This is a genomic window from Stenotrophomonas sp. MH181796, assembly GCF_009659995.1.
Lineage (GTDB): Bacteria > Pseudomonadota > Gammaproteobacteria > Xanthomonadales > Xanthomonadaceae > Stenotrophomonas > Stenotrophomonas riyadhensis.
Genome location: NZ_RAHU01000002.1, coordinates 390304 through 445585, shown reverse-complemented (window position 1 = coordinate 445585; position 55282 = coordinate 390304). Strand labels below are relative to the sequence as shown.

The 55282-nt window shown below is 66.5% G+C and carries 57 protein-coding genes (2 of these 57 running past the window's edge); 35 read left to right on the top strand and 22 right to left on the bottom strand.

Annotated elements, in window-relative coordinates; translation table 11 throughout:
• The 4 genes in view from edd to zwf are tightly spaced (at most 58 nt apart) and all read right to left on the bottom strand, a layout consistent with a single transcriptional unit that may run on beyond the window.
• Positions 1-1240: the 5' portion of a phosphogluconate dehydratase gene (gene edd, locus D5301_RS05975; RefSeq protein WP_014036797.1), read on the bottom strand. The gene continues 677 nt to the left of window position 1, outside the view; only the first 1240 of its 1917 coding nucleotides appear in the window; its start codon is at positions 1238-1240; its stop codon lies beyond the left edge, outside the window.
• Positions 1241-1298: 58 nt separating this feature from the next.
• Complete coding sequence (pgl, locus tag D5301_RS05970; protein ID WP_110711923.1) at positions 1299-2024, bottom strand: 6-phosphogluconolactonase; 726 nt, start codon at positions 2022-2024, stop codon at positions 1299-1301.
• Positions 2021-3028 (bottom strand): glucokinase, encoded by a 1008-nt coding sequence (gene glk / locus D5301_RS05965; RefSeq protein WP_110711924.1) that lies wholly within the window; start codon positions 3026-3028, stop codon positions 2021-2023. Before glk ends, pgl begins: the two co-directional genes overlap by 4 nt.
• Positions 3025-4461, bottom strand: coding sequence for a glucose-6-phosphate dehydrogenase (zwf, locus tag D5301_RS05960; protein WP_010484333.1), 1437 nt, complete (start codon positions 4459-4461; stop codon positions 3025-3027). Before zwf ends, glk begins: the two co-directional genes overlap by 4 nt.
• Before the next feature lie 352 nt (positions 4462-4813).
• Between zwf and ugpC the strand changes: the two genes are divergently transcribed.
• Positions 4814-5896, top strand: coding sequence for a sn-glycerol-3-phosphate ABC transporter ATP-binding protein UgpC (gene ugpC / locus D5301_RS05955; protein ID WP_153855131.1), 1083 nt, complete (start codon positions 4814-4816; stop codon positions 5894-5896).
• Between the two features lie 87 nt (positions 5897-5983).
• Here ugpC and D5301_RS05950 read toward each other — a convergent pair whose 3' ends face one another.
• Entirely contained in the window at positions 5984-6859 is an 876-nt protein-coding gene (locus D5301_RS05950; protein WP_324187275.1) for a folate-binding protein, read from the bottom strand.
• Between the two features lie 39 nt (positions 6860-6898).
• Here D5301_RS05950 and D5301_RS05945 point away from each other — a divergent pair, with 39 nt between their 5' ends.
• The 10 genes from D5301_RS05945 (at position 6899) to D5301_RS05900 (ending at position 13947) form a co-directional block, all read left to right on the top strand.
• Entirely contained in the window at positions 6899-7069 is a 171-nt protein-coding gene (locus tag D5301_RS05945) for a DUF1674 domain-containing protein (RefSeq protein ID WP_005409075.1), read from the top strand.
• A gap of 56 nt (positions 7070-7125) precedes the next feature.
• Complete coding sequence (gene sdhC / locus D5301_RS05940) at positions 7126-7518, top strand: succinate dehydrogenase, cytochrome b556 subunit (RefSeq protein ID WP_024958620.1); 393 nt, start codon at positions 7126-7128, stop codon at positions 7516-7518.
• Positions 7515-7901, top strand: a complete 387-nt coding sequence (sdhD, locus tag D5301_RS05935) for a succinate dehydrogenase, hydrophobic membrane anchor protein (RefSeq protein WP_024958619.1) — start codon at positions 7515-7517, stop codon at positions 7899-7901. The genes sdhC and sdhD overlap by 4 nt, the downstream gene beginning before the upstream one ends.
• 31 nt (positions 7902-7932) lie before the next feature.
• Positions 7933-9723, top strand: coding sequence for a succinate dehydrogenase flavoprotein subunit (gene sdhA, locus D5301_RS05930; protein ID WP_049445482.1), 1791 nt, complete (start codon positions 7933-7935; stop codon positions 9721-9723).
• 66 nt (positions 9724-9789) lie between these two features.
• Positions 9790-10575, top strand: coding sequence for a succinate dehydrogenase iron-sulfur subunit (locus D5301_RS05925; protein ID WP_005409079.1), 786 nt, complete (start codon positions 9790-9792; stop codon positions 10573-10575).
• Between the two features lie 98 nt (positions 10576-10673).
• Complete coding sequence (locus D5301_RS05920; RefSeq protein WP_005409080.1) at positions 10674-10922, top strand: succinate dehydrogenase assembly factor 2; 249 nt, start codon at positions 10674-10676, stop codon at positions 10920-10922.
• Positions 10873-11322: a hypothetical protein gene (locus D5301_RS05915; protein ID WP_153855129.1), complete on the top strand. Its 450-nt coding sequence runs from the start codon at positions 10873-10875 to the stop codon at positions 11320-11322. The genes D5301_RS05920 and D5301_RS05915 overlap by 50 nt, the downstream gene beginning before the upstream one ends.
• A gap of 23 nt (positions 11323-11345) precedes the next feature.
• Positions 11346-12587 (top strand): lipoprotein-releasing ABC transporter permease subunit, encoded by a 1242-nt coding sequence (locus D5301_RS05910; RefSeq protein ID WP_153855128.1) that lies wholly within the window; start codon positions 11346-11348, stop codon positions 12585-12587.
• Positions 12580-13293 carry a lipoprotein-releasing ABC transporter ATP-binding protein LolD gene (gene lolD, locus D5301_RS05905; protein ID WP_014036806.1) on the top strand — a complete coding sequence of 238 codons (714 nt, stop codon included), beginning with the start codon at positions 12580-12582 and terminating at the stop codon, positions 13291-13293. Before D5301_RS05910 ends, lolD begins: the two co-directional genes overlap by 8 nt.
• 204 nt (positions 13294-13497) lie before the next feature.
• The gene (locus tag D5301_RS05900) at positions 13498-13947 is read left to right on the top strand and encodes a DUF6491 family protein (protein ID WP_032128869.1); all 450 of its coding nucleotides are present in this window, start codon (positions 13498-13500) and stop codon (positions 13945-13947) included.
• 38 nt (positions 13948-13985) lie between these two features.
• Here the strand turns inward: D5301_RS05900 and D5301_RS05895 are convergent, their stop codons facing one another.
• The 3 genes from D5301_RS05895 to ftsY all read right to left on the bottom strand — a co-directional run bounded on the left by D5301_RS05895 (position 13986) and on the right by ftsY (position 16811).
• On the bottom strand, positions 13986-14255 hold the full coding sequence (locus tag D5301_RS05895) for an oxidative damage protection protein (RefSeq protein ID WP_004153160.1): 270 nt from the start codon (positions 14253-14255) through the stop codon (positions 13986-13988).
• A 5-nt stretch (positions 14256-14260) separates the two neighbouring features.
• Entirely contained in the window at positions 14261-15385 is a 1125-nt protein-coding gene (mutY, locus tag D5301_RS05890) for an A/G-specific adenine glycosylase (protein WP_153855127.1), read from the bottom strand.
• A gap of 82 nt (positions 15386-15467) precedes the next feature.
• On the bottom strand, positions 15468-16811 hold the full coding sequence (gene ftsY / locus D5301_RS05885) for a signal recognition particle-docking protein FtsY (RefSeq protein WP_153855126.1): 1344 nt from the start codon (positions 16809-16811) through the stop codon (positions 15468-15470).
• A 129-nt stretch (positions 16812-16940) separates the two neighbouring features.
• Here ftsY and D5301_RS05880 point away from each other — a divergent pair, with 129 nt between their 5' ends.
• Positions 16941-17240, top strand: a complete 300-nt coding sequence (locus D5301_RS05880; protein WP_153855125.1) for a hypothetical protein — start codon at positions 16941-16943, stop codon at positions 17238-17240.
• Positions 17241-17422: 182 nt separating this feature from the next.
• On the opposite strand, the gene htpG is transcribed toward D5301_RS05880, so the two are convergent.
• Entirely contained in the window at positions 17423-19312 is a 1890-nt protein-coding gene (gene htpG, locus D5301_RS05875) for a molecular chaperone HtpG (RefSeq protein ID WP_153855124.1), read from the bottom strand.
• Between the two features lie 654 nt (positions 19313-19966).
• Here htpG and rsmD point away from each other — a divergent pair.
• From rsmD to D5301_RS05845, 6 genes are all read left to right on the top strand, one after another.
• Complete coding sequence (gene rsmD, locus D5301_RS05870; protein WP_049423552.1) at positions 19967-20545, top strand: 16S rRNA (guanine(966)-N(2))-methyltransferase RsmD; 579 nt, start codon at positions 19967-19969, stop codon at positions 20543-20545.
• Positions 20546-20571: 26 nt separating this feature from the next.
• A complete protein-coding gene (gene coaD / locus D5301_RS05865; RefSeq protein ID WP_032130277.1) occupies positions 20572-21081 on the top strand; it encodes a pantetheine-phosphate adenylyltransferase in 510 nt (169 codons plus the stop codon).
• A gap of 60 nt (positions 21082-21141) precedes the next feature.
• Positions 21142-21633 carry a hypothetical protein gene (locus tag D5301_RS05860; RefSeq protein WP_004153167.1) on the top strand — a complete coding sequence of 164 codons (492 nt, stop codon included), beginning with the start codon at positions 21142-21144 and terminating at the stop codon, positions 21631-21633.
• A 132-nt stretch (positions 21634-21765) separates the two neighbouring features.
• A complete protein-coding gene (locus D5301_RS05855; protein ID WP_004153175.1) occupies positions 21766-22047 on the top strand; it encodes a YfhL family 4Fe-4S dicluster ferredoxin in 282 nt (93 codons plus the stop codon).
• Positions 22044-23774, top strand: coding sequence for a gamma-glutamyltransferase (gene ggt, locus D5301_RS05850; protein WP_153855123.1), 1731 nt, complete (start codon positions 22044-22046; stop codon positions 23772-23774). The genes D5301_RS05855 and ggt overlap by 4 nt, the downstream gene beginning before the upstream one ends.
• A gap of 120 nt (positions 23775-23894) precedes the next feature.
• The gene (locus tag D5301_RS05845; RefSeq protein ID WP_110711934.1) at positions 23895-24782 is read left to right on the top strand and encodes an MBL fold metallo-hydrolase; all 888 of its coding nucleotides are present in this window, start codon (positions 23895-23897) and stop codon (positions 24780-24782) included.
• A gap of 82 nt (positions 24783-24864) precedes the next feature.
• Here the strand turns inward: D5301_RS05845 and D5301_RS05840 are convergent, their stop codons facing one another.
• The gene (locus tag D5301_RS05840; RefSeq protein ID WP_110711935.1) at positions 24865-25158 is read right to left on the bottom strand and encodes a PsiF family protein; all 294 of its coding nucleotides are present in this window, start codon (positions 25156-25158) and stop codon (positions 24865-24867) included.
• Between the two features lie 125 nt (positions 25159-25283).
• On the opposite strand from D5301_RS05840, the gene D5301_RS05835 reads away from it, so the two are divergent.
• Positions 25284-25643 (top strand): metalloregulator ArsR/SmtB family transcription factor, encoded by a 360-nt coding sequence (locus D5301_RS05835; RefSeq protein WP_110711936.1) that lies wholly within the window; start codon positions 25284-25286, stop codon positions 25641-25643.
• Positions 25624-26103 carry an SRPBCC family protein gene (locus D5301_RS05830; RefSeq protein WP_110711937.1) on the top strand — a complete coding sequence of 160 codons (480 nt, stop codon included), beginning with the start codon at positions 25624-25626 and terminating at the stop codon, positions 26101-26103. Before D5301_RS05835 ends, D5301_RS05830 begins: the two co-directional genes overlap by 20 nt.
• Before the next feature lie 65 nt (positions 26104-26168).
• On the opposite strand, the gene upp is transcribed toward D5301_RS05830, so the two are convergent.
• Positions 26169-26801 carry a uracil phosphoribosyltransferase gene (gene upp, locus D5301_RS05825; protein ID WP_005409099.1) on the bottom strand — a complete coding sequence of 211 codons (633 nt, stop codon included), beginning with the start codon at positions 26799-26801 and terminating at the stop codon, positions 26169-26171.
• Between the two features lie 167 nt (positions 26802-26968).
• Between upp and D5301_RS05820 the strand changes: the two genes are divergently transcribed.
• The 6 genes from D5301_RS05820 to D5301_RS05795 all read left to right on the top strand — a co-directional run bounded on the left by D5301_RS05820 (position 26969) and on the right by D5301_RS05795 (position 34995).
• Positions 26969-29551 carry a TonB-dependent receptor gene (locus tag D5301_RS05820; RefSeq protein ID WP_110711938.1) on the top strand — a complete coding sequence of 861 codons (2583 nt, stop codon included), beginning with the start codon at positions 26969-26971 and terminating at the stop codon, positions 29549-29551.
• Positions 29551-30666 carry a phytase gene (locus D5301_RS05815; protein ID WP_153855122.1) on the top strand — a complete coding sequence of 372 codons (1116 nt, stop codon included), beginning with the start codon at positions 29551-29553 and terminating at the stop codon, positions 30664-30666. Before D5301_RS05820 ends, D5301_RS05815 begins: the two co-directional genes overlap by 1 nt.
• 14 nt (positions 30667-30680) lie before the next feature.
• Positions 30681-32030: a metallophosphoesterase family protein gene (locus tag D5301_RS05810; RefSeq protein ID WP_228756348.1), complete on the top strand. Its 1350-nt coding sequence runs from the start codon at positions 30681-30683 to the stop codon at positions 32028-32030.
• A 10-nt stretch (positions 32031-32040) separates the two neighbouring features.
• The gene (locus tag D5301_RS05805; protein ID WP_153855120.1) at positions 32041-32655 is read left to right on the top strand and encodes an inorganic diphosphatase; all 615 of its coding nucleotides are present in this window, start codon (positions 32041-32043) and stop codon (positions 32653-32655) included.
• 89 nt (positions 32656-32744) lie between these two features.
• Positions 32745-34160 (top strand): deoxyribodipyrimidine photo-lyase, encoded by a 1416-nt coding sequence (locus tag D5301_RS05800; protein ID WP_324187274.1) that lies wholly within the window; start codon positions 32745-32747, stop codon positions 34158-34160.
• A 139-nt stretch (positions 34161-34299) separates the two neighbouring features.
• On the top strand, positions 34300-34995 hold the full coding sequence (locus D5301_RS05795) for an OmpA family lipoprotein (RefSeq protein WP_010484399.1): 696 nt from the start codon (positions 34300-34302) through the stop codon (positions 34993-34995).
• A 570-nt stretch (positions 34996-35565) separates the two neighbouring features.
• On the opposite strand, the gene D5301_RS05790 is transcribed toward D5301_RS05795, so the two are convergent.
• The gene (locus D5301_RS05790; protein ID WP_005409107.1) at positions 35566-36597 is read right to left on the bottom strand and encodes a LysR family transcriptional regulator; all 1032 of its coding nucleotides are present in this window, start codon (positions 36595-36597) and stop codon (positions 35566-35568) included.
• A gap of 147 nt (positions 36598-36744) precedes the next feature.
• On the opposite strand from D5301_RS05790, the gene D5301_RS05785 reads away from it, so the two are divergent.
• The 6 genes from D5301_RS05785 to D5301_RS05760 all read left to right on the top strand — a co-directional run bounded on the left by D5301_RS05785 (position 36745) and on the right by D5301_RS05760 (position 44558).
• Positions 36745-36972, top strand: coding sequence for a hypothetical protein (locus tag D5301_RS05785; RefSeq protein ID WP_110714299.1), 228 nt, complete (start codon positions 36745-36747; stop codon positions 36970-36972).
• Positions 36969-37739: an SDR family NAD(P)-dependent oxidoreductase gene (locus D5301_RS05780; RefSeq protein WP_110711942.1), complete on the top strand. Its 771-nt coding sequence runs from the start codon at positions 36969-36971 to the stop codon at positions 37737-37739. The genes D5301_RS05785 and D5301_RS05780 overlap by 4 nt, the downstream gene beginning before the upstream one ends.
• 91 nt (positions 37740-37830) lie before the next feature.
• Positions 37831-39057, top strand: coding sequence for an efflux RND transporter periplasmic adaptor subunit (locus D5301_RS05775; RefSeq protein WP_110711943.1), 1227 nt, complete (start codon positions 37831-37833; stop codon positions 39055-39057).
• Positions 39058-39169: 112 nt separating this feature from the next.
• Positions 39170-42340 carry a multidrug efflux RND transporter permease subunit gene (locus tag D5301_RS05770; protein ID WP_153855119.1) on the top strand — a complete coding sequence of 1057 codons (3171 nt, stop codon included), beginning with the start codon at positions 39170-39172 and terminating at the stop codon, positions 42338-42340.
• 62 nt (positions 42341-42402) lie between these two features.
• Positions 42403-43140, top strand: a complete 738-nt coding sequence (locus D5301_RS05765; RefSeq protein ID WP_110711945.1) for an SDR family oxidoreductase — start codon at positions 42403-42405, stop codon at positions 43138-43140.
• On the top strand, positions 43134-44558 hold the full coding sequence (locus tag D5301_RS05760; RefSeq protein WP_110711946.1) for an efflux transporter outer membrane subunit: 1425 nt from the start codon (positions 43134-43136) through the stop codon (positions 44556-44558). Before D5301_RS05765 ends, D5301_RS05760 begins: the two co-directional genes overlap by 7 nt.
• A gap of 78 nt (positions 44559-44636) precedes the next feature.
• On the opposite strand, the gene D5301_RS05755 is transcribed toward D5301_RS05760, so the two are convergent.
• Positions 44637-45113, bottom strand: coding sequence for a hypothetical protein (locus tag D5301_RS05755; RefSeq protein WP_153855118.1), 477 nt, complete (start codon positions 45111-45113; stop codon positions 44637-44639).
• A 4-nt stretch (positions 45114-45117) separates the two neighbouring features.
• Positions 45118-46326 (bottom strand): PAAR domain-containing protein, encoded by a 1209-nt coding sequence (locus D5301_RS05750; RefSeq protein WP_153855117.1) that lies wholly within the window; start codon positions 46324-46326, stop codon positions 45118-45120.
• Positions 46327-46573: 247 nt separating this feature from the next.
• On the opposite strand from D5301_RS05750, the gene D5301_RS05745 reads away from it, so the two are divergent.
• Positions 46574-46837: a hypothetical protein gene (locus tag D5301_RS05745; RefSeq protein ID WP_110711949.1), complete on the top strand. Its 264-nt coding sequence runs from the start codon at positions 46574-46576 to the stop codon at positions 46835-46837.
• 19 nt (positions 46838-46856) lie between these two features.
• Here the strand turns inward: D5301_RS05745 and D5301_RS05740 are convergent, their stop codons facing one another.
• From D5301_RS05740 to D5301_RS05715, 6 genes are all read right to left on the bottom strand, one after another.
• Positions 46857-47711, bottom strand: coding sequence for an endonuclease/exonuclease/phosphatase family protein (locus D5301_RS05740; protein ID WP_153855116.1), 855 nt, complete (start codon positions 47709-47711; stop codon positions 46857-46859).
• Positions 47712-47850: 139 nt separating this feature from the next.
• Positions 47851-48063: a hypothetical protein gene (locus D5301_RS05735; protein ID WP_306308741.1), complete on the bottom strand. Its 213-nt coding sequence runs from the start codon at positions 48061-48063 to the stop codon at positions 47851-47853.
• 108 nt (positions 48064-48171) lie between these two features.
• Positions 48172-48876, bottom strand: coding sequence for a PA1136 family autoinducer-binding transcriptional regulator (locus tag D5301_RS05730; protein ID WP_153855115.1), 705 nt, complete (start codon positions 48874-48876; stop codon positions 48172-48174).
• A gap of 5 nt (positions 48877-48881) precedes the next feature.
• Entirely contained in the window at positions 48882-49754 is an 873-nt protein-coding gene (gene hchA, locus D5301_RS05725; RefSeq protein ID WP_153855114.1) for a glyoxalase III HchA, read from the bottom strand.
• A gap of 105 nt (positions 49755-49859) precedes the next feature.
• The gene (locus D5301_RS05720) at positions 49860-50843 is read right to left on the bottom strand and encodes a hypothetical protein (RefSeq protein ID WP_110711954.1); all 984 of its coding nucleotides are present in this window, start codon (positions 50841-50843) and stop codon (positions 49860-49862) included.
• A gap of 62 nt (positions 50844-50905) precedes the next feature.
• Positions 50906-52921 carry an alpha/beta fold hydrolase gene (locus D5301_RS05715; RefSeq protein ID WP_153855113.1) on the bottom strand — a complete coding sequence of 672 codons (2016 nt, stop codon included), beginning with the start codon at positions 52919-52921 and terminating at the stop codon, positions 50906-50908.
• 153 nt (positions 52922-53074) lie between these two features.
• Between D5301_RS05715 and D5301_RS05710 the strand changes: the two genes are divergently transcribed.
• Positions 53075-53536 carry an isoprenylcysteine carboxylmethyltransferase family protein gene (locus D5301_RS05710; RefSeq protein ID WP_153855112.1) on the top strand — a complete coding sequence of 154 codons (462 nt, stop codon included), beginning with the start codon at positions 53075-53077 and terminating at the stop codon, positions 53534-53536.
• Positions 53537-53550: 14 nt separating this feature from the next.
• Here the strand turns inward: D5301_RS05710 and D5301_RS05705 are convergent, their stop codons facing one another.
• On the bottom strand, positions 53551-54036 hold the full coding sequence (locus D5301_RS05705; protein ID WP_153855111.1) for a hypothetical protein: 486 nt from the start codon (positions 54034-54036) through the stop codon (positions 53551-53553).
• Between the two features lie 93 nt (positions 54037-54129).
• Positions 54130-54600, bottom strand: a complete 471-nt coding sequence (soxR, locus tag D5301_RS05700; RefSeq protein ID WP_032128280.1) for a redox-sensitive transcriptional activator SoxR — start codon at positions 54598-54600, stop codon at positions 54130-54132.
• Between the two features lie 108 nt (positions 54601-54708).
• On the opposite strand from soxR, the gene D5301_RS05695 reads away from it, so the two are divergent.
• Positions 54709-55282, top strand: partial view of an MFS transporter gene (locus D5301_RS05695; RefSeq protein ID WP_153855110.1) — the 5' end (the start) only. The gene runs 860 nt beyond the window's last position; only the first 574 of its 1434 coding nucleotides appear in the window; it begins with the start codon at positions 54709-54711; the stop codon falls past the right edge of the window.

The window sequence follows — 55282 nt, the reverse complement described above, 5'->3', positions numbered from 1 at the left end:
TGTCGACGCCACGCACCACTTCGTCATCGGCGCTGTGTTCCAGGCCCGGCAGGTAGACCAGCTGGCCGTCGCGCAGCTGCGGCTCGCGCGCATAGTCGGCCATGCCGCCACGTGCCACGCTGACCAGGTCGCCATGCATCAGGCCCGCCTTGATCAGTTCGCCGAACACGAACGCCGGGCCACCGGCAGCGGCAAAGCGGTTCACGTCGGCATCGCCGTTCGGATAGACGCGCGCCAGCAGCGGAATCAGCTGCGACAGTTCGTCGAAGTCGTCCCAGGTCAGCACGATGCCGGCCGCACGCGCCACCGCGATCCAGTGGATGGTGTGATTGGTCGAACCGCCGGTAGCCATCAGCGCGATGACCGCGTTGATGATCGCGCGCTCGTCGATGATCCGGCCCAACGGGCGGAAGTCGTCGCCGAGTGCCGTGATGTCCAGCGCGCGCTCGGTCGCTTCGCGGGTCAGGGCGTCGCGCAACGGCGTGCCCGGATTGACGAACGATGCGCCCGGCAACTGCACGCCCATTGCTTCCAGCAGTACCTGGTTGGAATTGGCGGTGCCGTAGAAGGTGCAGGTGCCGGCGCCGTGGTACGAGGCGGACTCCGCTTCCAGCAGTTCTTCGCGGGTCGCTTCGCCGGCAGCGTAGCGCTCGCGCACTTCGGCCTTCTGCTTGTTCGGGATGCCCGGGGTCATCGGGCCGGCCGGCACGAACACCGCCGGCAGATGGCCGAAGGCCAGCGCACCGATCAGCAGGCCCGGCACGATCTTGTCGCACACACCGAGGTAGACGGTGGTGTCGAACATGTCATGGCTGAGCCCGATCGCGGTGGCCTGCGCGATCACATCGCGCGAGAACAGCGACAGTTCCATGCCGCCGCGGCCCTGGGTGACACCGTCGCACATCGCCGGCACGCCGCCTGCCACCTGTGCGGTGGCACCCAGCTCACGGGCGATCTCGCGGATCTGCTCGGGATAGGTCTCGAACGGCTGGTGCGCCGACAGCATGTCGTTGTAGGCGGTGATGATGCCGAGGTTCGGCGTCACGCCACCGCGCAGGCGGCTCTTGTCGGTGCCGCCGCAGGCGGCGAACCCGTGGGCGAGGTTGCCGCAGCTCAGGCGGCTGCGGAACGGGCCCTCACGCAGGGAGGCGTCGATCGCGGCCAGGTAGGCGGCACGCGAGGCGGCGCTGCGGCGGATGACACGCTCAGTGATGGCTTGCAGTTGCGGATGAAGGCTCATTGGCTACCGGCGTTCGTGGTGGCGAGAGGCAAGCGGCGGCACGGCGCCGCCGCCAACATCAATCAGCCCAGTGGACGCGCAGGCGCGCGCCTTCCAGGTTGATCGCATTGAGGATGGGGTACTGCTGGACGTCATTGCTGTCCAGCGCCTGGCGCAGTACCTGCAGCTTCTGCTTGCCGCGCAGCAGCAGCAGACGCTGGCGGCACTGGCGCAGGCCATGCGGGGTCAGGGTGATGCGCAGCGGCCACTGGTTCGCGCCCGGGCAGCCGGTGGCATCCAGCGCCGCGTAGGGCAGGGTGCTTTCCAGTGCGCGGGCCAGGTCCTTCGAGCCCGGGAACAGCGAGGCGGTGTGGCCGTCGTTGCCCATGCCCAGTGCCACCAGGCTCGGCGGCTGGCTGTGCTGGGCCTGCAGGTTGGCGGTGTACACGCATTCCGGCAGGGGCTTGCCGATGCGCACCAGCGGATCGAAATGCGCACCTTCGGCGCGCTTCAGCAGGTGTTCGCGCACCAGCCAGGCATTGCTGTCGCGATCCTGCGGCGACAGCCAGCGCTCGTCGGCCAGGCTCACTTCCACGCGGTCCCAGTGCACGTCCAGTTCGGCCAGCGCCTGGTAGACCGGTGCCGGCGTGGTGCCGCCAGACAACAGGATGCGGGCACGGCCCACTTCGTTGATGTCGTGGTTGAGGGTCTGCGCCATCTCGGCGGCCACCGCCTCGATCCAGCCATCGGCATCGCCGTGCTGGATGAACTCGATGCGGTCGTCGTGGAAGGTGGTGGGGCTCATGCGGCAACTCCAGGTGCGTCACGTTCGGCGTCGGCGGCGTAGGCGGCGGCGCCCAGTAGTCCGGCGTGGGGATGCATCACGGCCAACGAGGGCACCCGCGCCATGATCGAAGAGAAGCGGCCCTTGTGTTCGAAGCGCTGGCGGAAACCGGAGTGCTGCAGCGAATCGAGCATCTTCGGGGTCAGCCCGCCGGTCAGGAACACGCCGTCCCATGCACCCTGGGTCAGCACCAGGTCGCCTGCGATGGCGCCGAACACGGCACAGAACACATCCACGGTGCGCATCGCCTGCGGATCACCGTGCAGGGCACGCGCGGTCACGTCCACCGGCTGCAGTTGGCCCGGATCGATGCCGGCCATCTCGCACACGGCACGATGGATGTTGACCAGCCCGGGGCCACAGATCAGGCGTTCGTTGGAGACGCGGCCGAACTGCTCGGACAGGATCTCCAGGATGCGGATTTCCTCCGGCGTTCCCGGCGGGAAGCTGACATGGCCGCCTTCGGTTTCCAGCGGGTAGCAGCGGCCATGGCGCAGGATCAGGCCGCCGACACCCAGCCCGGTACCCGGCCCGATCACCGCGTAGTTGCGCGGCTGGCCCGGCTTGCCCGGGACCCAGGCGGCGCCGCCGACCTGGACCACGTCTTCGGGCTGCAGTAGTGAAATCGCCATCGCCTGTGCGGCGAAGTCGTTGATCAGGTGCAGTTCGTTGAAGCCGAGCATGGCTGCAGTGCGGCTGCGCGAGATCACCCACGGGTGGTTGGTGATGCGCGCTTCGTCACCGTCGACGCGACCGGCCACCGCGAACACGCCGCGGCTGGCCGTGGCGCCGATCTGTTCCAGGTGGTGGCGCGCGGCATCACCCAGCGACGGGAACTCCGCCACCGCGTATTCGCGGATGCTGTCCTTCTGCAGCGGTGCGTCCTGCGAGGTGTCGGCCAGGGCGAAGCGGGCGTTGGTACCGCCGATGTCGGCGACCAGCACCGGCTGCGAGCTGGCACTCATGCCGACGCTCCGCTGTCCGGCGCGTCCACGCCCTGCGGCAGGAACTCGCCCGCATTGCTCGGGCCCCATTGGCCGGCCGGGTAGGGCTCCAGCGGCAGCTTGGCGTCCTTCCAGGCGTCGGCGACGCTGTCGATCCACGCCCAGGCGGCGCGCACTTCGTCATCGCGCACGAACAGCGTGTGGTTGCCGTTGAAGGCATCCAGGAACAGGCGTTCGTAAGCGATGCGGCGGTGCAGGCCGGTCGGCACCGACAATTCCAGTTCCAGCGGATGCAGTTCCAGCGCGCCCCATTCCGGGCCGGCCAGGCTGCTCATCAGGCCCAGTTCGATGTTTTCCTGCGGTTGCAGCTGGAACACCAGGCGGTTCGGTGCGGCCTGCGCGCGCTGAGGGCGCTCGAACAGCCAGTGGGTGACCGGCTTCAGCGTGACCACCACGCGCGTGGTGCGCTCGGGCAGGCGCTTGCCGGTGACCAGATGGAACGGCACGCCGCTCCAGCGCCAGTTGTCGATGTGCGCGGTGACACCGGCGAAGGTTTCCACGTCGCTGCCTTCCGGCGGCTGGTAGGCCTGGGCCGGCTGGCCGTTGATGGTACCGGCGGTGTAGCGGCCACGGATGCTGTCACGCGCGGCGTGCTTGGCATCGAGCGGGCGCAGGGCGCGCAGTACCTTGACCTTCTCGTCGCGGATGCGGTCGGCTTCCAGCGAGGCCGGCGGCTCCATCGCCACCATGCACAGCAGCTGCAGGATGTGGCTCTGCACCATGTCGCGCAGGGCGCCGGACCGGGCGTAGTAGGCGTCGCGGCCATCCACGCCTTCGCTCTCGGCCACCAGGATGTGCACCGATTCGATGTAGTTGCGGTTCCACACTGCTTCCAGCAGCGTGTTGCCGAAGCGCAGCGCGATCAGGTTCTGCACCGCGGCCTTGCCCAGGTAGTGGTCGAGGCGGAACACGCGGTCCTCGTCGATCCACTGGCCGATCGTGCTGATGATTTCCTCGGCGCTCTCGCTGTCGCTGCCGATCGGCTTCTCCAGCATCAGGCGTGCGGGTGCGGCGAGGGCGCCGCCCTTGGCCAGGCCTTCGCAGGTGGAGATGTACAGGCCCGGTGGGATGGCGAGGTAGCTGACGCACTTGCGGTGCACCAGGTCGGAAACTGCGGCGGCAACCGAGTCGACGTCGCGCAGGTCCACCGAACGGTAGTCGATGCGGCGCAGCAGGGCGCTGATGTCGTCCTGCGTGGCCATCGGCATGGCCTGCTGCAGGCGCGGCCGCAGGATGTCATGGAAGGCTTCGGTGTCATGCCCGGACAGGGCCAGCGCACGGATGCGGAAGTCCTCCGGCAGCAGGCCGTCGCCAAGCAGGCGAAGCAGCGAAGGGAACAGGTAGCGCTGGGCCAGATCACCTGTGGCACCGAACAGGAAGAGGGTGTCGTGCATCGCTCGAGTTTCAGATCCGGGTGACATCGTTGTCAATCGCTTCATGGCTGGGTTCGGGGGACATCCGCGCAACTGCCTGTCCGAGGCTCGTCAGGGGCGTTCTCCGGGGTAGCGGAAGACCGTTCCATTCGAAACCACTGCCTCGGCGGAACCTTCGTTCAACCGCCGACGCAGATCGGTGCGCACCGATCATCGGATAGTGCCACGTGAAAACGTTTACATGGCAGAATGGGCAACTGTATTCGATTGCAGTGCTCGCCGTCATGCGGCAGGCGCGCAATCATCACTGCCATCGGGAGGGCCGAGGCAGTCCCAAAAGACAGCCCGGCTTCGGGCGGACCGGATAGGTGATATGGCAAAAGTGCAGTTGCAGGGTGTGCGCAAGGTCTATGACAACGGCCAGGTCGCGGTGAAGGACGCCAGCTTCGAGGTCGCCGATGGCGAGCTGATGGTACTGGTCGGACCGTCCGGCTGTGGCAAGTCGACCCTGCTGCGGATGGTGGCCGGCCTGGAGGAGATCAGCGGCGGCACGCTGACCATCGGTGATCGCGTGGTCAACGACGTGGCGCCGAAGGATCGCGACATCGCCATGGTGTTCCAGAGCTACGCGCTGTACCCGCACATGACCGTGGCCGAGAACCTGGCCTTCGGCCTGAAGCTGCGCGGGCATGACAAGGCGACCATCGACAAGCGCATCGCCGAAGCAGCGCAGACCCTGGGCCTGACCGAGATGATGGACAAGCTGCCCAAGGCGATGTCCGGTGGCCAGCGCCAGCGTGTTGCGCTGGGCCGTGCACTGGTGCGCGAGCCGGCGGTGTTCCTGCTGGACGAGCCGCTGTCCAACCTCGACGCCAAGCTGCGCCACAGCGTGCGCACCGAAATCGCGCAGCTGCACCGCAAGCTGGGCACCACCATGATCTACGTGACGCACGACCAGGTCGAAGCGATGACCCTGGGCCAGCGCATCGTGGTGCTGAAGGACGGCATCATCCAGCAGATCGATACGCCGATGGCGCTGTATGACCGCCCGGCCAATCTGTTCGTGGCCGGTTTCCTCGGCAGCCCGGCGATGAACGTGCTGCGTGGCACGCTGCAGGGCGATGCCGGTGGTGTGACCGTGGTCGACGGCGAATGGCGTGCACCGCTGGGCCAGGCCACGATCGATCCGGCGTGGCTGCAGAAGCCGATCGCGGTGGGCGTGCGCCCGGAGCACCTGCAACCGGCGGCCGCCGATGATGCGCATGCGTTCATCGCGCGCATCGAAGGCATCGAGCCGGTCGGCAACGAGATCTTCGTGAACCTGAGCAGTGGCCAGCACGCGCTGACCATGCGCGTGGCGCCGCAGTCGCTGCCGGCGGTAGGCGAGCAGATCCGCGTGGCGATCCACCCGCAGGGCCTGCATTTCTTCAACCCGGAAACCGGCGAGCGCCTGTAAGCGGTAGTGCCGGCCGCTGGCCGGCAACCTCAACCAGGCATGGTTGCCGGCCAGCGGCCGGCACTACCATTCCTTCATCCACCGGATTCAGCGCGCCAATCCATCCAGCAGCGGCATGCGCTGCGCGATGGCATCACCGACCTGCAGATCAGCGTCGCTGGCTTCCAGCGGCAGCACCGCCAGTGCCAGGTCGCCGGCCACGCAGGCAATCGTGCCCAGCGCTGCGCCATCCTGCTGCACGCCATCGCCGGCCTGCGCCGGTGCCGCGGTATGCAGCAACTGCACCGCGCGCTTGGCTTTGCCGAGGAAGTGGGTACGGGCGACGATTTCCTGGCCGGGATAGCAGCCCTTCTTCACGCTGTAACCGTTCAGGCGGTCCAACCCCAGCTGCTGCGGGGTCCACACTTCGCGCTGGCTTTCTTGCAGCCGGGGCAGGCCGTAGCGCAGGTCGGCCTGGCGCCAGGCCAGTGCGAAAGAGGCCTCATCGGCTTCACTGCCGGCGGCGAAGGCATCGGCGCTGCCAATGCGCAGGGTCCGCGGCAAGGCGTCGCTGCCCAGGTCCAGCTCCCAGCCGTCACCTGCGGTCTGCGCAATCGCGGCGCCACTGGCGGCCTCGGGTGCGGTGAACGCGCCGGCCACCGCCAGATCGCTGCGCACCTGCACCTTCACCTTTCGGCGGAACACGAAGCGCTGCAGTTGCGACGCAATCGCATCGGCATCGCCGTCGGCCAGCACCAGCATCACGTGGTCGTCCGCCAGTCGAAGCAGCTGGAACACCGCCAGGGTGCGGCCCTTGGCGCTCAGCCAGGCGCTCCACTGCCAGTGCTGCAGGGGCAGGGCGGTGACATCGCTGCTGAACTGGGCGTGGGCAAAGACAGCCGCATCCGGGCCTTGCAGGCTCAGCAGCTGGTGGCCGGGCAGGCGCGGATATCCGACGAAAGCAGGGGGCAGGTTGTCAGGCACGTGAACGAGGTCTAAAATTTGTGCGTTGCGAGACCGAACATGATAGGCCAAACAACCCCCACTCCCGACGACGAATCTGAAGCCCCGCTGGTCCCCGCGGCACCCGTGCCCGTGGAACAGGAAAAAGCAGAGGAATTCGGCGGCCGCGGCGGACTTGATCCGGTGCGGTACGGCGATTGGGAGAAAAACGGACGCTGCATCGATTTCTGATCAGCATTGAGCCAACGCGGCCGCGTGCCGCCCAGCCGAGACAACGAGCCCAGCGAATGGCGACCAGACAACGCCCACTTTCCCCGCACCTTCAGGTGTATCGCTGGCAGATTCAGATGGCCACCTCGATCCTGCATCGAGCCACTGGCGTCTTTCTGTCTGTTGGTGCCCTCATCATCGCCGCCGGCCTGCTGGCCCTGATGATGGGGCCCGAGTCCTGGAACTGCTTCACCGGCCACGCCGGGGCCTGGTATGGCCGCGTGTTCCTGTTCGCGTGGACATGGTCGTTCGCCTATCACCTGTGCAATGGCATCCGCCATGTGGTGCAGGACTTCGCCATCGGCTTCAGCATCCCCGCCTTCATCCGCAGCAGCTGGCTGTCGGTCATCGGCAGCCTGGTGATCACCCTGCTGGTGTGGGCCTATGTGATGTTCGGAGGTGCCGCGTGAGCAAGTTCCGTACCCCGTTGAAGAGCGTGCGTGGCCTTGGCTCGGCCAAGACCGGCACCGAGCACTTCGTGCACCAGCGCCTGACCGCCGCCGCCCTGGTGGCGCTGGGCATCTGGTTCCTGGTCTTCGTGCTGAGCCTGCTGGGCTCGGACTACGCGACCGCCGCCGCCGCCGTGGCCAAGCCTTGGAACGCGGTGCCGCTGATCGGCCTGCTGATCGCCATGTTCTGGCACGCGCAGCTCGGCATGCAGGTCGTGCTGGAAGACTACATCCACGAATCGCTGCTGGCCCTGGTGCTGCAGACCGCGGTGAAGTTCGTCGCCGTGCTCGGCATGATCGTCAGTGTGTTTGCGGTGGGCCGCATCGCCCTCGGCGTTGCCTGAGCCCAGGCACCAACACAGGAATCCAGATTAGATGTCCGCTTACAAGATCACCGAACACAAGTACGACATGGTCGTGGTCGGCGCCGGCGGCGCCGGCCTGCGCGCCACGTTCGGCCTGGCCGCCAAGGGCCTGCAGACCGTGTGCCTGACCAAGGTCTTCCCGACCCGTTCGCACACCGTTGCCGCCCAGGGCGGTATCTCGGCCGCACTCGCCAACATGGGCGAGGACGACTGGCGCTACCACTTCTTCGACACCATCAAGGGTTCGGACTGGCTGGGCGACCAGGACGCCATCGAATACATGTGCCGTGAGGCCATCCCGGCCATCATCGAGCTCGAACACTACGGCGTGCCGTTCTCGCGCACCGCCGAAGGCAAGATCTACCAGCGTCCGTTCGGTGGCATGACCACCAAGTACGGCGAAGGCCCGGCGGCGCAGCGTACCTGCGCGGCGGCCGACCGTACCGGCCACGCGATGCTGCACACCCTGTACCAGCAGTCGCTGAAGCACGATGCGCGCTTCATGATCGAGTACTTCGCGCTCGACCTGATCTTCGACGACGAAGGCGCCTGCCGCGGCGTGCTGGCCCTGGACATGTCCGACGGCACCCTGCACCTGTTCCGCGCCCAGGGCGTGGTGCTGGCCACCGGCGGTTACGGCCGTGCCTACTTCAGCGCCACCTCGGCGCACACCTGCACCGGTGACGGTGGCGGCCTGGCCATGCGTGCCGGCATCGCCATGCAGGACATGGAGTTCGTGCAGTTCCATCCGACCGGCATCTACGGTGCCGGCTGCCTGATCACCGAGGGTGTCCGCGGTGAAGGTGGCATCCTGCGCAACAGCAGCGGCGAGCGCTTCATGGAGCGCTACGCACCGCACTACAAGGACCTGGCCTCGCGCGACGTGGTCAGCCGTTCGATGACCATCGAGATCCGCGAAGGCCGCGGCGTCGGCGAGCACAAGGACCACATCCTGCTCGACCTGACCCACCTCGGCCCCGGCGTGATCGACGAGAAGCTGCCGGGCATCGCAGAAAGCGCCCGCATCTTCGCCGGCGTCGACGTGCACAAGCAGCCGATCCCGGTCATCCCGACCGTGCACTACAACATGGGTGGCATTCCGACCAACTATCACGGCGAAGTCGTGCGCAAGGTCGGCGACAACCCGGATGCCGTGGTGCCGGGCCTGTACGCCATCGGTGAAGCCGCCTGCGTGTCCGTGCACGGCGCCAACCGCCTGGGCTCGAACTCGCTGCTGGACCTGGTGGTGTTCGGTCGTGCGGTGGCCAACCGCTGCGCCGAGACCATCAAGCCGGGCGCTTCGCACAAGCCGCTGCCGGCCGATGCCTGCGACAAGGCGCTGGGCCTGCTGGACAAGCTGCGCCACGCCAACGGCGATACCCCGACCTCGGTCATCCGCGATCGCATGCAGCGCACCATGCAGGCCGACGCGGCGGTCTTCCGCACCAGCCAGACGCTGAAGGAAGGCTGCGAGAAGATGGACAAGATCTTCGACTCGTTCCAGGACGTGAAGGTCTCCGACCGTTCGCTGGTCTGGAACTCGGACCTGATCGAGACCTACGAGCTGAACAACCTGCTGCTCAACGCGGTGGCGACGATCAACTCGGCCGAACAGCGCAAGGAAAGCCGCGGCGCGCATGCGCACGAGGACTATCCGGACCGCGACGACGTCAACTGGCAGAAGCACACCCTGGTCAGCGTCGACGAGAAGGGCAAGTGCAGCTTCGACTACCGTCCGGTGCACATGTACACGTTGACCGACGACGTGTCCGTGGTGCCGCCGAAGCCGCGCGTGTACTGATCCGACCCCGCCTACCATGCAATCCGCGCCCACGGGCGCGGGCCGCCTGAGCCAACGAGAGCAGCCATGGCCGAGTTTTCACTCCCCAAGAATTCCAAGATCACGAAGGGCAAGCACTTCCCCGTCAAGAACGGCGGCAAGAACGTGCGCACCTTCAAGATCTACCGCTGGAGTCCGGACGACGACAGCAACCCGCGCACCGATACCTATGAAGTCGATCTGGACGCCTGTGGCCCGATGGTCCTGGACGCCCTGATCAAGATCAAGAACGAGATCGACCCGACCCTGACCTTCCGCCGCTCCTGCCGCGAAGGTATCTGCGGTTCGTGCGCGATGAACATCGACGGCACCAACACCCTGGCCTGCACCCGAGCCATCTCGGACTGCGGCAAGAAGGAAGTGCCGATCTACCCGCTGCCGCACATGAACGTGGTCAAGGATCTGGTTCCGGACCTGACCCACTTCTACGCGCAGTACGCGTCGATCAAGCCGTGGATCCGCACCCAGACCCCGGCACCGCCGGACCGTGAGCGCCTGCAGTCGCCGGAAGACCGCAAGAAGCTGGACGGCCTGTACGAGTGCATCCTGTGCGCCTGCTGCTCGACCAGCTGCCCGAGCTACTGGTGGAACGGCGAGCGCTACCTGGGCCCGGCGATCCTGCTGCAGGCCTACCGCTGGATCATCGACTCGCGCGATGAGGACACCGGTGCGCGCCTGGACGATCTGGAAGATCCGTTCAAGCTGTACCGCTGCCACACCATCATGAACTGCGCCCGGACCTGCCCGAAGGGCCTGAACCCGGCGCTGGCGATCGCCGAGATCAAGAAGCTGATGATGGAACGCCGCGCCTGATCAGGCCTGGCTGTACCCGGTAGAGCCACGCCACGCGTGGCTGTGCCACCCCAGTAGAGCCACGCCATGCGTGGCTTTGCTGTATCTGGAGAAACACGATGGAAGAAGACGTTCTGCTGAAGAAGCTGCGCTGGCGTTGCCGCCGCGGCATGCGTGAGCTGGACCAGCTGTTCGGCCGTTACCTGGACCACGAATGGAGCACTGCGCCGACCGAAGAGCGCGAGGTTTTCCTGTTCCTGCTCGACTGCGAGGACGATAAGTTGTGGCGCTGGTTCATGGGCTACGAGGCCTGCCCGCATGCGCACGCGATCCCCCTCATGCAGAAGATCCTCGCCCTCAAGCCTTGAGTGGCGCCCCTCGCGGCTGCAGGCTGCCGCCCAGTTGGCGGTGCTGCTGGCTGCGCCCTGGCTGCTGCGTGCATCGGATCTGCCTTCACGGCTGCTGATGCCCGCGGTGGTGCTGGCCTGGGTCATCGGGTTGGCCGAACTGGCCTGGCGCCAGCGCAGGCCACGCGTGCAGGTGCTTCTGCCGGCACCGCCCGAGCCGCTGCAGGTGGCTGGGCAGGACGCCGATGCACCCCAGCTGGTCGTGCGTGGCCCATGGCTGTTGTTGCTCTGGCGTGAGGATCGGCGCCGCCGGCGTCTGCTGTTCTGGCCGGATGTGCTCGATTCCGGGCAGCGACGTGAACTGCGACTGGCCGTGGCCGCACGCGGCGTTTCCCGTCGGCCCCGTACGATGGCACCATAAGCTGAATTGACCGGCGTGCCTGCATGTTCAAACCCATTCCCGTGGCCATTGGCCTGCGCTACCTGCGCGCCAAGCGCCGCAACGGCTTCATCTCCTTCATCTCGATGGCATCGATCCTGGGCATCGCGCTCGGCGTCACGGTGCTGATCACCACCCTGGCGGTGATGAGCGGTTTCCAGAAGGAAATCCGCAGCCGCCTGCTGCAGATGACCGCGCACACCACCATCAGCCGCGACGGCGAGCCGATGCCGGACTGGATGCGCGTGGTCGACATCGCCCGCAAGGACCCGCGTGTGGCGGGTGCCGCGCCGTACATCGAGATCCAGTCGATGATCAGCGGCCCGCGCGTGCAGGGTGCGATCATCCAGGGCATCAATCCGGCGCTGGAGCCGAAGGTGTCGGTGATCGACAAGAAGGTCACCAAGGGCAGCTATGACAGCCTCACGCCGGGCAGCTTCAACCTGCTGCTGGGCAAGGAGCTGGCGATCTGGCTGGGCGTCGATGTCGGTGACCAGGTGCTGGTGACCTTTGCCGAAGTGCAGGGCACGCCTGCCGGCGCCGTGCCGAGGATGAAACGCTTTACCGTCAGCGGCATCTTCGAGGCTGGCTACAACGAGGTCGACCGCGGCGTCGGCTTTGCCAACATGCAGGACCTGGAGCGCGTGCTGCGCAGCGACGGCGCCACCGGCGTGCGCCTGAAACTGCACGACATGGACCGCTCGCTGGAAGTGGGCGTGGACCTGGCGCAGAGCCTTGGTGGTGCGTACCGGGTGAGTGACTGGACCCAGCAGAACGCCAACCTCTACCACTCGCTGCGCATGGAGAAGGTGGTGATGGGCATCCTGCTGTCGCTGATCATCGCCATGGGCGCGTTCAACCTGGTGTCCTCGCAGGTGATGCTGGTCACCGACAAGCAGGCCGACATCGCCATCCTGCGCACGCTGGGCTTGACCCCGGGCGGGGTGATGCAGGTGTTCATGGTGCAGGGCTCGCTGATCGGCATCTTCGGCACGCTGGCCGGCCTGATCGGCGGCATCACCCTGACCCTCAACCTGGAACGCATCCTCGGCGCCATCGAAAGCGTGTTCAACGTCAAGCTGCTGCCGGAGGACGTCTACTACATCACCGGCCTGCCGACCGACATGCAGACCGGCGACGTGGTGGCGATCACCGTGGTCGCGCTGCTGATGAGCTTCCTGGCCACCCTGTATCCCGCCTGGCGGGCAGCACGCACCCAGCCGGCGGAGGCCCTGCGTTATGAATAAGGTCTTCAACCGCGGCGATGAAGTGATCCGCGCCGAAGCACTGGGCAAGACCTACGCCGAAGGGCGCATGCAGACCCCGGTGTTCGATGGCCTGGACCTGACCGTGACCGCCGGCGAAACGGTGGCGATCATCGGTGCTTCCGGTGCCGGCAAGAGCACGCTGCTGCACCTGCTGGGTGGCCTGGACATTCCGACCGCGGGTGAGGTTTACGTGACCGGCCAGCGCATGTCAGCGCTGTCGGACACCGCGCGTGGCCTGCTGCGCAACCAGGCGCTGGGCTTCGTCTACCAGTTCCACCACCTGCTGCCTGAGTTCACCGCGCTGGAAAACGTGATGATGCCGGTGCTGCTGGCCGGTACTGCAGTGGCCGAGGCGAGCAGCCGGGCCACCACGCTGCTGGAAGCGGTCGGCCTCGGTCATCGCCTGGACCACAAGCCGGGCGAGCTGTCCGGCGGCGAACGCCAGCGTGCCGCGGTGGCACGTGCGCTGGTCAATCATCCGGCCTGCGTGCTCGGCGACGAGCCGACCGGCAACCTGGATGACCGCACCGCGGGCACTGTGTTCGAGCTGATGCTGGAACTCAACCGTGCGCGTCATACCAGCCTGGTGCTGGTTACCCACGACCGCAGCCTGGCGCGGCGCCTGGACCGGGTGCTGGAGCTGCGCGAAGGGCGCCTGCACGCATTGGCCCACGCCGACGTCTGAGGCGCTGGGCCCGCTTTGGTAGAAGCCGACCTTGGTCGGCTGCTCTTGCAGGGCAAGCGCCAACCAAGGTTGGCGACTACCGGAATCCCGAGCCTTGGGCCTGCTTGGGGTGACCGCCGACCGGCTGCTGAATGGGGTACTGGCTTTCGCGCCGGCGTTGTCTGCGCAGGCGCATGATGGCGACAGTTCCCCGAGGAGATCGCCATGAAGACCCCGATCCTGATGGCCGGACTCTGCCTGGCGCTGGCCGCCTGCGCGACCACTGGCCGGCTCAGCTCTGCCGAGAAGCTTGACCTGTACCGCGCCCATGCCGGCGCGCCGCAGAACGACATGCAGTTCTTCGGCAGCCTCAATGGCTGGACCGAACTGGGTGACAGCGCACTGGCGGTGTGGACGCGTCCCAGCGAGGCCTATCTGCTGGAGCTGAGAGGCCCCTGCCAGGACCTGCCGTATGCCACCGCCATCGGCCTGACCAGCCAGATGAACCGTGTTTCGGCGCGTTTCGACAAGGTGCTGGTGCGCGACCCCACCGGCGGCCCGCGCATGCCGTGCTTCATCGACAGCATCCGCAAGCTGGACGTGAAGGCGCTACGCGCCTCCGAGCAGGAGCTGCGCCAGGCGCAGGTGCAGGAGCGCGAGGAAAGCACGAAGTAGCGTGGTAGTGCCGGCGGCTGGCCGGCATTACCTGTGTGTCAGGCTTCCGGGGTGAAGCCGGCTGGCTTTTCCGCGTCCTTCTCGAACAGGAACTTGACCAGTTCGCCTTCAAGGAACGCGCGATGCTCCGGCGTGCGCGGCGACAGGCGGTTCTCGTTGATCAGCATGGTCTGGTGCGCCAGCCACGCAGCCCAGGCCTGCTTGCCGATGTTGTTGAAGATGCGCTGGCCCAGTTCGCCGGGGTAGGGCACGAAGTCCAGGCCCTCGGCATCGCGTTGTTCGTACTGGCAGAAGACGGTTCGGGACATGGCACTCACTCGTGGTTGCGGGATTTCTTGGAGGTTCGTTTCGGCGCCTTGATGGTGGCGCCGTCGAGCAGCTTGCGGATCAGTGCCGGCAGGCCCAGCGTGGGCAGCTCGTCGGCGGCAACCCAGCGCAGCGTGGGTTCTTCCACGCGCAGGCCGTGCACCTGCCGCGACAGTACCTGCAGATGCAGCCTGTAGTGGCTGAAGGTGTGCTGCAGTATTGGCAGCTCTTCGGCCTCTTCCAGCGAGCCGTCGACGTGCACGTCGAACCAGTCCTGCAACACGCTGCCGGCATCGGCCTGCGGCAGCGTCCACAGCTGCGCCCAGATGCCGGTGTCCGGCCGCTTCTGCAGCAGCACGCGCTGCTGGGGGTCGCGCAGCAGCAGGGCCACCGCTTCCCGTTCGGGCAGGGTCTTGCTGGGTTTGGGTGTCGGCAGTTCGGTGGTGCGGCCTTCGCGGCGCGCCACGCAGTCGTCCTGCAGCGGGCAGATCACGCAGGCGGGTCTGGCACGGCTGCACACCGTCGCGCCCAGGTCCATCTGCGCCTGGGTGTAGTCAGCCATGCGCCCATTCGGCACCTGCGCCACGTGCGCCTCGGCGATCGCCCACAGCTGCTTCTCGATGGCCGGCAGCCCGGGGAAACCCTCGATGCCGTGGTAACGGCTGAGCACCCGCTTGACGTTGCCATCGAGGATCGCGAACGGGTCGTTCCAGGCCTGGCTGAGGATCGCACCGGCGGTGCTGCGGCCGATGCCGGGCAGCGCATGCAATGCATCGAAATCACGCGGCAGGTCGCCGTCGTGCAGTTCCACGCAGCGCTTCGCAGCGGCATGCAGGTTGCGTGCGCGGGCGTAGTAGCCGAGCCCGGCCCACTGCGCCATCACCGCGTCGTTGCTGGCGGCGGCGAGGTCGGGCAGGGTCGGGAAGTGCTGCAGGAACCGCTGGAAATACGGGATGACCGTACTCACCTGGGTCTGCTGCAGCATGATTTCCGACAGCCAGACCCGATAGGGGCTGCGCGGGTGCTGCCAGGGCAGGTCGTGGCGGCCGTGGTCGTCGAACCAGTGCAGCAGGCGGGCGACGAAACCGTCTTCCCGGGCAGTCTTGGCGCTGGCGTGCGGCTGGCGGGGCATCGGTGTTCCAGAGAGGCAGCCACCCGTGGGGTGACTCTACTGGATTGCAGTAGAGCCACGCCATGCGTGGCTGCACGGTGTATCAGGCGCCCAGCGCTTCGGGCAGCAGGGCGTCGACGAAAGCTTCCGGGTCGAACACGCGCAGGTCTTCCGGGCGCTCGCCGATGCCGGCGAAACGGATCGGAATGCCGAACTCGCGGGCCAGTGCGAACACCACGCCGCCCTTGGCGGTGCCGTCCAGCTTGGTCACTACCAGGCCGGTCACGTTCACTGCGGCATTGAACTGGCGCAGCTGCGACAGCGCGTTCTGGCCAGTGGTGCCGTCGATCACCATCAGCACTTCGTGCGGGGCGGTGGGGTCGATCTTGCCGAGCACGCGGCGGATCTTGCCCAGCTCGTTCATCAGGCCGGATTGGGTGTGCAGGCGGCCGGCGGTATCGGCGATCAGCACCGAGGTGCCACGGGCCTTGCCGGCCTGGAGCGCGTCGAATGCCACCGAAGCGGCATCGGCGTTCTGCCCCTGCGCGACCACGGCCACGCCGTTGCGCTCGCCCCAGGCCTGCAGCTGGGCCACGGCGGCGGCGCGGAAGGTGTCGCCGGCGGCCAGCATCAGGCTGTGGCCATCGTCCTTGAAGCGCTTGGCCAGCTTGCCGATGGTGGTGGTCTTGCCGACGCCGTTGACGCCGACGGTGAGCACCACGAAGGGCTTGGCGTTGCGGTCGATCACCAGCGGCTTGGCCACCGGCTGCAGGATTGCGATCAGCTCGGCGCGCAGCGCGGCCAGCAGCGCATTGGCGTCGGCGAACTCGCGCGATTTCATGCGCTTGCGCAGGCCCTCGACCAGGTCGGTGGTGGCACCCACGCCGACGTCGGCAGTGATCAGTGCGGTTTCCAGCTCGTCCAGCAGGTCGTCGTCAAGCTTGGGGTTGCGCGAGAACAGGCCACCGAAGCTGCGCGCGATGACGCTGTTGCGCAGGCGTTCGCGCCAGCCGGGCTTGCCGGCAGGCGCCGGAACGGCGTCGACCGAGGCGGCGGCAGGCAGGTCGTCGGAGACCGGTGCCGGGGGCGGTGCAGGAGCGGGTTCCGGCAGCGGCGCAGGCACCGGCTCGGTGGTTGGGGCAGCGACAGAGGCGACGTCGATCTGCGTGATCGGGGCCGGGGCCGGGGCAATGGGGGCCGGGACGGCCGGGACCACCGGAGCGGGAGCCACCGGGGTGGGTTCGACCATTACCGGGGCGACCGCTGCCGCGGGCGGCTCAGCGGGGGCAGGTGCGGCCGGCGCAGCTACCGGCGCGGGTTCCTTGTCCTCGACCGGCGCGGCCGACGGGAATGCCGCCGCCAGCTCTTCAGCCGAGTAGTGCTGGGTCTTGGGAGCCTCCGTTGCGGGGGCATCCTGGGGCTTCTTGCGGCGGAAAAAACTGAGCATTGGCAAAAGGCGCTGAAATCAGAGGGATATGCTACCACTCGGGCCTGTCGGGCCGATGTGGACTCAAGGTCGCGGTCCACCGGCCGTTAACTGGTCCGGAGGGCTGCGCAAGGCGGCCCGGAGACCGCCATGAACAACGTGATGGGAATCGCCCTCAGCGGGATGCGTGCGGCCCAGCAGGGCGTGCAGGTGGCCGCGCACAACGTGGCCAACCTGGCGACCCCGGATGCCCAGCACCTGCAGTTGCAGCGCAATACCACCGAGCAGGGTGGGGTGCAGGCTTCGGTGACGTCCACCGGCGCCGATGCCGGCGCGCCGCTGGGTGATCTGCTGGCCGCAAAAGCCGAGGTCGTGGCCTTCGCCGCCAATGCCGCGGTGATCCGCCGCCAGGACCAGATGTTGGGTTCGCTGCTGGATCGCGAGGTCTGAGCCGCCCGGCTTGGGTGGGTGTCAACCTTGGTTGACACGCTCGACGCCCTGGTAGGTGCCAACCTTGGTTGGCACGCTTTTGGGGCGCCAACCAAGGTTGGCCTCTGCCAGGGCAGCAGTGCCAACCAAGGTTGGCACCTACCAGAGCTTCGCCGGGCCATGCCCGGCGACCACCCTGTCGATCAGGCGGACAGCTCCAGCAGCAGCTTGTTCAGGCGCGCCACGTAGGCGCCCGGATCCTTCAGGCTGTCACCGGCGGCCAACGCAGCCTGGTCGAACAGCACCCGGCCGAGGTCGTCGAAACGCGCGCCATCGGCTTCGGCATCGAGCTTGGCGATCAGCGGGTGGCCCGGGTTGATCTCCAGCACCGGCTTGCTGTCCGGCACCTTCTGCCCGCTGGCTTCCAGGATCTGGCGCATCTGCAGGCCCAGGTCCTGTTCGCCGATGGCCAGCACCGCCGGCGAATCGGTCAGGCGGTGCGAGACGCGCACTTCGGCCACGTCATCGCCCAGCACCGTCTTCAGGCGCTCGACCAGGCCCTGCTTGTCCTTGGCCGCCGCTTCCTGCTCCTGCTTGTCGGCCTCGCTTTCCAGCGCGCCCAGGTCGAGGTCGCCACGGGCGATGTCGACGAAGCCCTTGCCATCGAAATCGGTCAGGTAGCCCATCAGCCACTCATCGATGCGGTCGGTCAGCAGCAGCACTTCCACGCCCTTCTTGCGGAACACTTCCAGGTGCGGGCTGTTGCGCACCTGGCTATAGCTCTCGCCGGTCAGGTAGTAGATCTTGTCCTGGCCTTCGGTCATGCGGCCGAGGTAGTCGGCCAGCGACACGGTCTGCGCATCGCCGTCGCCACGGGTGGAGGCGAAGCGCAGCAGGCCGGCCACCTTCTCGCGGTTGTTGTAGTCCTCGGCCGGGCCTTCCTTCAGTACCTGGCCGAATTCCTTCCAGAACGTGGCGTACTGCTCCGGCTTGTCGGTGGCCAGCTTCTCCAGCATGTCCAGCGAGCGCTTGGTCAGCGCCGCCTTCATCGAATCGATGACCGGACCGGACTGCAGGATCTCGCGCGAGACGTTCAGCGACAGGTCGTTGGAATCGACCACGCCCTTGATGAAGCGCAGGTACAGCGGCAGGAACTGCTCGGCCTGGTCCATCACGAACACGCGCTGCACGTACAGCTTCAGGCCCTTGGGCGCATCGCGGTGGTACAGGTCGAACGGTGCGCGGCCGGGCACGTACAGCAGCGAGGTGTACTCCAGCTTGCCCTCGACCTTGTTGTGGCTCCACGCCAGCGGGTCGCTGTGATCGTGCGCGACGTGCTTGTAGAACTCGGTGTACTCGGCGTCGCTGATCTCGGTGCGCGGGCGGGTCCACAGCGCGCTGGCGCGGTTGACGGTCTCCCACTCACCGGCGGCGCCTTCTTCGCCCTCCTTCGGCATCTGGATCGGCAGGCCGATGTGGTCCGAGTACTTCTTGAGGATGCTGCGCAGGCGCCAGCCATCGGCGAAGTCGTGCTCGCCGTCCTTCAGGTGCAGCACGATGCGGGTGCCGCGCTCGGCCTTGTCGACGGTGGCGACGTCGAAATCGCCTTCGCCGCGCGAGGTCCAGCGCACGCCTTCGCCTGCAGCCAGGCCGGCGCGGCGCGAGGTCACTTCCACTTCGTCGGCGACGATGAAGGCGCTGTAGAAGCCGACGCCGAACTGGCCGATCAGCTGCGAATCCTTCTTCTGGTCGCCGGACAGCTGGCGCAGGAAGTCGCCGGTGCCGGACTTTGCAATCGTGCCGAGGTGGGCGATGGCTTCGGCGCGGCTCATGCCGATGCCGTTGTCTTCGATGGTGATGGTGTGGGCGGTGGGGTCGAAGCTGATGCGCACGCGCAGCTCGCTGTCGCCTTCCAGCAGGGCCGGCTGGGTCAAGGCCTCGAAACGCAGCTTGTCGGCGGCATCGGCGGCGTTGGAGACCAGCTCGCGGAGGAAGATTTCCTTGTTGGAGTACAGCGAGTGGATCATCAGCTGCAGCAGCTGCTTGACTTCGGTCTGGAAGCCAAGGGTTTCGGTCTGGGTGGTCTCGGTCATCGATAAGGCTCCGTGTGCAATGCCGCGCCAGCGCGTGCGGCCTCGCCAAGGGGTATGGCTGATTGTCCCGAAATCAAGGGGTTGTTCTGGCAGGGCTGCGCCCTGCACCCGCCGAGGCCAGAGCAGCAGCAACAGCAACAGCAACAGCCGGCTCTTGGCTGTCTGTTGGTTAGGCGGGGCGGTGTGGGTTGGCAGGACACGCCGTAAACCCGTCCATGGGGGCTCGATGGCGCCATCCATGGCGCCAACGGTCCTGCCAACCCACACCGCCCCGCCTCTGACAGATTTCGCGCGGTTGTTGGTAGGCGTCGACCTTGGTCGACACCTCTGTCAGATATCGAAATAAAACTGGGGTCAGATCCGTTTTCCGCAGGAAAACGGATCTGACCCCAAGAGCCGTTCCGACAGATCGCAGAAAACTGTCGAAGGCGGGGTGGGTCCGGTTGAGGGGGCGTGAGCCGCATGGATGCGGCGACCGAGCTTACATGGACGTACTTGCAGCGTCCCCCTCGACCGGACCCACCCCGCCATCCCACAGGAAGCCAGCTTTTGACGTTGACGTTGCTGTGGCTTCTGCGGGTGCCGGGCGCCGCCCGGCCGAACTACAATCCCGCTCATGCTGAAATTCTCGAATACCTCCCGCCGGGGGCGCCGATGAGCGGCCGTGGGGGCAATGACGGCCAGGTCCGCATCATCGGCGGACGCTGGCGCAATACCCGCCTGCCGGTGCCGACCCTGCCGGGCCTGCGGCCCAGCAGCGACCGCGTACGCGAAACCCTGTTCAACTGGCTGATGCCCAGGCTCGGCGGGGCCCGGGTGCTGGATCTGTTCGCCGGCAGTGGCGCGCTGGGGCTGGAGGCGGTCTCGCGCGGTGCCGCCCACGCCACCCTGGTCGAGCGCGATGCGCAGCTGGGACGTAATCTGACCGCCGCAGTGACCAAGCTGCAGGCCAGCGACCAGATCAGCGTCGTGCAGGCCGATGCCCTGCGCTGGCTGCAGGGCGCGCCGGCGCAGCAGGCCGATCTGGTCTTCATCGACCCGCCGTTCGCCGACGGCCTGTGGCAGGACGTGCTGGCCCAGCTCCCGCGGCATCTGGCCGCCGATGCCTGGCTGTACCTGGAATCGCCGGCCGGCCACGTGCCGGTGCTGCCGCCGGACTGGCTGCTGCACCGCGAGGGCGGCACCCGCGAGGTGCGCTTTGCCCTGTACCGCCGCGCCACTGCTACACTTTGACCTCATCTGAACATCTGCATCCGCCCATGACCGTGGCCAACCGCCGCATTGCCGTCTACCCCGGCACGTTCGATCCGATCACCAACGGTCACATCGACCTGGTGAGCCGTGCCGCGCCGCTGTTCGAAAAGGTCGTGGTCGGCGTGGCGCAGAGCCCGTCCAAGGGCCCGGCGCTGCCGCTGGAGCAGCGCGTGCAGCTGGCGCGTGGCGCGCTGGCCCACCACAGCAACGTCGAGGTCATCGGCTTCGATACCCTGCTGGCGCATTTCGTACGTTCGGTCCAGGGCGGGGTGCTGCTGCGCGGCCTGCGCGCGGTGTCCGACTTCGAGTACGAGTTCCAGATGGCCAGCATGAACCGGCACCTGATCCCCGAGGTCGAGACCCTGTTCCTGACCCCGGCCGAGCAGCACAGCTTCATTTCGTCCTCGCTGGTCCGCGAGATCGCGCGCCTGGGTGGCGACGTGTCCGGCTTCGTGCCGGCCGCGGTGCTCGAAGCCCTGCGCAAGGTCCGCGAAGCGAAGTCGGCACAGTCGTAAGCCCCGCTGTACCCGCACCCCATTACGTACAACACCACGCACCATTCCGGGAGGAAACCCATGAACACCACCATGCGCGCGATGCTGATCGCTTCGTTGGCCCTGGCCTTCACCGCCTGCAAGAAGGAAGAGGCCGCTCCGGTCGACGAAGCCAAGCAGGCCCTGGTCGCTCCGTCCAAGGACGACGATGCAGGCTGGAAGAAGTACCTGCAGGAAGTGGCGATCCAGAACATGGGCAACATCACCAACAGCCCGTTCCTGTACTACCTCTCGCCGGAATCGGACCCGGACTTCCAGGCCAAGTACGAGCGCCAGACGGAGAGCGCGACCCAGGCCGTGGCCCGTGGCGTGCAGCCGGGCAACATGCTGGCCTTCGGTTCGTCGGCCTCGGGCAAGATGGCTGACATGATCCAGGCCGTGTTCAAGGACGTGTCGCCGGATTCGATGAAGGGCGTGCGCGTCGTCTTCATCGGCCAGTCGGCCGACAACGCCCGCGTACAGGCTGCGATCCAGCCGACCGGTGCCGAGTACATTTTCGTCGAAGCCAAGTAATACCGAGCCATGGCGGCCATGCTCCGGCATGGCCCGGGCGGCGTCCTGCAAGGGCGCCGCTGATGACCTGACCGGCCCGCGCGCCCGCGCTGGCCGGTCCTTTGTCCCAGGGCGCGGGCGAGGAGTATCGCCGTGTCGCTGAAAATCAACGAGCTCTGCGTCAACTGCGACGTATGCGAGCCGGCCTGCCCGAACCAGGCCATTGCGATGGGTGAAACCATCTACGTGATCGACCCTGCGCGCTGCACCGAATGCGTGGGTCATTTCGACGAGCCACAGTGCGTGGTCGTCTGCCCGGTCGAGTGCATCGACCCGGACCCGGAGATCGTGGAAACGGAAGACCAGCTGCTGGCCAAGCTGCGCCAGCTGCAGCACGATCACCCCGAACTCTACGCGGAGCCCCCATCCGAATGAAGACGCTGATCGTCCGCCCCCTGTTGCTGCTCGGCCTGCTGCTGAGCCCGATTGCCTGGGCCGACAGCCCGGCGCGTGCCGAGCGCCCCGATGGCGCGGCCATTGCCAGCGGCCATGCGCTGGCCACCCAGGCGGGCATCGACATCCTGGCGCAGGGCGGCAACGCCTTCGATGCCGCGGTGGCGGTATCGTCCACGCTGGCGGTGGTCGAGCCGATCAGTTCCGGCCTGGGCGGCGGTGGCTTCTTCCTGCTGCACGACGCGGCTACCGGCAAGGATGTGATGCTGGATGCGCGCGAGACCGCACCGGCCGCTGCGACCCCGCAGGCGTTCCTCGACAAGCAGGGCAACCTCGACCGTGACCGCTCGGTCAACGGTGCCTGGTCGGCCGGTATTCCTGGTCTGCCCGCAGCGCTGGTCGAGCTGTCGGCCAAGCACGGCAAGCTGCCATTGGCGACCTCGCTGCAGCCGGCGATCCGCATCGCGCGCGAAGGCTTCCCGGTGTACGAGCGCATGGCCAAGGGCTATGCCTCGCGCCGTGAAGTGATGGAGCGCTATCCCGGAACGCGCGAGGTCTACCTGCGCAACGGCAAGCCGATCGCCAGCGGTGACCTGTTCAAGCAGCCGGAGCTGGCACAGACGCTGGAGCGCCTGGCCGCAGGTGGTTTCGATGGCTTCTACAAGGGCCAGACCGGAACGCTGTTGCTGGCCGGCGTGAAGCAGGCCGGCGGCAAGTGGACCGCTGAAGAGCTGGCCGGTTACCGCGTGAAGCAGCGCGAGCCGATCGTGTTCAACTACAACGGCTGGAAGATCACCACCGCGCCGCCGCCGTCGTCCGGTGGCATCGCGCTGGCCAGCATGCTGCAGATCCTGGAGGGCTGGGATATCAAGAAGATGGACCCGGCGCACCGCACCCACCTGGTGGTGGAGTCGATGCGTCGCGCCTACCGCGACCGCACCTTCTTCCTCGGCGATCCGGACTTCGTGCAGATCCCGCAGAAGGTGCTGACCAGCAAGGACTATGCACAGGGCCTGCGGGCGACCATCCATCCGGAGAAGGCCACGCCCAGCGACCTGCTGTCGGGCAACCCGACGCCGCTGGAAGACGACGAGACCACGCACTTCTCGATCATCGACCGCGACGGCAACCGCGTCGGCGCCACCCAGACCGTCAACCTGCTGTACGGCTCGGGGCTGATTCCCAAGGGCACCGGCGTGCTGCTGAACAACGAGATGGACGACTTCGCGCTGAAGCCGGGCACGCCCAATGCGTTCGGCGTGATGGGCTATGAAGCCAATGCGCCGAAGCCAGGCAAGCGCATGCTCAGCTCGATGACGCCGACCTTCATGGAGAACGCCGACAAGGTGGTGGTGCTGGGCACCCCGGGTGGCAGCCGCATCATCACCATGGTGCTGCTGGGCATCCTCGGCTACGACGACGGCCTGGATGCGCAGCAGGTTGCCGCACTGCCGCGCTACCACCACCAGTGGCTGCCGGACCTGATCGAAGCCGAGGACGATGCGTTCGACGCGGCGACGGTGAAGCAGCTGCAGGCGATGGGCCACAAGATCGACCTGCCCGGCGATGTCGCCGCAGGCGGCCGTGGGTCCAGTCACGTGTGGGGCAACCTGCAGACCGTGGAATGGGACCGCAAGACGAACACGCTGTTCGGCGGCAGCGATCCCCGTAACCCGGTGGGCAGCGCCCAGGTCGTACCAGCACGCTGATACGGTAGCGCCGGCCGCTGGCCGGCAATCTGGCAGATCCTTGAAACCCCGCCTTTGCCGGCGGGGTTTTCAGTTTCCTTTCTAGCGATTATTTAACGAGCCGGCGCCGATAATCGACACATGAAACTCTGGTCTATTCGTGGAAACTCGCAGCGCCTTGATGGCGGCGCGATGTTCGGCAACGCGCCGCGTGCGTTGTGGGAAAAATGGGCGGCACCTGACGAGCTCAATCGCATCGAGCTGGCCTGCCGTGCGCTGCTTGCCAGCCCGCTGGAAGGCAAGACGGTGCTGTTTGAAACCGGCATCGGTGCATTCTTCGATCCGCGCATGCGTGAGCGCTATGGCGTGCAGGAAAGCCAGCACGTGCTGATCGATTCGTTGCGCGAAGCCGGCTTCGAGCATGAAGACATTGACGTGGTGGTACTCAGCCACCTGCACTTCGATCATGCCGGTGGACTGCTGGCGGCGTGGAGCGAAGGACGCGAGCCGGAACTGCTGTTCCCCAATGCGACCTATGTGGTTGGTGCACAGCACTGGCAGCGCGCCCTGCAGCCGCACCCGCGCGATCGGGCCAGCTTCATTCCGGAGCTGCCTGGGCTGCTACAGGCCAGTGGTCGCCTGGAAGTGGTGGACGGGGAGTACTCGAAGGCGCTCGGCCGCAGCGTGCGCTTCAGCTACAGCGACGGGCATACGCCAGGGTTGATGTTGGCCGAGATCGTCGGTCACGCGCATGCCGGCGAGGGGGCGCATGGTGGCGTGGTGTTCTGTGCCGATCTGATTCCCGGGCGTTCATGGGTGCACGTGCCGATCACCATGGGCTACGACCGCAACGCCGAGCTGCTGATCGACGAGAAGCGGCAGTTCCTTGAAGACAAGCTGGCGCGCAACGTGCGGTTGTTCTTCACCCACGATCCGCAGGTGGCGCTGGCGCAGCTGGGCCGTGACGACAAGGGGCGTTTCGTGACCCTGCACGAACAGGGCGAGCTGAAGGCGCGCGCCCTCGGTTGATGAAAAGGCCGGGCAATGCCCGGCCTTCGTGTGCGGGTAGATCCACGCCATGCGTGGATGGCGTTCTACCCGGACGTGATTGCTACGACGCCTTCAGGCAGCTGCTCATGAAGGTCTTGCGCGCATCACCGGCCAGCTTCTTGGCGCCGGCGTCGGCGTTGCACTTGCGCATGCGTTCCTGCTGTGCATTGACCGGCTTGGCGTCGGCGGCATGGCCACTGAGGCAGGAGCTCTGCGCGGTCTTGTAGGCATCGCCCTTCAATCCCTTGTTCTTGGCCGAGCATTCGGCCATGCGCTGCTGCTGCGGTGTGGTGGCGTTGGCCGCCAGGGGCAGGCTGACCAGCAGGACGGCGGCCAGCAGGAAAGAGGCTTTCATCGGTGTGCTCCAAGCGGTGGCGGGTGCGCGGAGCATTCGCTTCCACACGGCAAGGCCACGTGAAGAATCGCGGTTCGGCCATGACCGCTTGCATCGGCATTCAGATCGGCGTATTACTTAGCCATATGGGTAAGTATGATCCCGCCATCCAGGAAATCTTCCACGCGTTGGCCGACCCGACCCGTTGCGCGATCGTGGCCGCGCTGGGGCAGGGGCCGCGCACGGTGTCGATGCTGGCCGAGCCGTTCGAGATGGCCTTGCCCTCGCTGATGAAACATCTGGCTGTGCTGGAACGCAGCGGCGTGGTGCGCAGCCACAAGCAGGGGCGCATACGCACCTGCGAACTGGTGCCGGCGCGGCTGGGCCAGGCCGAGCAATGGCTGGCCGAACAGCGTGCCATGTGGGAGGCGCGCGCCGACCGCATGGTCGATTTCGTCGAATCCCTTCACCGACAGGAGCAGGCCCATGGCCGCAGACGCAGGTAACAACCCCGACACTGATCTGGTCATCAGCCGTGTGCTCAACGCACCGCGCGCCGCCTTGTGGCGTGCGTGGACCGACCCGGAACTGCTGCGCCAGTGGTGGTGCCCGAAGCCCTGGACCACCGAGGTGCGTGCATTCGACCTGCGCCCCGGCGGGGCCTTCCACACCTTCATGCAGGGCCCTGATGGCGGCAGCAGTGACAATCCGGGCAGCTTCCTGGAGATCGTGCCGCAGCAGCGCCTGGTGTTCACCTCGATGCTGGGGCCAGGCTGGCGACCGCAGTCACCGTGGCTGGGCTTCACCGCCGTCATCACCATGGAGGACGAGGGGCCGGGCTGCCGCTACACCGCGCGGGTGATGCATCCGGACAAGGCCCTGCGTGACCAGCATGAGCAGCTGGGCTTCTTCGACGGCTGGAACACCGTCATCGGCCAGCTGGAAGCCTTCGCAGCCGGCCTGTAGGCCGGCATCCGGGATGGGGTCAGAGCCCTTTCGGCACGAAAGGGCTCTGACCCCGGTTCGGCGGTTCAGCCGACGCGGGTACCGAAGATGCGGTCGCCGGCATCGCCCAGGCCCGGCAGGATGTAACCCTTGTCGTTGAGCTGGGCATCGATGGCCGCGGTGTAGATCTCCACGTCCGGGTGCACAGCCTTGACCGCTTCGATGCCTTCCGGCGCGGCCACCAGGAAGATGCCCTTGATGCGGCGGGCACCGGCCCGCTTGAGCATGTCGATGGTGGCGATCAGGGTGCCGCCGGTGGCCAGCATCGGGTCCAGGATCAGCGCGTCGCGCTCTTCCAGGCGGCCGGTCAGGCGCTCGAAGTAGGGCACTGGCTGCAGGGTTTCCTCATCACGCTGCAGGCCGACCACGCTGACGCGTGCTGCCGGGATCAGCGACAGCACGCCGCTGAGCATGCCCAGGCCGGCGCGCAGGATCGGCACCACGGTGATCTTGGCACCGGCGATGCGCTGCACGGTGACCGGGCCGGCCCAACCGGGCAGGGTGTGCGGCTCGGTGTCCAGGTCGGCAGTGGCCTCGTAGGCCAGCAGGGTGCCGAGCTCGTTGGCCAGTTCGCGGAAATCCTTGGTGCTGAGCGCGGCATTGCGCATCAGGCCGATCTTGTGCTGCACCAACGGGTGGCGCACTTCGACGATCTTCATGGTCGGGAAGGGGAAAAGGAGAGAGGGCGCCATTTTGCCGGATCGGCGGGCCGAACCCCAAACCGGGCCGTGGCCCTGGTACGCGAAATGTGCAGATGCATGTCATTGCCATGCAACCTTGCGGACATACCGTGCAGACCCATTCTTAACAGGAATGGGGATTCCCAGTGCATATCAAGACTCCGTTGGCCGTTGCCATCACCCTGACCCTGGCGATGGGGGCCGCAGCACCGCTGCAGGCCGCCGGGCAGCAGGCGATTGCCGCCACCGGCGCCGTGGCCGCCGATGCGGTCGATCTGGACCGCATCGAAGTGCGCGCCCAGCTCGAGGCGCAGATCCGTGCGGTCGACCTCAAGCGCAGCAGCAACGCGATCGAAGACGCGGTGTCGTCCGATGCCCTGGGCCAGTACCCGGACAAGAACGTGGCCGAGTCACTGCAGCGCCTGCCGGGCATCAGTGTGACCCGCGACCAGGGCGAAGGCCGCTACGTGGTCGTGCGCGGACTGGATGCCAACCTCAACAGCGTCAGCGTCGACGGCATCGCCATCGGCACCCCGGACAACTCCAGCCGCGCCGCACCGATGGACGTGATCCCGTCCGATTCGACCGAGCGCCTGCGCGTGGTCAAATCGCCGACCCCGGACATGCCGGGTGATGCCATCGGTGGCGCGATCCTGGTCGAGACCGCTTCGGCGTTCGATCGTGATGGCCGCAGCCTGCGCGCCAAGATCGAAGGCAGCCACCAGCAGCTTTCGGGCGAGACCAGCCCGAAGGCCGCCTTCAACTACAGCGAAGTGTTCAACAACACCTTCGGCATCGCCGCCGGCGTGAACTACCAGAAGCGGACGTTCGAATCGGACAACAGCGAAGTGGAATACGGTGATGTCAGCGGCAACAAGGATCTGACCACCACCCGTCCAGGCGAAATCACCGCGCTGAACCTGCAGAACCGCAAGTACGAGATCGAGCGCAAGCGCATCGGCGCCAACCTCAATCTCGACTGGCGCCCGAACGAGGACAGTCGCTACTACCTGCGCACGCTGTACAGCCAGTTCGACGATGCCGAAACCCGCCAGCGCGTGATCTTCAACTTCAACAACGCCGACATGATCGCCACCGGCACCGACCAGTATCGACTGGCCGGCATGCCGAAGGATTCGATCGACAAGCGCATGCGCTACCGCACCAAGGAAGAGAACACCTTTGCCGCCAGCCTCGGTGGCGAGAACACGCTGACCGACGCGGTGCTGGACTACAAGATCGGCTATACCCGCACCGAAGAACGCGTGGACGACGAGATCGAGTCGCGCTTCAAGCTCAACGGCAAAGCCTTCAATGGCACGTTGGACCAGCGCAGCCGCCTGCCCACCTACACCTTCGACAACGACCAGTGGCTGGACAACGCCAACTACAAGTTCGATCGTGTGGTGGCCAAGCCGAAGAAGGTGGACGACGAGGAGCGCAGCGCGCAGGTCAACATCCGCTTCGACGGCGACAACAGCAGCTACAAGTTCGGCCTGCTCGGCCGCTGGCGCGACCGTGACGTGAACGTCGATGAGGCGTCGCTGCGCGTGGGCCCGGCGATCAAGCTCAGCGACTGGACCACCGGTTCGCCGGAACACCGCCATGGCCTGATGGGGCAGGGCATGGACTCTTCGGCGATGCGCAGCTACTGGTCGCAGCACAGTGGCGAGTACAGCGCCCGTCCGCAGGACGTCGGTGGCAACGCCGCGACGTCTCTGGAAGGCGACTACACCGCGCGCGAAGACGTGTTCGCCAGCTATGCGATGGGCACCTGGGACATCGGTGCGCTGCGCGTGATCGGCGGCGTGCGTGTGGAGAACACCCGCTTCAGCGCCACCGGCAATCGCGTGGACGTGGCCAAGGACGGGCGCTCCTACACCGCGACCCGGGTCACCGCCAGCAAGAGCTACAACAACGTACTGCCGGGGCTGCACCTGCGTTACGACGCCAGCGACGACTGGGTGTTCCGCTTCGCCGCCAACAAGACGGTGGCCCGCCCGGGCTTCGGCGATGCCTCGCCGCGCATTGGCCTGGCCCGCAACGACAATGAAGTGCGCCTGGGCAACCCGGAGCTGGATCCGTACGAGTCGACCAATATCGACCTGTCGGTGGAGAAGTACATCGGCGACAGCGGCATCCTCTCGCTGGGCGTGTTCCACAAGTCGATCGACGGCTACATCGTGCAGGTCCGACAGGGCGGCACCGACGGCATCTACGACGGCCTGCCGGTGGTGACCTCGATCAATGGCGACAAGGCCAAGGTGCGCGGCGCCGAATTCAACTGGCAGCAGCAGCTGTCGTTCCTGCCGACCGGCTGGGATGGCCTGCTGGTGGGTGCCAGCGGCACCTGGCTGGACACTGATTTCGACCCGGGCCTGGCCAAGCGCGCCGGTGAGGACTTCACCCTGCCGCGTGCCTCGAAGAACGTGTACAGCGCGCACATCGGCTATGAGAAGTACGGACTGAGCACCCGTGTGGCGGCCGTGCACCGCAGTGAGTATCTGGATACCCTTGGTGCCGGCCGTGCCTTCGATATCTTCGTTGCGCCGAACACCCAGCTCGATTTCTCGCTGGACTACAAGTTCACCCCGCGGGTGAGCATGTATTTCGAAGCACAGAACCTGCTGGACAAGCCGCTTGAGCTGTACCAGGGCACGCGCTCGCGCACCCTGCAGATGGAAGAATACGGTCGTACCTACGCGCTCGGCCTGAAGGTGGCACTGTGATGGGGCGTGGCATCACCGTCCTGGCGGTCGCGCTCGCGGCGACCCTGGCCGCCGGCTGCACGCCGGCGACCAGCAACGATCCGGCCGCGGCCCCCACGGCAGCGAAAGCCGGGGGCGCGCGCACGGTGACCACCATCGCCGAAGCCTTCCTGTCACCGATGACCCCGGCCGACAACATCGACTCGCCGGCGGCCTGGCGCGCGCCGGACGGCGCGCTGTGGCTGATCGCCACCGCCAAGGCCACCGACAAGCTGGTGGTCTACGACGGCAGCACCGGCCAGCACCTGCGTGACGTCGGCAGCAGCGGCACCGCACCGGGGCAGTTCGACCGCCCAAACGGCATCGCGGTGATCGACGACCTGCTGTGGATCGTGGAGCGCGACAATCACCGCGTGCAGGTGCTGAGCCTGCCGGACTTCGCGCCGCTGGCGACGTTCGCTGCGGACGACCTGCGCAAGCCGTACGGGCTGTGGGTCGACCGCCGTGCCGATGGCTACAGCGTCTACGTCACCGATTCCTGGGACAACGGCGAGGATGCGCAGGGGCGTGACATCCTGCCGCCGCTGGCCGAGCTGGACAAGCGCGTACGCCAGTACCACGTGACCCGCGACGGCGCGAAGGTCGAGGCGAAGCTGGTGGCCAGCATCGGCGATACCACCGAAGCCGGTGCGCTGCGCGTGGTCGAGTCGATCTGGGGCGACCCCGAGAACGACCGACTGCTGATCGCCGAAGAGGACGAGAGCTACGCCAGCGAGTTCAAGGTCTACACCCTGGCCGGACGCTTCACCGGCACCACGTTCGGCCGCGACGTGTTCAAGGCGCAGGCCGAAGGCGTGACCCTGCGCACCTGCGGCAAGGACGGCTGGTGGATCACCACCGAGCAGGGCAAGCAACGCAGCGTGTTCCACCTGTTCGACCGGCATACGCTGAAGCCGGTCGGCGCGTTCCAGGGCAACACCGTGGCCAACACCGATGGCATCTGGATGATGCAGCAGCCCAGCACGCGTTTCCCGCACGGTGCGCTGTATGCGGTGCATGACGACCAGGGCGTGGTGGCCTTCGACTGGGAGAGCATCGCCAAGCAGCTCGCGCTGCCGCTGGAGTGTGGCGCATGAGCCGGCAGTGCGTGATGCGCGCGCTGGCGCTGGGCCTGCTGCTGGCGTTGCCGTCGCTGTCGTTCGCGGCGGCCGAGCCGAATACCCAAGTGCCGGCGGGCAGCCGCCACTACGCAGCGACGACGGTGCCGGACCGCATCGTCGCCTCGCCGGCGGTGGATCCCAGCCACGGTTTCGCCGTGGCCTGGCGTACCGATGGCAGCGTGCAGGCGCCGCTGCTGGAAATCGCCCTGGCCGGGGATTCGCCGGCCATCGAGGGCATCCGCCAGGTGCGCGCAACGACCCGCGCGCTGCAGACGGAGAACGGGTTGTCGCATCACCATCGTGCCGACATCAGCGGCCTGCAGCCGGACACCCAGTACGTCTACCGCGTGCAGGGCAATGGCAGTTGGAGTGCCTGGAACCAGCTGCGTACGCTGGCCGCGGCCAACCAGCCGCTGACCCTGCTGTACTTCGGTGATACCCAGAACAAGAACGTCAGCCATGTCAGCCGCGTGGTGCGTGCCGCGCAGAAGGCTGCACCGCAGGCGCGGGTGAGCCTGTTCGCCGGTGACCTGGTCAGCGGCGGCGACAACATGGATGACAGCGAGTGGGGCGAGTGGTTTGCCGCCTCCGGCTGGCTGGCGCAGGAAACGCTGGTGGCCCCGGCCATCGGCAACCACGAGTACTTCGAGGAATTCGAGGACACCCCGCAGGAGCGCCGCGCGCTGGGCCGACACTGGCCGGTGACCTTCGCGCTGCCGGGCAATGGCGCCGCCGCCGCGCAGCAGACCAGCTACTGGTTCGACGCGCAGGGCGTGCGCGTGGCGGTGGTCGATGGCACCTCGGCACTCGATCTCGGCACGGCCAAGGCGCAGGCACAGTGGCTGGACAAAGTTCTGACCGGCAACCCGCAGCCGTGGACCATCGTATTGCTGCACCAGCCGTTCTACTCGCCGCGCGAAGGGCGCGAGAACGCCGCGCTGCGTGACGTGCTGTTGCCGGTGGTACGCCGCCACAACGTCGATCTGGTGCTGCAGGGCCACGATCACACCTATGGCCGTCGTGGCGAGGGGCAGGCTGCGACGCCGCAGTACGTGGTGACCGTGGCCGGGCCGAAGCAGTACCGCCTTTCCGACGAAGCCCGCAGGACGATGGATCCGGTGGCCGAAGATACCCAGCTGTTCCAGGTGCTGAACATCGACCCGCAACACCTGCGCTATGAAGCACGTACCGTGACCGGCCGTCTTTACGATGCCTTCGAACTGCGCCGTGATGCCAAGGGTGGCAAGCAGCGCACGGAGCTGACCGAAGGCCGCATCACGCCACGCGACTGCCCGCGCGCGCAGACCGCCAAGGGTCGTGCCGACCGCTGCTGGGAGTGAGAAAACGCATATGACCACGCCCCGTCGCATCCTTCCGCTCGCTGCCATCGGTGCTGCCCTGCTGCTGCTGGCCAGTGCCGTGGCCGCAGCCGATGCCGTGCTGCATCCGTTCCTGGTCGCCCAGCCGAAGCAGGCCCCGCAGGAGGTGAATCTGGCGGTGGAGATTCCGGCCGGCAGCTTCACCAAGTACGAGATCAAGGAAGACGGTCTGGTGCACGTGGACCGCTTCCAGTCGATGCCGGTGGCCTATCCGGCCAACTACGGTTCGATGCCGCGCACCCTGGCCGGTGACAACGATCCGCTGGATGCGCTGGTGCTGACCCGTGAGCCCCTGCATCCGGGTGTGATCGTGCGCTTCCGGCCGATCGGTTACCTGAAGATGATCGATGGCGGCGAGCACGACGAGAAGATCATCGGCGTGCCGACCGACACGGTCGACCCGACCTACGCCAGCATCCGTGACCTGGCGGATCTGCCGGAGGTCGAGCGCCAGCGCATCGAAGCCTTCTTCCGGGTCTACAAGGACCTGCCGGCCGCTCGCAACCCGGTGCAGCTCAACGGCTGGGGCAATGCCGCCGAAGCCCGCGCGCTGATCAGTGAAGCGATGGAGCGGTTCAAACAGTAGATCCACGCCTTACGTGGATGGCCGCCTGCGCGCATCTCCTTCACCGCCGCTGGCTATCATGTCCGCCTTCCACAACGAAGGCGGTGCATGTGTCGGTAGCGTTGGTATGGTTCCGCCGTGATCTGCGGCTGCAGGACAATCCGGCCCTGCAGGCCGCGCTGGATGCGGGCCACGACGTGGTGCCGGTCTACATCCATGCGCCGCACGAGGAAGGCGAGTGGGTGCCTGGCGCGGCCTCCGATGCGTGGCGCCATCGTTCACTGGGCGCATTGGATGCCGACCTGCGCGTGCGCGGTTCGTCGCTGGTGCTGCGCAGTGGTGACAGTCTGCCGACCCTGCAGTTGCTGATCGAGCAGACCGGCGCCGAGGCGGTGTACTGGAACCGCAAGTACGAGCCGGCCACCCAGCCTCGCGACGCCACCATCAAGCGTACGCTGCGCGAGCAGGGCATCGACGCGCAGAGCTGCAATGGCAGCCTGCTGTTCGAGCCGTGGGACATCGCCACCCAGAAGGGCCAGCCGTACAAGGTGTTCACGCCGTACTGGCGCAACGTGCTCAGTCATTGGCGCCTGCCCGCGTTGCAGGCCGCGCCGAAGGCATTGGCGGCGCACACCGCCGACAGCCTCGCATTGGACGAGCTGCGGTTGGCGCCTACGCTGGACTGGGATACCGGCTTCTGGGAGCACTGGCAGCCGGGCGAGGCTGGTGCGCTGGAAGCACTTTCCGTGTTCGAGGACGGCGCGTTGCGCGGTTACCGCGAGCAGCGCGACCTGCCGGATCGGGTCGGTACCTCGCGGCTGTCGCCGCACCTGCATTTCGGCGAGATCGCGCCGTGGCGCATCGCCCACGCGCTGGAAGGACTGCGCAGTGCCGGCACCGACGCCGACATCGACGGCTATCTGCGCCAGCTCGGCTGGCGTGATTTCGCCTATCACCTGCTGCATCACTTCCCGAAGACGCCGACCGACAACCTCAACCCGCGCTTTGACCGTTTCCCATGGGCCACGCCGAGCGCCGTACAGCTGCACGACTGGCAGCGCGGCAACACCGGTGTGCCGATCGTCGATGCCGGCCTGCGTGAGCTGTGGCACACCGGCTACATGCACAACCGGGTGCGGATGATCGTGGCCAGCTACCTGTGCAAGCACCTGCGCGCGCACTGGCTGCATGGCGCGCGCTGGTTCTGGGACACGCTGGTCGATGCCGACCTGGCCAACAACACGATGGGCTGGCAATGGGTGGCTGGAACCGGTGCCGATGCCGCGCCGTATTTCCGCGTGTTCAATCCGGTCACCCAGGCCGAGAAGTTCGACCCCCAGGCCCGCTACATCAGCCGCTGGGTGCCGGAACTGGCGGCGCTGCCGGTGAAGGCACGCTTCGCACCCTGGCAGCATCCGCTGCTGCTGGCGGCGCATGCCCCGGGCTATCCGCGCACCCCGCTGGTGGATCTGGCCGCCGGCCGCGATGCCGCGCTGGCTGCCTACCGGCAGTCGGGAGCAGGGTAAAGTGCGGGCTGAGCGATCCGGTCAGTTAGCTGAACGCGGCCCTGTCGGCGTGCCGGATCATCATTCCGGCATCGCATCGGGCTGTTTATTCTCTTTGCGCCCGCAAGCCGCCGGCCGATCGGAAACCAAGGAGAACCCCATGATCCGCAACACCACCCGCAACGTCGCGCTGGCCCTGATGAGTGCGGCCGTCCTGTCGGCCTGCGCCACCGGCGGCTCCTATGTGCAGAGTGACCAGTATGGCAACCCGACCGAGCAGCAGAACCGCACCGGCCGCAATGCACTGATCGGTACCGCCATCGGTGTGGCCGCTGGCCTGCTGACGGGCGACAGCGCTACCGAACGCCGTCAGCACGCGCTGATCGGTGCCGGTATCGGCGCACTCAGCGGTGCCGCTGTCGGCCAGTACCAGGATCGCCAGGAACGCGCACTGCGCGAGCGCACCGCCAACACCGGCATCGATGTGCAGCGCCAGGGCGACAATATCATGCTGAACCTGCCGGATGGCATCACGTTCGACTTCGGCAAGTCGACCCTGAAGCCGCAGTTCTACGGCTCGCTCAATGGCGTCGCGGGTACCCTGCGTGACTACAACCAGACCATGATCGAAGTGGTTGGCCACACCGACAGCATCGGCAGCGACGCGGTCAACAACCGCCTGTCCAAGGAACGCGCCGACTCGGTCGCGCAGTACCTGATCGGCCAGGGCGTGCAGAGCGTGCGTATCGAAACGCTGGGCGCCGGCAAGTCGTACCCGATTGCCGACAACAGCACCGATGCCGGCCGCGCCAAGAACCGCCGCGTCGAGATCCGCGTGATTCCCCTGAAGCAGTAACGCGTAGCGTTACGGTTCCGGCGCAGCCGGAACGAAAATGCCGCCCTTGCAGGCGGCATTTTCTGTAGGTGCCGAGCTTGCTCGGCACGCCGATAGCGCTCCCGGTCGCGGCTTCTCCGAACGGCGCCGACCAAGGTCGGCATCTACCGAAAGCCAGGCAGCCGGAACGAAAATGCCGCCCTTGCAGGCGGCATTTTCTGTAGGTGCCGAGCTTGCTCGGCACGCCGATAGCGCTCCCGGTCGCGGCTTCTCCGAACGGCGCCGACCAAGGTCGGCATCTACCGAAAGCCAGGCAGCCGGAACGAAAATGCCGCCCTTGCAGGCGGCATTTTCTGTAGGTGCCGAGCTTGCTCGGCACGCCGATAGCGCTCCCGGTCGCGGCTTCTCCGAACGGCGCCGACCAAGGTCGGCATCTACCGGAAGCCACCCAACCGGAACGAAAATGCCGCCCTTGCAGGCGGCATTTTCTGTAGGTGCCGAGCTTGCTCGGCACGCCGACAGCCCATGTGGAAAGCCATGCCGACCAAGGTCGGCATCTACCTGGAAATTGGCGCACGGCATCGTTGTGGATTACGCCGCCGAAGCCGCGACCTTCTCCAGGATCCGCTTGCCACTGCTTTCCAGCGCGGCGTCTTCCTTTTCCTTCTGCTGCTGCGCCAGCTTCGCGCCTGGGCACTGCGCCAGCATGTAGTTGGCGTCGAAGTTGAGCTTCTCGACCAGGAAGTCGACGAATGCACGCACCTTCGGCGAGACCAGGCGGCCACCGGCGAACACGGCGTTGAAGTCCACTTCCGGCCCGGTCCAGCCAGCCAGCACGCGGCGCACCATGCCCGATTCGACGAACGGCTTGGCCATCACGTCGCCGGTCAGCAGCAGGCCTTCGCCACAGACCAATGCACCATTCAACGCAGACATGTCGTTGGCGGTCATCAGCGGGGTGACCGGGAAGTCACGCAGCTCGCCGCCGTTCTCGCCCAGCTGCCAGGTGAAGCGCGGCGAGTTGCCGGTGTGGTACGGCTTGCGCATCGCCAGGATGCGATGGAACTGCAGCTCTTCCGGGTGCAGCGGCTCACCATAGCGTTCGATGTAGGCCGGGCTGGCGAACACCTGCGTGCGCAGGCTGCCCAGCTTGCGTGCCACCAGGTTGGAATCGGGCAGGGCACCCACGCGCAGGGCCAGGTCCGCCTCACCTGCAATCAGGTCCAGCTTCTCGTTGCCCATGTGCATGTCCAAGCGGATCTCTGGATACTGCGCATGGAACTGGCCCAGCAGCGGCGCAATCCAGGTGATGCCGATCGAGTAAGGCACAGTGAAGCGCAGCCAGCCGCGCGGACCGGACTGCAGCTGGCTTACCGCGCTCTCGGCTTCTTCAAGCTCGCGTGCGATGCGCTGGCAGTGCTCGTGATAGATCGAGCCGGCCTCCGTCAGGCCAAGGCGGCGGGTGGTCCGGTGCAGCAGTCGCGCACCCAGGCGGGTTTCCAGCTCCTGCACTTTGCGGCTGACCGTGGTCTTGGGCAGGCCGAGCGATTTGGCAGCGGCAATGAAGCTGCCTTGCTCGACCACTTTGACGAAGATCAGCGTCTCGTTGAGATCGTGGGACATGGTCGGGGATCCTGGACGTCGGGGATGGGACAATCGTGACAGAACGATTGGACCGGGAGCGGGATGATTATTCCCCTTAATCAGGACTAATCAAGTAAAGGTTTGAGGTCTATCGTGGCGCCATTCGTTATTTGGAGCCCGTTCGCCATGAGCCTGCGCAACATTCTTGCCCGTCTCCGGAACGCCGGCCAGAGTACCCTGGACCTGGCGATGACCGTTGAAGCCCGTCCGAGTTCCTTGGTGCACAAGGATTTCCGGGAGTTTACCGCGCCCATGCGTCAACAGCGTGGCGGTGCCATCCGCCTGGTTCCGCACAAGGGTGACCGGCTGCGTCGAATTGGGACTATCCCGGATTTGGGAGGAAATGTCCCGTGAATGGGATACTGACGCCCGAAGTTCTGGTCCTCGGCGGCACCGGTGCCGTGGGCCAGGGCGTGGTCGGCGCCCTGCTGGAGGCCGGCAGCCCGGTGCTGGTGGTCGGGCGCGATCCGGGCCGGTTGGCGGCGCTGCATGAGCAGTTCGCCGATGAGCCGGGCCTGGAAACCGTGCTGGGTTCGCTCAGTGATGATGGCTCGGCGCGGGCACTGGCCGAACGCATCGCGCATCGCCCGCGTCCGCTGGCCGCGGTGATCGCCGCAATGGGCGGCCCTTACCGTCGCGGCCGGGTGACTGACCGCAACGGCGACGAGCTGCTCGGTGCGATGCAGGCCGACCTGATGCCGCACGTGCACGCAGTGCGTCATCTGCTGCCGCTGCTGCAGGACAACGTGCATGCGCGCCGCTACGTGATGATCGGCAGTCCGGCCAATGCCAAGCCATGGGCGGGCTACGGCGAAACCTCGATCACCACTGCCGCGCTGCGCATGTACGCGCAGGTGGTGCACCAGGAAGCCCAGGCACTGGGCGTGCGCGCGCAGATGCTGGAAGTCTGCAGCCCGGTGTGCACCCCAGCCAACGCGGCCAACGCCTGCATCGAGTGGCCCAGCTCGCTGCTGGTCGGTCGCCGCGTGGTCTCGCTGCTCGATGGGTGTCGCGACAACCGCGCCATCGTCCGCTGTGACAGCAGCGATGCCGAACTGCCGCGCGGTCTCCTGCACCTGGAAATTCCTCCGCTCTGGCGCGACACCGCAGGCGTTGCTTGACCTCGACCATGGTTGAGGTCGCAGTATGCGCCGCCGATTTTTGCAACACGTTCTCATATAGCTGTACCACCCCTCCGTACGGATGCATGCCATGACTTCCCCCAACACCACCCCACATCGTTTCGGCCATCGCATCGCGATGGTCGGCGTGTCGATCCTCGCCGCGGCCGTGCTTGCAGCCTGCAGCGGCGGCCATGCCGAAGAAGCCGGTGCACCGCCGCCGCCGCAGGTCAGTGCCGCGCCGGTACTGGTCAAGCAGGTCAGCCAATGGGACGAGTTCAGCGGCCGCGTCGAAGCGGTACAGAGCGTTGAACTGCGCCCGCGCGTGTCCGGCTACATCGACAAGGTCAACTATGTCGAAGGCCAGGAAGTGAAGAAGGGCGAAGTGCTCTTCACCATCGACGCGCGCAGCTACCAGGCCGAGTACGATCGCGCCGCCGCCGAACTCGCCCGCGCCCGCACCCAGGCGACGCTGGCCCGCAGCGAGTCCGAGCGTGCCAAGCGATTGTCCGAGCAGCAGGCGATCTCCACCGAGACCGCCGAGCAGCGTCGCGCTGCCGCCGACCAGTCCGGTGCCGCCGTGCAGGCGGCGCAGGCTGCGTTGGATGCGGCCCGCCTCAACCTGGAGTTCACCAAGGTGCGTGCACCGATCGACGGCCGCGCCGGCCGCGCGATGGTCACCGCCGGCAACCTGGTCACCGCCGGCGACAGCGCCAGCGTGCTGACCACGCTGGTCTCGCTGGATACCGTGTTCGTCTACTTCGATGCCGACGAAAGCACCTTCCTGCGCTACGCACAGATGGCGCGCAAGGGCGAGCGCCCGAGCGAGCGTGACAGCGACCTGCCGGTGAAGGTCGGCCTGTCCGGTGAAGAGGGCTACCCGCACTCCGGCAAGGTCGACTTCCTCGACAACCAGGTGGCGCGCAGCACCGGCACCATCCGTGTCCGCGCGCTGCTGGACAACGCCGACCGCCAGTTCACCCCGGGCCTGTTCGCCCGCGTGCAGCTGCTCGGCAGCGGCCAGTTCCAGGCCCTGCTGATCGACGACAAGGCCGTGCTGACCGACCAGGACCGCAAGTACGTGTACGTGGTCGACAAGGATGGCAAGGCCCAGCGCCGGGACATCCAGCTCGGCCGCACCGCCGACGGCCTGCGTATCGTCGAGCACGGCCTGGCCGCCGGCGACAAGGTGATCATCGATGGCGTGCAGAAGGTCTTCATGCCGGGCATGCCGGTGCAGGCCAAGGCCGTGGCGATGCAGCCACAGGCTGCGGCGCCGGCACCGGGCCGCGATGCCACCGCCGCGCTGAACCACTGATCCGCGTCCCCGCTTAGCTGCCGGCGCCAGCGGCAGCCTTCCCTGCCTTCGTCATCTCGGCGAGGGGCAGGGAGGCTGTTGCCCGCCGAATGCCTTTCCCAGGAATTCCTCCATGGACTTTTCCCGTTTCTTCATCGACAGGCCGATCTTCGCGGCGGTGCTGTCGATCGTGATCTTCGCCGCAGGCCTAATCACGATTCCGATCCTGCCGATCAGCGAGTACCCCGAAGTGGTGCCGCCGTCGGTGGTCGTGCGCACGGTGTATCCGGGCGCCAACCCCAAGGTCATCGCCGAGACCGTCGCCACGCCGCTTGAAGAGGCCATCAACGGCGTCGAAGGCATGATGTACCTGAAGTCGGTCGCCGGCTCGGACGGCGTGCTGCAGATGACCGTGACCTTCCGCCCGGGCACCGACCCGGACGCAGCGGCGGTGAAGGTGCAGAACCGCGTGGCGCAGGCGCAGGCGCGCCTGCCCGAGGACGTGCGCCGGCAGGGCGTGACCACGCAGAAGCAGTCACCGACCTTCCTGATGGTGGTGCACCTGACCTCGCCGCAAGGCAAGTACGACACCCTGTACCTGCGCAACTATGCCCGCCTGCACGTCAAGGATGCGCTGGCGCGCATTCCGGGCGTGGGTGACGCGCAGATCTTCGGTGGTGGCGACTACGCCATGCGCGCCTGGCTGGACCCGGACAAGGTGGCCTCGCGTGGCCTGACCGCCAGCGACGTGGTGCGTGCGATGCGCGAGCAGAACGTGCAGGTCTCGGCCGGCCAGCTCGGTGCCGAGCCACTGCCGAACAGCCAGTTCCTGACCCTGATCAACGCCCAGGGCCGCCTGAAGACCGAAAAGGAATTCGGCGACATCGTGCTCAAGAGCGGTGTGGACGGCGAGATCGTGCGCCTGTCCGACGTTGCCCGCCTGGAACTGGGCGCCGGCGACTACACCCTGCGCTCGCAGCTGGACGGCAAGAACGCGGTCGGTATCGGTATCTTCCAGTCGCCCGGTGCCAACGCGCTGGAGATCCGTGACCAGGTCATCTCGACGATGGACGAGATGCAGAAGACCATGCCGGCCGACGTGAAGTACGAAGCCGTGTATGACACCACCATCTTCGTGCGCGACTCGATCAAGGCCGTGGTCTCCACGCTGCTGGAAGCGATCGCCCTGGTGGTGCTGGTGGTGATCCTGTTCCTGCAGACCTGGCGTGCGTCGATCATTCCGCTGATCGCGGTGCCGGTGTCGGTGGTCGGTACCTTCGCCGCGCTGTACCTGCTGGGCTTCTCGATCAACACGCTGAGCCTGTTCGGCCTGGTGCTGGCGATCGGCATCGTGGTCGACGACGCGATCGTGGTGGTGGAGAACGTCGAGCGCAACATCGAGGAAGGCCTGTCGCCCACCGCGGCGGCCCACCAGGCCATGCGTGAGGTGTCCGGCCCGATCGTGGCGATCGCGCTGGTGCTGTGTGCCGTGTTCGTGCCGATGGCGTTCCTGTCGGGTGTCACTGGCCAGTTCTACAAGCAGTTCGCGGTCACCATCGCCATCTCCACGGTGATCTCGGCGATCAACTCGCTGACCCTGTCGCCGGCCCTGGCCGCGCGCCTGCTGAAGGCCCACGGTGCGCCGAAGGACGGCCCGAGCCGCCTGATCGACCGCCTGTTCGGCTGGGTGTTCCGTCCGTTCAACCGCTTCTTCAAGTCCAGCTCGGAGAAGTACGAGCGTGGCGTGGCCCGCATCCTCGGCCGTCGTGGCGCGGTGTTCGTGGTCTACGCGATCCTGCTGGTCGGTACCGGCGTGATCTTCAAGCTGGTGCCGCCGGGCTTCATCCCGACCCAGGACAAGCTGTACCTGATCGCCGGCGTGAAGCTGCCGGAAGGTTCGTCAATCGCGCGTACCGATGAAATGCTGCGCAAGGTTGCCAAGATCGCCCAGGAAACCGATGGCGTGGCCCACACCATCTCGTTCCCGGGTTTGAACGCGCTGCAGTTCACCAACACGCCGAACACCGGTGTGGCGTTCATTCCGCTCAAGCCGTTCGCCGAGCGCCATGGCCGCACCGCCGCGCAGATCAATGCCGAGATCAACCAGAAGATCGCCGGTCTGCAGGAGGGCTTCGCCTTCGCGATGATGCCGCCGCCGATCCTCGGCCTGGGCAACGGCAACGGCTACCAGATGTTCATCGAGGACCGTGGCAACCTGGGTTACGGCGCGCTGCAGAATGCCGTGCAGGCGATGCAGGGCACCGTTGCGCAGACCCCGGGCATGGCCTTCCCGATTTCCAGCTACCAGGCCAACGTGCCGCAGCTGGATGCCGAGGTGGACCGCGTCAAGGCCAAGGCCCAGGGCGTGCAGCTCACCGAGCTGTTCGACACGCTGCAGACCTACCTCGGTTCGGCCTACGTCAACGACTTCAACCAGTTCGGCCGTACCTGGCAGGTGATCGCCCAGGCAGATGGTCCGTTCCGCGAGACGGTCGAGGACATCGGCAAGCTGCGTACCCGCAATGACCGCGGCGAGATGGTGCCGATCGGTTCGATGGTCACCATCAAGCAGACCTTCGGCCCGGACCCGGTGCTGCGCTTCAATGGCTATCCGGCCGCGGACCTGGCCGGTGAAGCCGACCCGCGCCTGCTGTCCTCGGCCGAGGCGATGAACAAGCTGACCGAGATCGCCGGCAAGGTGCTGCCGGTGGGCATGACCACCGAATGGACCGACCTGAGCTACCAGCAGGCAACCCAGGGCAAGGCCGCCTTCATCGTGTTCCCGGTGGCGATCATGCTGGCCTTCCTGGTGCTGGCCGCGCTGTACGAGAGCTGGTCGCTGCCGCTGGCGGTGATCCTGATCGTGCCGATGACCCTGCTGTCCGCGTTGTTCGGCGTGTGGCTGACCGGAGGCGACAACAACGTGTTCGTGCAGGTCGGCCTGGTGGTGCTGATGGGCCTGGCGTGCAAGAACGCGATCCTGATCGTCGAATTCGCCAGAGAGCTGGAGATGGGCGGCAAGGGCATCGTTGAAGCTGCGCTGGAAGCCTGCCGCCTGCGTCTGCGCCCGATCGTGATGACCTCCATCGCGTTCATCGCCGGCACCGTACCGCTGGTGCTGTCGCACGGTGCGGGTGCCGAGGTGCGCTCGGTGACCGGTATCACCGTGTTCGCCGGCATGCTGGGCGTGACCCTGTTCGGCCTGTTCCTCACCCCGGTGTTCTACGTGGCCCTGCGCAAGTTCGTCACCCGCAACGGTGGTGGCCAGCTGGTGCAGCACGGCGAGCCGACCATCCACCACTGACATGGAACCCCGTCGCCGCCGGCCATTGCCGGCGGCGGCTTCCCCTCACGAGGCAAGAATCCATGAACACCCATCAGAACAAGATCGCGCTGGTCACCGGCGCCACCCGCGGCATCGGCGCCGAGACCGTGCGCCAGCTGGCCCAGGCCGGCGTGCATACGCTGCTGGCCGGCCGCAAGCGCGAAACCGCCGTGGAGCAGGCGCTGAAGCTTCAGGCCGAGGGCCTGCCAGTGGAAGCGCTGCAGCTGGACGTTACCGATGGCGCCAGCATCGCCGAGGCTGTGCAGCAGGTGCGCGAGCGCCATGGCCGTCTCGACATCCTGGTCAACAACGCCGGTGTGTTGCTGGAAAATCCGGCGCAGCGGCCGTCCGAGCAATCGCTGGACACCTGGCGCCGCACCTTCGACACCAACGTCTATGCGCTGGTAGCGGTGACCCAGGCCTTCCTGCCGTTGCTGCAGCAGGCCAAGGCCGGCCGCATCGTGAATGTCTCCAGCATCCTCGGTTCGCAGACCCTGCATGCCGACCCGGCATCAGGCATCTACGATTTCAAGATCCCGGCCTACAACGCTTCCAAGGCCGCGGTGAACAGCTGGACCCTGGCGCTGGCGCACGAACTGCGCAGCACGCAGATCAAGGTCAACACCGTGCATCCGGGCTACGTGAAAACCGACATGAACGGTGGCCACGGCGAGATCGAAATCGCAGAGGGCGCGCGCTCCAGCGTGCAGATGGCTCTGGTCGGCCACGAAGGCCCGAACGGCAGCTTCACCTACCTGGGCGAGGTGCTGCCATGGTGATCCGCACGTTGGCGATGGCCGTCTCCAGCCTGGTGCTGGCAGGTTGTGTCAGCGTCGGCCCGAACTACAAGGCACCGGTGCAGGAACCGGTAGTCCTGCAGGGCGCACAGCAGCCGGTGTTCAGCACCACCTCGCCGGTGGCCAGCTGGTGGGCGCAGTTCGATGATCCGGTGCTGGAAGAACTGGTGCACGGTGCACTGTCGGACAACCTGGACCTGCGCGTGGCCGTGGCCCGTGTCAGCCAGGCCCGCGCGGTGTTTGTCGAAAGCCGTTTCGACCAGGCCCCGCACATCACCGCCGGTGGCAGCTACGACCGCCGCAAGCAACCCGATCCGCAGCTGGGTGGGCAGCGGGTGTTCAGTGAAAGCTACCAGCTCGGTTTCGACGCGGGCTGGGAGCTGGATCTGTTCGGCCGCAAGCGCCGTGCTGCAGAAGCCGCGCGCGCCGACCTCGACGCCGAGCAGGCCAACCTGGCCGACGCACAGGTGCTGGTCGCCGCTGAGGTGGCGCGCAACTACTTCGAGCTGCGCGGCACGCAGAAGCGCATCGCCGTGGCCCAGCACACCCTGGTCAACCTGCGTGATACGCAGAAGCTGACCGAGGCACGCTGGGAACTGGGCGCCGGCAGCGAGCTGGACGTGCAGAGCAGCCGGGCTCGCCTGAAGGCGATCGAGGCCGACATTCCATTGCTGGAAGTCGCCGAGACGCAGTCGCGCAACCGACTGGCGGTGCTGCTCGGCCAGCGACCGGAAGTGCTGGCCGAGATGCTCGCGCCGCATGAGGTACCGGCGTTCGCCAAGGCATTGCCGCTGGGCGATACCCGCGAACTGCTGCGCCAGCGCGCCGACGTACGCGTGGCCGAACGTCGCCTGGCCGCTGCCACCGCACGCGTGGGCGTGGCTACCGCCGATCTGTTCCCGCGGTTGTCGCTGTCCGGCTTTGTCGGGTTCCTGGGCGGCGATGCCAGTGGCCTGGTCAATGGCAACAACAAGGCCTGGTCGCTGACGCCGTCGCTGAGCTGGGCGGCCTTTGATTTCGGCACCGTGCGCGCACGCTTGCGTGCCAGCAAGGCCGAGGCCGAGGGCGTGGCCGCACAGTACGAGCAGGCCGTGCTGCTGGCCCTGGAAGACACCGAGAACGCGCTGACCCGCTATTCCAAGCAGCAGGCGCGGCTGGCGATCGTGGTCGAGCAGGCGCAGGCGGCACGGCGTGCCGAATCGCTGGCGCAGATCCGCTATCGCGAGGGCTCGGAGGACTTCCTGACCCTGCTGGATGCTCAGCGTACGCAGTTGGCGGCGGATGATGCGTTGGCTGCGGCCGAATCCGAAGTCAACGTCAGCGTTGTCGGTGTGTACAAGGCGCTGGGTGGCTGGGGGCAGGCGCCGCAGGCGGCGCCGAGCGTCGCGGTCGCGCGCTGAGCGCAACGCTCCGCCAGTAGGCCCTGGGCCGGTACGGGCGAAATGCCGGTACCGGCCTTCCTGTTGCAGCGATGCGGGTCAGGGGGCCTGCCGCAGCTGGCAGGCGGCAAGGTCCTTCTGGCGCTCGCGTGGGGTATCCCGCAGGGGCAGCACGTGGCGCTGCGCGCCTTCACCCACAACGCAGAACAGGCCGCGGTACCAGCGCCGTGACGGACCCTCCGGGCCGGGTACGGACGATACCAGCACCACGCCATAGGCTTGGCCGGGCGACAGCGCGACGCCGCGCAGCGCAGGCTGCTCGTCCAGGCGCAGGCAGTGGCCCGGTGCCAGTGTCTGGCCGTCGCCGCCAAGCTCGGCGGTAGCCAACGGTCGTTCGCGACCAGCGCTGCGCTCGAACAGCTGCACGTGGTCCACGGTCACTGGCGCACGCTCATCGCCCACCGTCACGCAGGGCGTGCCTTGCTGATCCTTCACCTGTGCCGACGCATGACGCGAGGTCGCCGCGCCCGCAAGGGCTGGCATGCACAGCAGGGCAAGCAGGGGCAGGGTGCGCATCGGGTCATTCCTTGGTGTTGGGCAGGTTGGACGCTGCAGCCGGATCGGCCAGGAAATCGGACAGCATCGGGGCCAGTGTTGCGGCCACGTTGGAGGCTCCTACACGTGCGGCGATGGTGGCCTGGTACGCCTCGCTGGTGAATGCTGCCACGAAGTAGTCTGCAAGGATGTCGCCCTGCTGCTCCATGTTGAAGTCGCACAGGCGCTTGTCGTTCGATGGCGCGTAGTCATATTTCATGTTGGGACGGAACATGCGGACCCATTTGATGGAGTAGCCCAGCTGGTATTGCCACACATGCACCATCTCGTGGATGAACCAGTGCTGCTTGTCCACGCCCAATGCTGAATAGTCGTCCTCGTGAACGCCCTTCGGGAAGTACATCTCACCGTTGGGCGTGACCGCGGTGTTCTTATCCTGGAACCCGAAGAACAACCAGTACCCATGGTTATGTACCTTGACCCGGGCATAGTCGACACTGGTGCCGAACACCTTGCGCGCGATGTCGATTTCTCCGGCGGTCAGGCTGCGTTCGTGGCCCTTGGCCTCGACCTCCACCACGGACTGTCCATAGGCCTCTTCGGTCGTTGCGGCGCCGTCCACCGCAAAGCTGACCTTGTCTTCGGCGCCGGTGACGCTGCTGCAGCAGGTGGCCGAACCACTGGGCTCGCTCAACGTCGCGCGCACGATGCGCACCGCACTGTCAGTCTGCACGCGCGCGGTGGCACCGTTGCTGTCGGTGGTCCCGCTGACCTGCTCGCCGTTGTCCAGCTCCAGGGTATAGGGCACGTTTGAGAGGGGTTCCCTGGAGCGCGTCAGGAAGCGCAGTGCCTGGTCGAACAGGCCGCTTTCACGCTTGCCCATCAGGCGCGTGGCGATACCGGCCACGCTCGCGGCCTTGTCCAGTGTTGCCGCAGCCGAACCTCCCGCTGCCGCGCCACCGCCACCGCCCTGTTCGAGGAACACGTGGGTCTGTTGGCTGGACATCAGCGAGCATCCGCATGCGCAGAGATCGCCGTGACGTGCGACGGGCTGTCCATCAATGATCACCGTGCTGTCGCCGGAGGCGATGCGGGTGGGGCCATGACGCTTGCAGAGCGCTGGATCGCCGATGCGCGCGACCGGCTTGCCGTCGATATCCGTCATCGGGGATCCCTGCAGCACCTGGCCGCCGCTGCTCAGGGGATCACCCAGCACAATCCAGTTTCTTGCCATCGAGCACGCTCCCTGTGAATGAAGCCGCGAATCCTTGCCGGTGCCATGCTATCGCGCAAACCGCGAACTGACATTCATGAACAGGCTCCTGCCGTGAGGCCGGTCGGCTGGCCGACGCCCAATTGAGGGGGCAGAACGCTAGCGCGCCCATGAGATGTGGCAACCGTCACGGTTATGACGCATCTGACTCTGCCCTAACCTGGGCCTGCCCTGTAACTAATGGGGCAGGCCCTTGGGAGGACAAACGATGATTGATGGCAGAGGGGATACCCAACGCATGTTGTTCGGTGATCCGGGCCCGCCCGGAGCGGGGCTTTCGGTGGCCGTAGTGGTGCTGCTGGTGTTGGCGACGATGGCCGCGGCGATCGGCTTCGCGCGCCTGCCGGATCCACTGGTGGGGCTGGGGCTGATCGGCATCGCCGTGTTCCTCGCCATCGGCGCCCGCATCTGCCAGGCGCGCAACCAGCACCAGGCGCTGTACCGGTTGTTGTCGAAGCGGCCGCCGCCGTAGTGGCGGCGGCGACGCAGGTTCAGTGCGTTGGCCAGTCCAGCTCGACCACCAGCGGGAAGTGGTCCGACGGCAGCACGCCGTCGATGCGACGGTCATCGGTGAGGAAGCTGCGCGCGTGGAAGCCGCGCACCAGCACCCAGTCCAGCTGCGTGGTGGCATTGCCGGTGAAATCGTGGAAGGTCAGACGTGGCCCCTGTGGTGCCTTCACCTGGGTGCGGGTGTCCTGCAGCGCGCGGGTGAATGCCTTGTACGTATCGCCACCCGGCTCGCTGTTGAAGTCACCGGTCAACACCACCGGCAGATCGGCCGGCAGCGTCGCCAGGCGCGTGCCGATCAGTTCGGCCCCCTTCACCCGTCGCGGTTCGTCCTCGTCGCGGTAGGGCAGGTGGGTATCCATGAAATAGAAGCGACGGCCGTCATTGAGGCGCCGGAACAGGGCCCAGGTGACCATGCGCGGGTACAGGTTGCCCCAGGTGATGCTGCCGGGTACCTCCGGCGTGTCGGACAACCAGAAGTTGCCTGATTGCTCGATCGCCAGCACCTTGCTGTCGTAGAACACGCCCATGTGCTCGTCGCCGCCGCCGCCACGCCGGCCCTCGCCGAACCAGCGGTAGCCGGGCAGGTGTTCGGACAGGTAGTCGGCCTGCTCCTTCACCAGCTCCTGGGTGCCGATCACCGCCGGGTGCGCGTCGAGGATGACCTTGACCATCGCATCGCGACGGTCCGGCCAGCGCTTGCCAAGTTCGGTATCTGCCGGGGTGCGGACATTGAACGACATCACCTTCAGCGGCGCCGGTGTGGCGGCCCAGGTGGCGACAGGCAGAGCAAGCGCCAGCAGCGCGCACAGCGCAGGGCGATGGAAGCGCGACAACATCGTGGAATCCCTCCATTCCATGAAAACGGTTTCATGGAGCATGCCATGGACGATGGGGCCAGTGGTATGCCGGGACGGGCGGATGGAGGATGCCGGGCGGGCGGTGAAAGCACCGCCCGACGGATCGCGCGCGGGGCGATCAGGGATCGTAGATCATCCCGTTCTCGTCCCGGTTGTAGTGACTGGTGACTTCGCGGGTGCCATCGTCGTAGACCACGTACGACGTGCAGCGCTGGTGGAACACGTTGCCACTGATGCGGAAGGGCACGCACTCTTCCAGAACCTCGACGACTTCGGCGGCGGTTGCGGTGGTCGACACCATTCCGGCGAGGGCCACGGCCAGTGCGGCCATCGAGGCCAGTTGCAGTTTCATAAGCGTCATCCTTGCTTTCTGCAATCGCGCACATGCGCATGGCGTGTGTAACACGCGAACCAGACCGCCGGAAGTGCTTGGCCGCGATCAGTCCTCGATCTCGCCGCGGCGACTGGCAGCGCGTACCGCCTGTGCGGTGGTCGCTACTCCCAGGCGCTGGCGCGCGCGGCGCAGATGATTTTCCACTGTGCGTGCGGAAAGCCCAAGCGTGGCGGCGATCTCCGCCTGGCGACGTCCGGCAGCGACCCAGCGCAGTACCTCGCGCTCGCGCGTGCTGAGCGCGCTTCCGGAGAGTTGCGCAGGGAGCTCAGCCAGCCGCCGCGCGGCACGGAATGCTGCGCTTGCAGCAGATTCCAGTTGCAGGCGTGCGCCGGGAGACGCATCGATCGATGTGCCGGCAAAGCTGATCGCACCCTCCAGACCGGTGGTGCCGAACACCGGCACCTGCAGGCCGTGCAGTCCTTCGCCACGGGGCTGCTTCACCATCTGGTAGCGTTCGCCGCGCACGCCCTGGCGCTTGCTCCAGAAGAATGGCGCGTCGCTGTCCAGCACGTGGCGATTGACCGGGCAGGCATGCAGATAGCGGGCGAGGTCGGTATCACTGCCATCGCCGAGCCAGTCGCCCTCTATCCAGTACACGCGCTGCGCGTTGCGCTCCAGCCCGGTGCCGGTGGCGAACACCAGCACGCGGTCGTAGCCGAGGGGTGCCGCGATGCTGCGCAGTACCGCGCCCACTTCGCTCAGCGAGCGGGCGCGTTCCAGCTCCAACAATGCCTGCAGCAGATCGCTCATCCGGGTCAGCGCCCGGCCAGCGCGTCGAGCAGGGTACGTGCAGCCAGCTTGCCCAGCGCGTTGCCGGCCAGCGGGCTGTCGCCGGTCAGCAGCAGGCGGTCCTGAAGCACACTGCCGTCGATGCCGTCGTTGACGATCTGCACGCCCTGCTGCGCGAGCCGCTCACCAAAGAACCACTGCAGTTGTCCCGGCATGTAGCCGATCTCCGGTGTCTGCCGGTCCATCGCATCGGGGAAGGCGCAGATGCGGTAGCCGCGGAACAGTGAACCACCATCGGCCTCGTCCACGCCAGCAGCGAGCAGTGCGGCCGGGCCGTGGCAGAGGGTGATGATGTGGCGTTGCTGTGCCATCGCCCACTGCAGGGTGGCCTTCACCGTGCGGCTTTCCGGCAGGCCGATCAATGCGCCATGGCCACCGGGGATGAATACTGCCGCGTAGTGCGAATCGGCGCCGAGGCCGGCCACCACGTCGTCCATCTGCAGTGGCTGGCGGAAGCGCGCTTCATAGCGCTCATACAGTCCACCGATCTCCTTGTCCTCGCGCGGGAACGCCCACCACTCGAACTTGACGGCGTTGCCCGACAGCGTGGCTACATCGATGTCGAAGCCGGCTTTGTCGAGGTGGTACATCGGCAGCAGCGTTTCCACGGGATGATTGCCGGTGGAGAACAGGTGGCCATTGGCGGTCGGCAGGTAGCGCTCGTCGGCGGCGATCATCAGCACCTTCCACCGACCATCCCGGCGTGCGTCCGGATAATCGGCACCGGCAAGGTTGCTCTTGGCCGATGTGAACTGCGACAGCGAGTACGGAGACGGGAAGAAGGCGTCGCGCTCGGCCGGATCGGGGCTGGGTTGGCGGCTGGGCTCTTGCGTGTTCATGCGGATCTCCTGCGGCAATGTGTGGCCAGCATAGAAGGCCCGCTGCGCACGCGCGATGAGGGAATTCCCTCAAGCGCCACGGGCTTCCGTGGCGGCGGGCAGGCCTCAGGCGGCCCCCTGTGCCGACTTCACGCAGCGGTAGGCTTCATCCAGCGCGGACAGGAACGCCTGCTGCTGCGCCGCATTCAACGTCACCGAGCGTTCGAAGGCCGTCAGGCGTTCGCTCCAGTCCGGCAGGGCGTCGTCGCTGTACAGCGACTGGTGTGCGTCCCAGCAATCAGCGGCCTTCAGCAGCATCCACGGTGCATACAGCGGCAACCGGGTACCGTCGTTGAGGATCAGCGGGCGCGTGGTCTGCGAATGTGCCAGCACAGCATGCAGGGAAGGGTCATCCTGCACCTGGCTCTTCCAGACGTGATTGTGGAGGCGCTGCTTGGTGAAATGGAGGATGGCTTCATGGTCCTCACCCGGTCCCGCGGCCCGGAGGGCATCGGTGAGCTTCAGATGCCCGCGTTCGAACAGCCAGCGCACCAGCAGGGTCGAGGCCTGCTTGAACGTGTTGTGTTCGTTGTCCGGGTCGAAATCGTGATGGCCGATGAACTGGCGGTCCTCGACCAGATTGATCTGCAGCTCCTGCACGTGCCGGTGGCGCTGATCGAACCAGAGCTTCATCTGCACATCATCAGCGAGCACTTTCTCAAAGTAGGCCGTGTCACCGAAGTCCTGCATCTGGCCGTCGAACCCGTCCAGGCACTCCTGAAGCGATGCCTCCGGTCCGACGTATCCACTCCAGAATCCCGCGGGCAGGGCAGGAGCGTTCCGCGGCCGATGGGAATACAGGGTGACCGACTTCAGATGGCTCGCCCAGCTCCCGCGCTTGGCCTCCCGCGGTGGGTAGAAGCGATCATGGATGATGTCGAAGGCAAAGTGGTACTCCATGCCATGTGCCTTGTCCCTGGCCGACTTCTGGCCCTGGTTGGCGGTGATCGTGGCAGGTGGAGATGCCAGTCCGTGCTGCGCGAACCAGGCGGCCAGCGCCGGATCGGAACCGCGCAGGCCGATCAGGCCGATGATGTCCTTGATATGCATTCCGTTGCCTTGTTCTGTTGAAATGAGGGCAGCCCACACGCTGTGGTGGCGTCCTGGTAGCGCTAGTTCGCCGCGGCACCGTGCTCCTGCATGTCCTCGTGCAGGATCCGGCGCAGTTCGACGATGGCCGGCGTGGCTTCCTGCACGCTGTGCCCGGACACGATCACCTTCTCGGACTCCGCGCGCGGCAGGTGCGAACTCCAGTAGGGCACCAGCCCATCGTCGGTCTTCTCCAGCGGGCCGTCGGCCTTGGCGCGGGCGATGATCGAGTGGAAGTGGACCTTCGGCGACATCGGCAGGTCGGCCACGGCGCGGACGAAGGGATCGTCCTTGTCCAGGTTCTGGATGCTGTTCATCTGGTAGCCGTGCTTGCCATCGTTGCGATCGATCTGACCGTCGTTGGCGATGGTGGCTACGTCTTCCAGCACGGTCAGCGGCAACCGCACCAGGCGGCCGATCCAGCGGCCCAGGCGGGTGCCCGCCACATCGGTACCGCGGTGCGGCGTGGCGATGAACACCACCCGCGACACTTCCGGTTCGGGCAGGAAGGTCAGCACCGGTGCGCCCTTGGTACGCAGCAGTTCGCGCTGCGCCGGTGTCATCTGCGCCGTTGCCAGCAGGGTGTCCACCAGATGATCGCCGGAGGAGGAGATCATCAGCCGCGCGATCACGCCACCCATGCTGTGCCCGACCAGCACCATGTCATGCGAGGCCTGCGCCTTGCCGCTGGGATCGAAGTGCTTGAACACCTCGGCCAGCGTATGACGCATCGCATCGTGGCTCATCGCGATGGGCATGTTGGTCGGGTAGTAGAACTGCCAGATCTGGAAATCCTGGCGGATCTCGTCGTCACGCATCAGCTCGTTGGCGACGTTGACCCAGGCCTCCGGGCTGCTGGCCAGGCCATGGATCATCAGCAGCACGCGGCGATTCGGATCGTAGGGCTGCATCATGTACAGATGCGGCGTTTCGATGCCGCCCTTGCCGCCGAACAGTGAGCGCAGCGACTGGTGGCTGAAGTTCGAGCGGGCCAGCCACAGCGCGTAGCCAGCGGTGAAGTTCGCCGCCAGCGGCACTTCCTGTCCGTGCAGGGTGACTTCGGTGACCTGGTAGGGATCGTGGATCTCCAGTTCCGGCTCGTCGTCGTGCAGCACTTCCCACAGGTTCTTTCCGGAGAAGCGCAGCAGCACCGTCATCGACGGCGAGGGCATCTCGCTCCAGCTCTGCTTCGGCGCAGCGGTGGCCTGCGCAGCAGGCGTCGCTGCAGGCGAGGCCGTGACGCTGGCCGGGTCGTCCATCACCGCTACCAGCTCGGCACCGAATCCATCGCGGCGGTGCACGCTGCGCAGCGTGCCGGTGAACGACAGCGATGCGGCGGGGACCAGTTCGGTCGGCGTACGCGTGTCCAACGGTGACGCATCGGTGGACGGCGCCAGCACGAAGGTCCAGCGGCCCAGGGTCAGGTGGCTGGCATCGTTGCGGACACGCCCGGTGGCATAGGCGTTGTACAACTGCACCGAGGCTTCCTGCACGGCCAGGTTGTAGTAGTCGCGCACCTGGGTCTGGCGGTCTTCGAAGCCACGCTGGTTGGCGGTGCGCTCGGTGAAGAACAGGTAGGCGTAGGCCTGCCGCGCGACCTGCATCCACGCGTCCAGGCGCGGCTGGAAGTCCGCATCCAGTTCGGTGATCGCGCTCTTGGCACGGCCCGAGGTGGAGTACTCGCGCTTGGGCGCGGGCAAGGTCATCGCATACTGCAGCCACAGTTCGGCCAGGCTTGAGCGCTTGTCCTCCTCGCGCACCACGATGCTGCCTTCCATGGCCTCGATGCAGGGCAGGCCTGGCTTGGCGCAGACGCCTTCGTCGAGGCCGGCGACGCGCAGCGTCTCCATGGTGGCCGAACTGAGCTTGCCGGTGGTCAGGATGTCGCCGCGTTTCAGGGCGATGTACTGGCCGGGGGTGACCGAGGCCACCTGCACCGACGGCCCGAACTGGCGCAACGTCGCGCAGCCGCCCAGGGTGAGCAGCACGGTGATGATGAGGGTCGTGCGGCCGATGAAGCCCAAGCCCGTGGTTGCCATACGATCCTCCTGCGCGGTGGCGCCACTCTAGCGGTCGGCATGTCAAAGCGGAAGATACCGGGCGGTCGGTTTGGAGCGCGGAAATGCCGCCAACCGGGCGATTCAGGCATTCCCGTGTGACACTGGGGTGAACAGGATGAATGCGGGGCTGCGATGCGATGGCTTGGGACCCGTGTTCCTCCGCCTCTTGTGATGCTGTTGTGCGCCGCCATCGGCTATATGGGCAGCCGATGGCAGCCGGGCGCGGCGCTGCAGCTACCCGTGCTGGAGTTGCTTGCGGGTCTGGTGATGGCCTTCGGCGTGGTATTGAACCTGCTGCCGAAGCTGGCCTTCCGGCGCGTGGGCACCACGGTCAACCCCCTGCGGCCTGCGACGTCGAGCGTGCTGGTCACGCACGGCGTGTACCGCCACACGCGCAACCCGATGTACCTGGGCCAGGCCACTGTCCTGGCAGGTGCCATGCTGTACCTGCAGAACCTGACCGCACTGCTGGCCGTGCCGTTGTTCGTGCTGTACATCAACCGATGGCAGATCATGCCGGAAGAGCGGGCACTGTCGGCCCGCTTTCCCGAGGCATACGCAGCCTTCCGCCAGCGGATACGGCGCTGGCTCTAGCGCGGGTCAGGCCGTCACGGTGTGATCTGGCACTTCACGGCAGCGGAATAGCCTTCGTAATCATCACCGGCAATCACGTGCAGGGTGTGGTGCTTGTCGACGCGCTTCACGTAGGATGGTGCTTCGGTGTTGGCGGATTCGTTGACCGTGGTCACCGACCAGGTCTTGGCCAGGCGCTTGGGGTCGACACCGTTCAAGTAGACGAAGATGCTCTTCTCGCCCTCGGCGACATTCACGTCGGCATGGGTGACGGTACCGCCGAACAGGGCGACCGGCGTGGTTTCCGGCTCGAACGTGCCACCAGGCTTCCTGGCCAGGCCGGCTGCCTGCAGGGCATCGATGGCCTCGGCTTCGCTGAAGGTCGAGCCTGCCTTGCAGGCCAGCAGGGCTTCGAGTGTTGCGGTGCCGGGCGGCGCGATGGCGGGTGCAGCCGCGTGCGCAGCCGGGGTCGCGGCACAAGCAGCCAGGAGCAGGGCTGAGGTGATGATCACGATTCTCATCGCAGGTCCTTCTGTAGGTAGTGGACAGCAACACGGACGGAGGATGCCGCCTCATTGTGCGATGTTCCAGTCAGTACCGCGTGCAGCAATGGATCATGACCCATTCCGGCTGCCGTCGTCCGATTCAAGCAAGACGGCCCCGTCGCCGCGTTGTGACAACTGGTCGCCAGGGTTTCGCAACGGACAGTCCTTCAGTGACAGGCAACCACAGCCGATGCAGCCGTCAAGCTGGTCGCGCAGCTGGACCAGGCTGCGGATGCGCTCGTTCAGCATGTCGCGCCAGTTGCTGGACAGCCTTGCCCAGTCCTTCGAACTGGGCGCCCGTTCGGCTGGAAGATCATCCAGCGCGATCTTGATCGTGGCCAAGGGAACGCCTGCACGCTGTGCGACCTTGATCACGGCAATGCGCCGCAGCACGTCGCGGCGGTAGCGGCGCTGGTTGCCGTTGTTGCGCCAGCCATGGATCAGTCCCTTGGCTTCATAGAAGTGGACGGTGGCAATGCTGACCCCGCTGCGACGCGCGACTTCGCCCACGGAAAGCGGAACGCTGACATCGATCTTCATGGCCGGGGTTCCTTGACCTCATCAATACATGAGGTTTTATAAGGCAGTTCCCTTTTTCCTGCATGTGAACCCTGGGCTGCAGGTCATGAATCATAGGTTTGAACGAAAATGGAACAGCAAGGCATCGCCGTCCCCGGCACCCGCTGGGGCGATCTCCTGTCCGGCCGCAATGCAGTGCGCTCACTTGCCCTGGCGGGCGGGGTCGCACTGCATGCGGTCAACGTCTACATCGCCACCACCATGTTGCCAACCGTGGTGGAGGACATCGGTGGCCTGGATCTCTACGCATGGAACACCACGCTCTTCGTGGTCGCGTCCATCCTGGGGTCGGCATTGTCGATCAAGCTGCTTGAACGTGCCGGGCCTCGTGGAAGCTATGCACTGGCGACGCTCATCTTCGCAGCCGGTGCCGTGATCTGCGCGCTCGCGACCTCGATGCCGATGATGCTGGTGGGGCGGCTGGTGCAGGGTGTCGGCGGCGGCTTCCTGTTCGCACTGGCCTACGCCATGATCCGGCTCGCGTTCGAAGAACCGCTCTGGCCCCGCGCGATGGCCCTGGTTTCGGGGATGTGGGGCGTGGCGACGTTGATCGGGCCTGCGGTGGGCGGCGTCTTCGCCGAATGGGGCGTATGGCGGGCCGCATTCTGGTCGGTCACCGCGGTTGCCGTGTTGTTCGCGCTGC

What these genes read in the sequence shown, in the direction of transcription:
- pgl (WP_110711923.1), bottom strand. Translation starts at nt 2,024, where the DNA reads ATGAGCCCCACCACCTTCCACGACGACCGCATCGAGTTCATCCAGCAC.
- glk (WP_110711924.1), bottom strand. Translation starts at nt 3,028, where the DNA reads ATGAGTGCCAGCTCGCAGCCGGTGCTGGTCGCCGACATCGGCGGTACC.
- zwf (WP_010484333.1), bottom strand. Translation starts at nt 4,461, where the DNA reads ATGCACGACACCCTCTTCCTGTTCGGTGCCACAGGTGATCTGGCCCAG.
- ugpC (WP_153855131.1), top strand. Translation starts at nt 4,814, where the DNA reads ATGGCAAAAGTGCAGTTGCAGGGTGTGCGCAAGGTCTATGACAACGGC.
- D5301_RS05945 (WP_005409075.1), top strand. Translation starts at nt 6,899, where the DNA reads ATGATAGGCCAAACAACCCCCACTCCCGACGACGAATCTGAAGCCCCG.
- sdhC (WP_024958620.1), top strand. Translation starts at nt 7,126, where the DNA reads ATGGCGACCAGACAACGCCCACTTTCCCCGCACCTTCAGGTGTATCGC.
- sdhA (WP_049445482.1), top strand. Translation starts at nt 7,933, where the DNA reads ATGTCCGCTTACAAGATCACCGAACACAAGTACGACATGGTCGTGGTC.
- D5301_RS05925 (WP_005409079.1), top strand. Translation starts at nt 9,790, where the DNA reads ATGGCCGAGTTTTCACTCCCCAAGAATTCCAAGATCACGAAGGGCAAG.
- D5301_RS05920 (WP_005409080.1), top strand. Translation starts at nt 10,674, where the DNA reads ATGGAAGAAGACGTTCTGCTGAAGAAGCTGCGCTGGCGTTGCCGCCGC.
- D5301_RS05915 (WP_153855129.1), top strand. Translation starts at nt 10,873, where the DNA reads ATGCGCACGCGATCCCCCTCATGCAGAAGATCCTCGCCCTCAAGCCTT.
- D5301_RS05910 (WP_153855128.1), top strand. Translation starts at nt 11,346, where the DNA reads ATGTTCAAACCCATTCCCGTGGCCATTGGCCTGCGCTACCTGCGCGCC.
- lolD (WP_014036806.1), top strand. Translation starts at nt 12,580, where the DNA reads ATGAATAAGGTCTTCAACCGCGGCGATGAAGTGATCCGCGCCGAAGCA.
- D5301_RS05900 (WP_032128869.1), top strand. Translation starts at nt 13,498, where the DNA reads ATGAAGACCCCGATCCTGATGGCCGGACTCTGCCTGGCGCTGGCCGCC.
- D5301_RS05895 (WP_004153160.1), bottom strand. Translation starts at nt 14,255, where the DNA reads ATGTCCCGAACCGTCTTCTGCCAGTACGAACAACGCGATGCCGAGGGC.
- mutY (WP_153855127.1), bottom strand. Translation starts at nt 15,385, where the DNA reads ATGCCCCGCCAGCCGCACGCCAGCGCCAAGACTGCCCGGGAAGACGGT.
- ftsY (WP_153855126.1), bottom strand. Translation starts at nt 16,811, where the DNA reads ATGCTCAGTTTTTTCCGCCGCAAGAAGCCCCAGGATGCCCCCGCAACG.
- D5301_RS05880 (WP_153855125.1), top strand. Translation starts at nt 16,941, where the DNA reads ATGAACAACGTGATGGGAATCGCCCTCAGCGGGATGCGTGCGGCCCAG.
- htpG (WP_153855124.1), bottom strand. Translation starts at nt 19,312, where the DNA reads ATGACCGAGACCACCCAGACCGAAACCCTTGGCTTCCAGACCGAAGTC.
- rsmD (WP_049423552.1), top strand. Translation starts at nt 19,967, where the DNA reads ATGAGCGGCCGTGGGGGCAATGACGGCCAGGTCCGCATCATCGGCGGA.
- coaD (WP_032130277.1), top strand. Translation starts at nt 20,572, where the DNA reads ATGACCGTGGCCAACCGCCGCATTGCCGTCTACCCCGGCACGTTCGAT.
- D5301_RS05860 (WP_004153167.1), top strand. Translation starts at nt 21,142, where the DNA reads ATGAACACCACCATGCGCGCGATGCTGATCGCTTCGTTGGCCCTGGCC.
- ggt (WP_153855123.1), top strand. Translation starts at nt 22,044, where the DNA reads ATGAAGACGCTGATCGTCCGCCCCCTGTTGCTGCTCGGCCTGCTGCTG.
- D5301_RS05845 (WP_110711934.1), top strand. Translation starts at nt 23,895, where the DNA reads ATGAAACTCTGGTCTATTCGTGGAAACTCGCAGCGCCTTGATGGCGGC.
- D5301_RS05840 (WP_110711935.1), bottom strand. Translation starts at nt 25,158, where the DNA reads ATGAAAGCCTCTTTCCTGCTGGCCGCCGTCCTGCTGGTCAGCCTGCCC.
- D5301_RS05835 (WP_110711936.1), top strand. Translation starts at nt 25,284, where the DNA reads ATGGGTAAGTATGATCCCGCCATCCAGGAAATCTTCCACGCGTTGGCC.
- D5301_RS05830 (WP_110711937.1), top strand. Translation starts at nt 25,624, where the DNA reads ATGGCCGCAGACGCAGGTAACAACCCCGACACTGATCTGGTCATCAGC.
- upp (WP_005409099.1), bottom strand. Translation starts at nt 26,801, where the DNA reads ATGAAGATCGTCGAAGTGCGCCACCCGTTGGTGCAGCACAAGATCGGC.
- D5301_RS05815 (WP_153855122.1), top strand. Translation starts at nt 29,551, where the DNA reads ATGGGGCGTGGCATCACCGTCCTGGCGGTCGCGCTCGCGGCGACCCTG.
- D5301_RS05810 (WP_228756348.1), top strand. Translation starts at nt 30,681, where the DNA reads ATGCGCGCGCTGGCGCTGGGCCTGCTGCTGGCGTTGCCGTCGCTGTCG.
- D5301_RS05805 (WP_153855120.1), top strand. Translation starts at nt 32,041, where the DNA reads ATGACCACGCCCCGTCGCATCCTTCCGCTCGCTGCCATCGGTGCTGCC.
- D5301_RS05795 (WP_010484399.1), top strand. Translation starts at nt 34,300, where the DNA reads ATGATCCGCAACACCACCCGCAACGTCGCGCTGGCCCTGATGAGTGCG.
- D5301_RS05790 (WP_005409107.1), bottom strand. Translation starts at nt 36,597, where the DNA reads ATGTCCCACGATCTCAACGAGACGCTGATCTTCGTCAAAGTGGTCGAG.
- D5301_RS05785 (WP_110714299.1), top strand. Translation starts at nt 36,745, where the DNA reads ATGAGCCTGCGCAACATTCTTGCCCGTCTCCGGAACGCCGGCCAGAGT.
- D5301_RS05775 (WP_110711943.1), top strand. Translation starts at nt 37,831, where the DNA reads ATGACTTCCCCCAACACCACCCCACATCGTTTCGGCCATCGCATCGCG.
- D5301_RS05770 (WP_153855119.1), top strand. Translation starts at nt 39,170, where the DNA reads ATGGACTTTTCCCGTTTCTTCATCGACAGGCCGATCTTCGCGGCGGTG.
- D5301_RS05765 (WP_110711945.1), top strand. Translation starts at nt 42,403, where the DNA reads ATGAACACCCATCAGAACAAGATCGCGCTGGTCACCGGCGCCACCCGC.
- D5301_RS05760 (WP_110711946.1), top strand. Translation starts at nt 43,134, where the DNA reads ATGGTGATCCGCACGTTGGCGATGGCCGTCTCCAGCCTGGTGCTGGCA.
- D5301_RS05755 (WP_153855118.1), bottom strand. Translation starts at nt 45,113, where the DNA reads ATGCGCACCCTGCCCCTGCTTGCCCTGCTGTGCATGCCAGCCCTTGCG.
- D5301_RS05750 (WP_153855117.1), bottom strand. Translation starts at nt 46,326, where the DNA reads ATGGCAAGAAACTGGATTGTGCTGGGTGATCCCCTGAGCAGCGGCGGC.
- D5301_RS05745 (WP_110711949.1), top strand. Translation starts at nt 46,574, where the DNA reads ATGATTGATGGCAGAGGGGATACCCAACGCATGTTGTTCGGTGATCCG.
- D5301_RS05740 (WP_153855116.1), bottom strand. Translation starts at nt 47,711, where the DNA reads ATGTTGTCGCGCTTCCATCGCCCTGCGCTGTGCGCGCTGCTGGCGCTT.
- D5301_RS05735 (WP_306308741.1), bottom strand. Translation starts at nt 48,063, where the DNA reads ATGGCCGCACTGGCCGTGGCCCTCGCCGGAATGGTGTCGACCACCGCA.
- D5301_RS05730 (WP_153855115.1), bottom strand. Translation starts at nt 48,876, where the DNA reads ATGAGCGATCTGCTGCAGGCATTGTTGGAGCTGGAACGCGCCCGCTCG.
- hchA (WP_153855114.1), bottom strand. Translation starts at nt 49,754, where the DNA reads ATGAACACGCAAGAGCCCAGCCGCCAACCCAGCCCCGATCCGGCCGAG.
- D5301_RS05720 (WP_110711954.1), bottom strand. Translation starts at nt 50,843, where the DNA reads ATGCATATCAAGGACATCATCGGCCTGATCGGCCTGCGCGGTTCCGAT.
- D5301_RS05715 (WP_153855113.1), bottom strand. Translation starts at nt 52,921, where the DNA reads ATGGCAACCACGGGCTTGGGCTTCATCGGCCGCACGACCCTCATCATC.
- D5301_RS05710 (WP_153855112.1), top strand. Translation starts at nt 53,075, where the DNA reads ATGCGATGGCTTGGGACCCGTGTTCCTCCGCCTCTTGTGATGCTGTTG.
- D5301_RS05705 (WP_153855111.1), bottom strand. Translation starts at nt 54,036, where the DNA reads ATGAGAATCGTGATCATCACCTCAGCCCTGCTCCTGGCTGCTTGTGCC.
- soxR (WP_032128280.1), bottom strand. Translation starts at nt 54,600, where the DNA reads ATGAAGATCGATGTCAGCGTTCCGCTTTCCGTGGGCGAAGTCGCGCGT.